Origin of the sequence: Aeromonas sp. DNP9, from assembly GCF_001728955.1 — a bacterium.
Classification (GTDB): domain Bacteria; phylum Pseudomonadota; class Gammaproteobacteria; order Enterobacterales; family Aeromonadaceae; genus Aeromonas; species Aeromonas veronii.
Window position 1 is genome coordinate 1 of the sequence record NZ_LYSQ01000011.1, and the last position, 55906, is coordinate 55906.

Here is a 55906-nt window from a genome sequence, read left to right on the forward strand (position 1 = left end):
ATTATCAATCGTACAGGATACGGCGCTGTGGCTTGGTTCGACCTGATTGCCATCGATTGCCAGGCACAAAATAACGACTTAGAAACTCATGGCCAACCCGATGGAATAACCGCTGGTATTGTGGCTGAACATATAGCGGGCAACCAGCCGGGTACGGGTGACTATGATGTCGTATTTGCTGCTGTCCAGCTCCAGACCGGCGCCGATAGAGTTGAGGGAGTCAAAGCCAAGCAACCCCCGCTGTTCCCCCAGATATGCAGTATGGGCCCCCTCCAGTACATAGCGCACCGGTCTGTCGAGCAGGGTCCAGTCAAATACCGGGGCCCGGCGGCGCAGATAGAGACCGAGGTTCTCCGCCTCGGCGTGACCACGGACGCTGGTTGAGGTACCGCCAAAGCTCTGCAGGTGCTGGTAGGAGTAGCGCACTTCGACATCGATATCCTGCGTCTTTGAAAAGAGCTCGTAGTCGAGCATCAGCGAGCCTCCCAGTCCGTACATATTGAGCTGTCCACCATCGAGAAAATCCAGCGAGTAGCCCTTGGTGCGCTCCAGCAGCCAGTTGCCGATCCGCAGATCGCTGGCCATGGTACCGAGCGAGACGTTGACGATGGGGCGCAACACCCAGTGGCCACCGCGCGGGTTTTTATGGAGGGCGATATCCCAGCCGACTCCGCCAGAGGCGGTCAGGCTGTTCCATTTGGTCGGGAGGGTGCGGCTCTCGGTGCCGTTGCTCACCACAAACTGGGGATCGTAGCGGCTAAAGCCGATAGCCCCTTCCAGATAGATGGGCACGGCTTCACTCATGGTGGCGCCGCCGCCGATCTGGGTCATGTTGAGGGCGGCAGATTGATTGGTGCCGCTGCCGATATCGAGGTTGCTGGCGGTGATGTCGGGCACCACGGTGAAGGTCATCAGCGAGAGCACCGCATTGGCGCGCTCCTGTGCCCACTCCTGATCCTGTGTTGCGGCCTTGACGGCGCAGCCGGATAGCGCCAGCAGCATTGGCAACAACATCTGCAATAAAGAGAAGCAAGAGCGGTGCATGAGTTTGGTTCCCGATAAGCGGCGTCTGATTGCCCTGGCTTTACTGTAGCGAGCTTCCCGCCGGTTGGCACGGAGCAAAGAGGGGGAGAGTGAGCGCCGCTTGCGGTCGGTTGCCGCTGAGGGGCAAGCCTTTGCCACACCAACGGCACGCCTTTGCAGTTTGTCGCTAAAGCTTGGCCTCTTGCCGCCGATATCTCTTGTGAGATCGTGTGGAGGACAAGCAATTGAACGCTTGGGTGTTGGGGTTGGTCAGCATATCCGTGAGTATGCAGTTACAGGCTGGGGTCACCGAATTTGGTGCCGGTCTGGATCAATCCGTCTGGCGTTTGACCTCCGATACCCAGATTGAGTGTCGCCTCGAGCACCCTATTCCCAACTGGGGAACGGGGGCCTTTGTCAGCCGCGCCGGGCGCAAGATCAACCTCGACTTCGAGCTCAAGGGCAAGCGGCCACAGGCCCAGACCCAGACGGTGAGCCTTGGCATCATGCCGCCGGTATGGCGCCCGGGGATAGCCGGGCGAGAAGTGAGTCAACTGCGCTTCTATCAGCAGTTCGATGGACTGGTAGAGGGGCAAACCGCCTGGACCATGCTCGACGAGCTGGAGGGGGGGCGAATGCCCACTTTCCAGTATCGGGACTGGTATCGCCAGAACCGTGCGGTGCGGGTGTCTCTCTCGTCGGTCAACTTTCGGGTGAAATATCAGGCCTTTATCGACTGTCTGAGCGGGCTGTTGCCCTACAGCTTCAACGACATCGCCTTTAGCGTGCTCACCTACGACAAGAACAGCGATCAGCTCTCCATCCCCTCCAAGCGGCGGCTGGCGATGATCAGCGAGTTTATCAAGGCGGACAAGAGTATCGACGTGGTGGTGATCGATGCTTACAGCGACAGCTACGGCGGCCGCTGGCCGAACCTGAAACTCTCCGAGAAGCGGGCCGATGCCATCAAGAAGGTGTTTGTCGATCTGGGGATCGATCCTGGCAAGATCTCGGTGGAGGGGCATGGCGAGAAGCAGCACGTCGCCTCCAACGAAACCGAACAGGGTCGTGCCAAGAACCGGCGGGTGGTGATCAGCATGGGGCGCAATGGCGAGATCTAGCGCCGTCCCCGGTCAGAGAAGCATAAAAAAGAGCGCATCTGCGCTCTTTTTTGATCCTGCCATTAGGCAGTGGGATTAGGGCAGCTTAGAAGCTGTCACCCAGGCCAGTACCGGCATCTTTCTTGGCGATCAGTTCAATCTTGTAACCGTCCGGATCTTCGACGAAGGCGATCACGGTGGTGCCGCCTTTAACCGGGCCCGGCTCGCGGGTGATCTTGGCACCGGCGGCACGCAGGGCGTCGCAGGTGGCATAGATGTCGTCCGCTTCCAGCGCGATGTGGCCGTAGGCAGAGCCCAGCTCGTACTCGCTCACCCCCCAGTTGTAGGTCAGCTCGATCACTGCTTCATCCTTCTCGTCACCGTAACCGACGAAGGCCAGGGTGTACTTGTACTCGCTATTCTCGCTCTTGCGCAGCAGCTTCATGCCGAGGACGCGGGTGTAGAAGTCGATGGAGCGTTGCAGATCGCCGACACGCAGCATGGTATGCAGAATTCTCATTGCTCAGTTCTCCGGGTTGGTGATGTGTACTGCTTTCAATCTCGGTTGCGAGGCCATCAGCTGTCGGGATAGACCTTCTCTTTGTATTCGCACAAGTCCTCGATGATACAGGAACCACAACGGGGCTTGCGAGCCAGACAGGTGTAACGCCCGTGCAGGATCAGCCAGTGGTGGACATCCAGCTTGAACTCGGCGGGCACTACCTTGAGCAGCTTCTCCTCCACCTGATCCACGTTCTTGCCTACCGCAAAGCCGGTGCGGTTCGATACCCGGAAGATATGGGTATCGACGGCGATGGTGGGCCAGCCAAAGGCGGTGTTGAGCACCACGTTGGCGGTCTTGCGGCCGACGCCGGGCAGGGCCTCCAGCGCCTCGCGGTTCTCCGGCACCTCGCCACCGTGGCGCTCCAGCAGGATGGCGCAGGTCTTGATGACGTTCTCGGCCTTGGTGTTGAAGAGGCCAATGGTCTTGATGTACTCCTTGAGCCCGTCCACCCCGAGCTCCAGCATCCCTTGCGGGGTGTTGGCCACCGGATAGAGCTTGTCGGTCGCCTTGTTGACGCTGACATCGGTCGCCTGCGCCGAGAGCAGCACGGCGATCAGCAGCTCGAACGGCGAGTTGAAGTTGAGCTCTGTGGTGGGGTGGGGGTTGTTTTCCCGCAGCCGCTCGAGGATCTCTCTGCGTTTCTGGTTGTTCATGCCTTGCGTCCGATCATAGCTCGGTCGCCCGGACGCGGGCCGGGGCAACGTTGCAGTGGGCTACGGTAGCGGCCTGTTTGCGGTCCCGCCAGTCGTTGATGGCGTTCTTGGCGGCGATCAGCAGTCCCAGCCCGATAAAACCGCCCGGCGGCAAAATCGCCAGCAGCAGACTGGCATCGGCGTGGAACAGCTCGATGCGCAGGGACTTGGCCCACTCGCCCAGCAGCAGCTCGGCGCCATCAAACAGGGTGCCCATGCCGATGATCTCGCGCATGCCGCCCAGTACCAGCAGCACCAGGGTAAAACCAAGGCCCATCATCAGGCCGTCGAGGGCCGCCAGCAGCGGCGGGTTCTTGGAGGCATAGGCCTCGGCACGGCCGATGATGACGCAGTTGGTGACGATCAGGGCGATAAAGATGCCGAGCGCCTGATAGAGGCCATAGGTGTAGGCGTTCATCAGCAGCTGCACGCTGGTCACCAGCGAGGCGATGATCATCACATAGACCGGAATGCGAATATCCTTCGGCACCCAGTTGCGCACCAGCGAGACGGCGAGGTTTGAGCAGACCAGCACCGCCATGGTGGCAAGGCCGAGCCCCAGCGCATTGGTAAAGGTGGAGGAGACGGCGAGGGTCGGGCAGAGCCCCAGCACCTGCACCAGCGAGGGGTTGTTCTTCCACAGCCCCTGACTCATCAGCTCCTTGAGCTCGCCCTTGCGGCTTTCCAGCTCGGCGATCGGGGCAGCGCTCGTTTCAATCTGTTCCATCTGGTTCATGATGGCTCGACTCCGTTAGTTCGCCGCCGGACAAGCCGGGGCGTTGCTGAGCAGTTCGGGTTGCTCCTGCTGCAGTTTCAGCAGGTTCTTCACCGCCTTGACCACGGCTCGCGGGGTGATGGTGGCGCCGGTAAAGGCATCGAACTCGCCGCCATCCTTCTTCACCGCCCACTGGGGCTCGTTGTCATGGGTCAGGAATTTTCCGGCAAAGCTGTTGATCCAGTCCGATTTCTTCAGCTCGATCTTGTCACCAAGGCCCGGGGTCTCGTTGTGAGCGAGCACGCGCACGGCAGTGATGGTGCCCTTGGCATCAAAACCCGCCACGATGCGGATCGCCCCGCTGTAGCCATCCGGCGCAATCGCCTCCAATGCATAGCCGGTCACCACGCCATTCTTGCTGGCGGTATAGAGGGCCTGCGGCTGATCGCTGCCCAGATACTTCCTGCTGGTCACCTGCTTGCAGCTGGCCACCAGATCGTTGTCATAGCTCCCCTCCGGCAGCAATACCGAGAGGGTCTGCTGCTTCTCCAGCTGCTGCTGGTGGGCGATTTTATCCTTGGTCAGCTCGTTGGTCAGTACCACCAGCGCGGTACAGCCCAGCGCGAACATCGCCAGAATAAGGCCGTTCTTGCGCATGCTCTTTAACATGTCCGGGCTCCGTCAGCTGTGATGGGGAAAAAGGGCAGAAACATCATTGGCGACGGGCTCCATACACTTTCGGGCGAGTCAGCGTGTCGATAAAAATGGGCAACGCAGAGGTTGGCCAGCAGCACTCGATACGTTTCGGCGTTATCGTCTTGGTCATTGGCGACGGGCTCCGTATACCTTCGGACGAGTCAGGCTGTCGATAAACGGCACGCAAAGGTTGGCCAGCAGCACGGCAAAGGCGAACGCATCGGGATAGCCGCCAAAGCGGCGAATGATGTAGACCAGCACGCCGATCAGCACGCCATAGACCAGTCGGCCGCGCGGCGTGGTGCAGGCGCTGACCGGATCGGTGGCGATAAAGAAGGCTCCCAGCATAGTCGCGCCGCTAAAGAGATGGAACATGGGCGTGGCAGTCGCATCCGGGCTCACCAGATAGCCGATGGTGGAGGCCAGCAGCAGGGCACCGAGAATCGCGGTCGGAATGCGCCAGTTGATCACCTTCTGCTGCAGCAGGAACAGGCCGCCCAGCAGATAGCCGAGGTTGACCCAGCTCCAGCCGATGCCGCCCCAATCCTCGAACAGCGGGCCGCTCAGGATCTCGCCGGTGGTGAGCCCCTGAGTCAGGCCGGTTTTAAGGGTATCGAGGGGGGTCGCCATGGTGAGGCCATCCACCCCCTGCTTGAGCTGGGCCATGCTGTAGCCGTCGAGACTAAAGCCGGTGAAGATCACCGACGCCGCATCACCAAAGCCGAGGCTGTAGGCGCGCACGCTCTCTGGCGGCAGCCAGCTGGTCATCTGCACCGGGAAGGAGACCAGCAGCAGCACATAGGCCACCATGGCCGGGTTGAACAGGTTCTGACCCAGCCCGCCGTAGAGCTGCTTGGCGATGATGATGGCGAAGGCAGTGCCCACTACCATCATCCACCACGGCAGCAGCGGTGGCAGGGAGAGACCGATCAGCACGGCGGTGAGGGCGGCGCTGCCATCCATCAGGGCCGGTTTGACGGGGCGGCCCCGCAGCTTGAGCACCAGCGCCTCACTCACCAGCGCGATTACCAGCGCAATCAGGATCTGGATAAAGGAGCCCCAGCCGAAGAACCAGGTCTGGGCCAGCAAGCCCGGCACGCAGGCCAGGATCACCAGCAGCATCAGGGTTCGGGTCTGTTTGCGGTTATGGGCAAACGGCGCAGTCGCAATATTGAACATGAGTCTGTCGATTACCTTGTGGTTGTTCGGTCGGCTGACGGGGCATCTTCAGCGGCGGTCCCGGCGGCTCTGGCCGCCTCTGCCGCCAGCTTCTTCGCCTTGGCGCGGGCCACGGCGGCTGCAATGGCCGCTTTTTTCGGATCAACCGGGGCGTCAGCCGCAGGGGCGCTCGCTTCAGGCGCGGCAGTGACGGCAAGTGGTTGCTCACTGCTGGCTGCATCGGTTTGCATCGGCTCAGCCGGTGCGCGCTCACCCTCAGCTCCGGCACTCTCTACCTGAGTACCGGCACTTTCTACCTCAGCACTGGTACTTGCGCTCTGCTGGGCCAGCTTTTTGGCCTTGGCACGGGCGATGGCTGCGGCGATAGCGGCTTTCTTGGGATCGACCGCTTCACTTGCAGCCGTATCGCTTTGGCTGGTGGTTACTTCGCCCTTGGCTACCGCCACGTCGCGGGTCTCCGCACTTGCCGCTGGCTCGCTCTCTACGTTCACCGCTCCGGTGCTTTCACCTTGCTGCGCCAGCTTTTTGGCCTTGGCACGGGCAATGGCAGCGGCGATGGCAGCTTTCTTGGGATCAACCGCTTTGCTGGCCGCAGATGGCGCATCGCTTTGGGTTGCAGCCGTTTCGCTGGTGCCGGCGGTTGCAGTCAGAGAGCCCTCAGCGCTGTCACTCTGCTGGGCCAGCTTCTTAGCCTTGGCCCGCGCGATAGCGGCAGCAATTGCCGCTTTCTTGGGATCGACAGGGGGATCATTTTGCGTGTTGACCTCGGCTGTCGTGCCGTTGGCAGCGCTTACCGGTTCACCATTCGCCTCGGCCTTTTTGGCCTTGGCACGGGCGATGGCGGCGGCAATCGCCGCTTTTTTCGGATCGGCCTCTGCCTTTTGCTGATCAACATCTACCGCAGGCGCAACAGCGGTTTCGGCTGTAGCAGGCTCGGCGCTCTCGCCAGCCTGAGCCGCTTTCTTGGCCTTGGCACGAGCAAGAGCCGCGGCGATGGCTGCTTTCTTGGGATCGCTAGCGGGGTCAACCGCCTCGGCGGATTGCGGCGCAGCGGCTGTTTCGCTGTTTGCGCTCTCCGCCAGCTTGGCAGCGCGGCGCGCTTCCGCTTCCCGTTTGCGCGCTTCGCGGGCGGCAATCACGGCGCTGTTGTCGGGCACGCCTTCGCCGGTGGCTGCAATGGCGGTGATGGGCGCATCCTGCTTGGCCTTGATACGGGCGAGAGCCGCTGCCACCGGGTCTTCTCCACCTGCGGCAGTCATCGCCTGCCGGCGCTGGGCGGCGGCTTCGGCGTGGCGCGCTTCGCGGGCCGCTTTCTCCCGCTCGAAACGGGCCTGCTTGGCTTCGAAACGCTGCTTGGCGCGCTCGGCTTTTTCGGCCTCGGCGCGGGCTTCGCGAATGTCATCCTTGGCGATCTTGTAGTACTGCACCAGCGGGATCTCGCTCGGGCAGACCCAGGCGCAGGCACCGCACTCGATGCAGTCCATCAGGTTGAGCTTCTCGGCCTTGTCATACTCTTTGGCCTTGCTGTACCAGTAGAGCTCTTGTGGCAGCAGGCTGGCCGGGCAGGCATCGGCACAGGCGCTGCAACGGATGCAGGCCTGCTCCGGGCCGGGAGCGGGCAGTTCGGCTTGCGTCGGCGCGAGCAGACAGTTGGTCGCCTTGACCACAGGCACCATGGCGTGGGGCAGGGTAAAGCCCATCATGGGGCCCCCCATGATCACCCGCTGATCCGCTTCCGGTTGCAGCTCGAAACGCTGCAGTAGCCAGCGCACCGGCGTACCGAGGCGCACCCAGGCATTGCCGGGCTTCTTGAAGCTGTCACCGGTGAGGGTAACGATCCGCTCGATCAGCGGCTCGCCGTCGATGATGGCGCGCTTGATGGCAAACACGGTGGCTACGTTGAGCACCATGATGCCGATATCGACCGCGCGGCCCCCCTTGGGAACCTGACGGCCGGTCAGCAGCTCGATGGTCTGCTTGGCACCGCCCGAGGGGTACTTGGTCGGCACCGTCTTGACCAGCACATCTTCGTCGGTGGCGTGACGGGTCAGCTCGGTGATCGCCTCGGGCTTGTTGTCTTCCACCCCGATCAGGGTGAGTTTCGGTTTGAGCAGGTGCTTGAGCACCCGAATGCCATCCATGATCTCGTCGGCATACTGCTGCATCAGCCGATCGTCGGTGGTGATATAGGGTTCGCACTCCAGCCCGTTGACGATCAGGATCTCGGTGAGCTGGCCACGGCCGTCGAGCTTGCTGTGAGTGGGGAACACGGCGCCGCCAAGACCGGCAATGCCCGCCTGCTGGATGCGCTCGAGCAGTTCGCCCCGCTCCAGATTCCAGTAATCGGGCTTGCCGTCGAGCTCGCCCCACTCATCTTCGCCATCGGGGGTGAGGATGACGCAGAGATCGTCAAGCCCCGAAGGGTGAGCGACCGTGTGGTTGGCAATCTCGGTGATGGTGCCCGAGGTGGAGGCGTGCACCGGCACCACCCGCCCTCTGGCATAACGGGTCAGCGGTTGACCCTTCTTGACCTTGTCACCCACCTGCACCAGCAGGTCGCCGGCGGTGCCTGCGTGCTGGCGCACCGGAATGATCAGGCGCGGCGGCAGACCGGCCTGCTCGACCGGCGTCTGACTCGATTGCAGTTTGTTGTCGGCGGGGTGAATACCACCGTGAAAGTCCCAGATATTCCCGGCTTTGATGCGTTCAAGTAAAGACTGCATGGTTACTCCACCAACCTGACCGGAATCTTGCCCGGAACCTGCACGTTATTGAGATCCCACTTCCAGTTATCGACCGTGGTGGGCACCGGGATCATCTCGATGCAGTCGGTCGGGCAGGGATCGACACAGAGATCGCAACCGGTGCACTCGCTGGCAATCACGGTATGCATCGCCTTGGTGGCGCCGACGATGGCGTCCACCGGACAGGCCTGAATGCACTTGGTGCAGCCGATGCACTGATCTTCGTGGATAAAGGCGACCTTTTTGACCGGCACTGCGGCCTCGTCATTGCCGCCCAGCGGCTGGGGTTCGACCCCCATCAGGTCGGCAATCTTGCGCATGGTGGCCTCGCCACCGGGTACGCACTTGTTGATCTGATCGCCGCCCGCAACCGCCTCGGCGTAGGGTTTGCAGCCGGGATAGCCGCACTGGCCACACTGGGTCTGGGGCAGCAGGGCATCGAGCTGGTCGACGATGGGGTCTGCTTCCACATGAAACTTGACGGCGGCAAAGCCCAGGATAATCCCGAACGCCAGCGCCAGCAGGGTCAGCACCAGAATGGCAAAGAGAATATGGATCATGGTTATATCTTGATAAGGCCGGTAAAGCCCATAAAGGCCAGAGACATCAAACCGGCGGTGATCATGGCAATGGAGACCCCGCGAAACGGCGCGGGCACATCGGCGGCGACCAGACGCTCGCGCATGGCGGCAAACAGGATCAGCACCAGCGAGAAGCCGGTAGCGGCGCCAAAGCCATAGATCACGCTCTGGATAAAGTCGTGTCGCTCATTGATGCTGAGCAGCGCAACCCCGAGCACCGCGCAGTTGGTGGTGATGAGGGGCAGGAAGATCCCCAGCAGGCGATAGAGGGTCGGGCTGCTCTTGCGCACCACCATCTCGGTAAACTGCACCACCACGGCGATCACCAGAATAAAGGCGAGGGTACGCAGATAGGCGATATCCAGCGGCACCAGAATGTAGTGTTCCACCAGATAGGAGCTGGCACTGGCGAGGGTCATCACGAAGGTGGTCGCCAGCCCCATGCCGATGGCGGTTTCCAGCTTGCCGGAGACCCCCATAAAGGGGCAGAGGCCGAGGAATTTCACCAGCACGAAGTTGTTAACCAGCACTGTGCCGATCAATAAAAGCAGGTACTCAGTCATCAATTACCGTCACTGAAAGTCGGGTTATCGGGGTTTGAAGGCGGGCGGTATTATCTGACGTTAGGGCCAGTTAAACAACCGCAAGGCCGCATGGTTATTATGCAACTGGATAATTTAGCCGGGGTTTTGGGCCAGAATCCGGTGGGTTTTGCGCCATATCCCCACCGGGTGAGAAGCCTTACTAACCAACAGCCAGTTTGGCGGCCTCTTTCCACATAAATGGCGGCATCGGAGTAGTGAGATGCCATTTAATGTTCATCGGTTGGCTGCCAGTGTGGGATACGTACTCCACCTCACCAAAGTTCACAAAGCCAAGGGTACGGCCAAATTCATCTTTGCTCTGCTCGCGGACGAACAGAAACAAGCGCTTACCTTCTGCTCTGTGGTTGATGTAACTCAGCCCCTTACCCCGTTCTGGGCGAGCGCTGTTTTGGCTCTGCCAATGAAACAGCGACTCGTTGATGGCGTAGTCGTGATAACGGGTAGTGGGGGAGAAGTGCTGTTCCGTTTTGTTCAAGGTCACGAACAGCAACTCGATATTTTGCTCTGCGATGACATAGACCCCTTCGCGAGCCGTGGGTTGCTGCGCGAAGGTGGTCGCGCCAAAGCCAACCAGCACCTGCTCTCTGGCATAACGTGCATGCAGTTGCAGTGGATTACCGGGAAGGTTTGGCATGGCGCTTTGTTCGTGTTGCACCCGGTTGATCAGCATGGGCAACAGATCTGCCAGCTCGGCCCTTAATTCAGGTTGATTGAGTTGTTTCAGGCTGTGCGCCAAGGAGCTAAAGCCAGCAGTGGGGCCGCTCTGTTGCCAGAAGTCGTAATGGCACATCAAGGCCATGCGTGCATCGTGCTCGGCCGTTAAGGTAAATGCGTCTGCCACCAAGGTTTGTAAGAAGTTCAAGTAATGGAGCGCATCGCAGCCCAATAGCCGGGTTTTGATGGCACGGGTGTAGAGGGTCGACAGCTTCTCATCGCTCATTTCAGAAATGGTATGGTTGTGGGCCTGTTTGACCAAGGCGCTCCAATTGCCGCGCTTGTAGATCTCCTCAAGGCTAATGTGAGGGTAGAACTTCAAAAAGTTCGCCAGCGTCAGCGGTAAATCACAGTCCTGCGAGAAACGGCTGATCAGGCCCATGAGTCGCGAGGTATTGAGGGTCGCCTTCTTGATATTGCTCAGAATTAACTCTTGGGTCTGTTTTGAGAGCTCGATGCGGCAGCCCAAGGGCGCGTGAGGGAAGCCCTGTTTGATTTCGTGGCTGATCGCCTTATTGGTTTTACCCACCAGTGCCCGAAATTTCTGAGCAAAGTCATACTCCGCATGGGCATTGCCAACAAAGTCCAACACGGTGCAGCACTCTTTATTGCTCGCCAGCCGCAGGCCCCGCCCTAATTGCTGCAAGAAGATGGTGAGGCTTTCCGTTGGTCGTAAAAACAGCAAGGTATCGACTTCTGGGATATCGACCCCTTCGTTAAAGATGTCCACCACGCAGAAAATATTGATAACGCCGGTACGCAAATCCTGTTGTTTACTATGGCGCTCGTCTCGGTTATCGCTGGTGAGGATGTCAGCCTTGATGCCCTTCAATAAAAATGCCTTGCACATAAAATCGGCATGTTCGCGGCTCACACAAAATGCCAGCGCTTTGATCTTGGTAATATCGGTGACGATCTCAGCGAGGCTCTGGACTATCTTCTGTACCCGCTGCTGATTGTGGGTATAGATATTGGTGAGCTCAGTGATGTCATAACGACCATTTTTCCAAGCGACTTGGCGCAAGTCAGTATCATCATCGATACCAAAATATTGGAATGGGCAGAGAAGGCGACGATTGATGGCCTCGGGCAAGCGGATTTCTGCTGCGATCACACCACAAAAGTCCGCAAGAATATCACCGCCATCATGGCGCTCTGGCGTTGCGGTCAATCCCAACAGAATGTGAGGATCAAAGGCTGCGAGCAAACCACGATAAATGGCCGCCGCAATATGGTGAACCTCATCGATGACGATGTAATCGAAATAGTCTGGGCTAAGGCGCAACGTAGCCAGCTGGTTATTCAAGGATTGCACCGAGGCAAATAGCTGACGGTAGTGGGTTGGCACGGCGCCGCCGACCAAGAGTTCGCCAAAATTGGATTGCTTGAGCACACCGCGGTACGAGGCCAATGCTTGGCGCAAGATCTCTTCTTTGTGGGCGACAAACAGAAACTTGGCGTCGGGTTTGGTTTTCAGAAAACGTGCAAAATCAAAGGCGGAGATCAGGGTTTTCCCTGTACCGGTGGCCGCAACCACCAAGTTACGAAAGCGCTGGTGTAAAGAGCGCTCCATCGCCAATTGCTCAAGGATCTCCTGTTGATGGGGAAACGGCGTGATATCAAAGAAATAGGCAGGACTATTTTTGTCACCATCCCCACGGGCCTCTTGCAGCGCATGCTTTAATTTCGTGCGGCTTTCGAGCTTGCCATCGAACAGCTCAAAATCATCGGACTCCCAATAGGTTTCAAAGGTACTCAGGGATTTCTCGATAATATGAGGGATCTCTTGCGAGGTGATTTTTAGGTTCCACTCCAAGCCACTGGTGAGGGCAGAATGAGAGAGGTTGGATGAACCTATATAGCCGGTATGAAAGCCAGTATTTCGGCAAAAGAGATAACTCTTGGCATGCAACCGTTCGCGCTGGGTGTTATAGCTAAGCTTGACTTCGGTATTGGGGAGGCTGGCTAAAAATTCAACTGCCTTGGCATCGGTCGCCCCCATATAAGAGGTAGTAATTACTTTTAATTGGCGGCCGCTGCGAGTGAACTCTTCCAGCTCATGACGGAAAATCCGGATACCTGCCCATTTGATAAATGAGACCAGCCAGCAGATGCTATCTGCCGATAATATTTCCCGTTTAATCTCCGACTCCATCGACAAACCCGCATTGCTGCCGCAGAACAGCTCACTTTGCGTTAGACCGGTCAGAGGGAAAATATCCTCGGCATATTGCTTTAAATTGGCGGAGATGGGGTTATCCAACTGGTAGAGCGCTGTCAGAATTTTTCCCTGACTATCGATGAGGTTCTCGCCAATGAAGTCTGGGTCTTGGGTGCGATCCTTTAGCCAAAGCAATAACTGGTTAGCCAGCTCAATCTGCCGTTGCAGCTGATCCTCTCCAGTTACCGAACCCACAGCATATTCCAAAACCCGGCTCAGAAATCTGGATAACCAAACTGCCGCTTCGGCAGGTTCAAGCTGGCGTTCCCCTACGTAAAAGCGCTCGCGGTCGAGTCGAGATGTCAGCAGTTGAGTAATGAGCTGTTCATAAATACCGCATTGTTGCATCGCACTTTAGCCTTGAACGTTGTACATGAGGGTGGCGAGAAGAGTATCATTTTTTCCAACCAAATCAGTAAGCTGTTGTCGCCTGTTACTCGTTTGAAAATCGCCCCGGTTTTCGGTAATAGAGCCCGGCAGTGACAACCACAGGGAGGTGGTGATGGATCCGGTTTCCTATCTTTTTTCGGCTTATCTCAATCTGGTACAGCAGCAGGTTGCGGATATCTATGGCACCGAGGCCAAGACGCTGGTGGTGCAGTATGAGGGGGAGTCGGTCCCGTTCTCTTTTCAGCTGTGGCAGATCCAGCAGCCGAGCGTTTGTCGTTCCTACCAGCAGGATGTTCGGCGTTTTAGCCAGTGCACGGTCAAGGCGTCCACCCTGTTTCACAAGCTGTGTGATGACTTGACCCGGCAGGATGACAGCAGTTGGCAACTGCCCAAATATCGCGCCATGTATTGTTCGGCCGCCGTCAGCTACAGGCCGATGATTGCCGAGATTGGGAATGCCAAACAGAGTCCGGCCAAGCTGGCGGAGCGCGCCTGCAATCAGGCGATTCTGGCAGCAATGGACAGTGACGATGAAGCCCTGCTGGCCCAGCGTGACAGAGCGTGCGCCGCGGTGCAGTAATGCGAATTTATTTGACCAGTTCATTTGCGCTCGCTTTGCGCGTCACGGCACACATGGGCTCTCTCTTGCCGGGTAAGATGGGGTTGCCCGCTGTGGCGACGACAGTCGGATGCTTGCGGGCATATGTCGGTCACATCAGCCAGATCACCACCAGGAGGTAACCATGATCAGCCATATCGACCATCTGGTATTGACGGTCAGTGATATCGAACGGGCCGTGGCGTTTTACAGTTCGGTGCTCAATATGGAGGCCATTACCTTCGGTGCGGGGCGCCGGGCGGTAGGGTTTGGCAACCAGAAGATCAATCTGCAACTGCTGGGGCAGGAGCCGCGCAACCGGGCGCAGGTGGGATCGGGGGATGTCTGCCTTATCACCCGCTGGCCGCTGGAGCAGGTGATGGCCCAGCTTGCCTGCCACGGGGTGGAGATTGTCGAGGGGCCGGTGACCAAAAGTGGCGCCTGCGGGCCGATAGAATCCATCTACTTCCTCGACCCGGATCAGAACCTGATAGAAGTGAGCATCTATCCCTGAGCCCACCAAGTCATCAGTCCCATCGTCATCATCAATAGAAAGGGGCCGTCAATTGACGGCCCCTTTCTTGTATCACCATCGACCCAGCGCCAGTGGCTCTTTGCCGATACTCCAGAAACACCCTAGAAAGGCGCGCTGCTCTCGTCGCTCTCCTGTAAAAACTGCTCCACTTCTGCCTGATAGGCCGCATCAGGTTGACTGCTGCTGGCTGGGGTTACGGCGGCAGGCCGGACGACAGGAGGGGCGGTGAGGGTCTCCATCACCCGCTGCTGCAGATAGGGGTAGAAGGGGTTGGAAGAGGTGCGGGTGAGGGCGCCGGGGTTGACGATCAGCACACCGCGCTCGCCACGCAGGGCCAGACCGCCGAGATTGATGCCGTATTGCTCCCGCTGCTCCGGGCGCGCCGCCATGCCATAAAGGGGGTCGTCCATCGGGAAGGGGAGCGCCACATGGGAGAGGGAGTAGATCTCCTTGGGATAGTCGATGCCCAGCGGGCGGACCTGCTCAGGCTGGTCTGCGCTGGCCAGCGTTCTGGCCTGGGTTGCGGGGGCGGTTGGCTCGACATTGCCCACCACGGTGAGGCGATAGTGCCCGGGTGCGTTTGGCAGCAAGCGTTGCAGCGCCAGCTCTGAGGCCGAGCTCATCAGCGGGCCAAACAGGGTGCTGCGGTTGATATCAAACAGCACCAGTTCGCTGCCGTTGGCCGGCAGGTAGTGGTAGAGATCGGCAATGATGGAGCGAGTGCTGACGGTGTAGTCCATCACCGACTGGAAGGTGAGGGTGGGGGGAAACGCCGCCAGCTCGCCACTGGCGGCCAGCTGGCGCACCTGCTGCTGGATGGCGTGAGTCAGGCGATAGGACTGGCGCGCGCCGTTGACCGGAAACGAGTTGTACTTGAACGGGTTGAACTCCGGCATGGTGTCGAGCCAGGCTGCGTTGGCAAAGGCGGGCAGCAGGGCAGGCACGGCCTTGAGCCCGGCGAAGCGGGCAAAGCGGGTCACCCCGATCATCGGGGAGATCAGTACCAGCCGATCCGGTTTTGCCAGCGTGCCGCTCGGGTCGGCCAGCGCATCGAGCGCATATTTCACCGCCAGCGCGCCGCCGTTGGAAAAGCCCACCAGATGCAGCGGCCGCTTGCCCGGCACCAGCAATCTGGCCTCCCGCACCGCCAATCGGGTGGCGGCCAGCCAGGTCTCCCAATCCACATCCACGAGGCCTGCGGGCACAGTGCCGTGGCCGGGGATCCTCAGCCCCAGCGCGATAAAGCCCTGCTGCTGATAGCGTCTGGCCAGATGGCGCAGGCTGTAGGGGGAGTCGGTCAGGCCGTGCAGCAGCACCGCTACCCCTTTGGCTTCCCCCTCGGGGCGCAGCAGGTAGGAGCGGTTCCAGTTCTGCTGAAAGCGGGTGGGATTGATGGGGGCGTCCTGATAGTAGCGATTGCTGGCCAGTTGCTGCTCCGGCGGCGTCTTGGCGACTACCTCGGTGGCTACCAGTTCGAACAGCTCTGCTTCGCGGGCCAGATAGGCTTGCCAGTCGCTGCTGTCGAGCTCATCGGCGCTGAGTTCGGGGGGCACCACTGTGTGCCACAGCTGCAGCGGCGCTGCCTGCCAGGCGAAGTAGGCGATCACCGCCCATGCGGTCAGCAACAGCAGCAACAGGGTCAGCAGAGCACGGCGAACAAGGCGACGAGTGTGAGCCAGCATGGTGCAATCCTTGGCAATAGAGGTGGAGCCGCCTCTGGGCGGGCAAGTTTGGCACAGCACATTGGGCTCTGCCAACCGGCTTAAAGCCTAATGGAAACAAGGTGATATGTATAGTTGATGGCGTTCGTCTGCGCTGGCTGTGGGCGCCTGATCCTGCCGTTGGCATCAGGCTGGCCGTTCGAAGGCTGCATCGCGGGCCATCTGGTGGCGTGAACTTGTTCGCGGATGCCCGCTTGGGCGCTGCGACCTTGCAACTATCTGCCCCTGAAAGGGGGCAATTATGCTACTGTAGCGGCGTTTTTTGATGGATAAGCTGGCATTGGCCTTTTTTGAAGATGGAATGGTATGCAGAACTTTGACGTAGTGAATTGGCTGATGCAGCAAACAGCCTCCCCGGCTCAGCCGGAACAGGCGATGGCACAACCGGGCGCGGCCCAGAACCTGTGGCAGGTGATCCATGCTGGCTAACGAATCCATGCGCCTGAACAAATACATCAGCGAGAGCGGTATCTGCTCGCGCCGCGAGGCCGACCGCTTTATCGAGCAGGGCCACGTCTTTATCAACGGCAAGCGGGCCGGGATTGGCGATCAGGTGCAGGTTGGCGATCTGGTCAAGGTGAACGGTCAGGTGATCGAACCGCGTGAGGCGGACAGTCTGGTGCTGATCGCCCTCAACAAGCCGGTGGGTATCGTCAGTACCACGGAGGCGGGCGAGAAGGACAACATCGTCGATTTCGTCAACCACAGCACCCGGGTCTTTCCCATCGGGCGGCTCGACAAGGATTCGCAGGGGCTAATCTTCCTCACCAACCACGGCGATCTGGTCAACAAGATCCTGCGGGCGGGCAACGATCACGAGAAAGAGTATCTGGTGACCGTCGACAAGCCGGTGACCGACGAGTTTGTGCGCGGCATGGCGGCCGGGGTGCCGATCCTCGGTACTGTGACCAAGAAGTGCAAGGTGAAGAAAGAGGCACCGTTCGTCTTTCGCATCACGCTAGTGCAGGGGCTGAATCGCCAGATCCGCCGCATGTGCGAGCACTTCGGTTTTGAAGTGACCAAGCTGGAGCGCATCCGCATCATGAATGTCAGCCTCAAGGGGCTGCCGGTGGGCGAGTGGCGCGATCTCACCGACGACGAGCTGATCGATCTGTTCAAGCTGATTGAGGACTCCTCCTCCGAGGTGAAACCGGCCAAAGGCGACAAGCCCAAGGCGGCCAAGGCCCCTGCGGCGCAAAGCGCCAAGCCGGGGCAGGGCAAGAAGCCGCGCCGCGATGACGATCACGAGATTGGCGGGCGTCCCAATGTGCCGGGCCCGGAAGCCTTCGAGAAGAAGCTGCCGGTGGGCAAGGGTGGCGCGGGCAAAGGTGCCGCCAACAAGGGCGGTGCTGGCAAAGGGGCACCCAAGGGTGGCAAACCGGCCGCTGGCAAGCCGCGCACCGCTAACGCCGGACGGCAGAAGAAGGGGCGCTGAGTTGTCCCTCTGAGTGGCGTCAGCCGCCAGTCATCCCCAACACTATTATCTCCAACACACCGGCCTCAGGCCGGTGTGTTGTTTTGGGCAGCAGAGCTGGTTGGGAGGGGCGCCGAAAGGGACGGCTCGCTGGCGGTCGGTAACCCCATGACGCGAGGGTAGTGGCGCGGGTCGAGGCGCACTACCAGCAGGCTCATCAGCAGCAATCCTCCCAGTTGCCACGGCCAGGCGGCCGCAAAGTCGCCCACATAGTGATAGAGCCGTGCCGCCACCCAGGGGCCGGTGGCCGCCAGCATAAAGCCGAATCCCTGCATCAGGGCACTCAGGGTGCCCGCGCGGCGCGGGTCTGGCAGGTGATCGAGCGCAATCACCATGATGAGCGAAAAACTGCCGCCCAGACCGGCGCCGCACAGCATGCACCAGAGAATGGGGGCGCTGGCTGGCGCCAGCCAGAGGCCGCCGAATCCCGCCAGTTGCATGGCGATGGCAAGCCCCATCCATGGCCGCCGATCCAGTCTGCGCGTCGCCAGCAGCGGCAGGCCGAGGCCGCTGGCGGTCTGCACCAGTGCCAGCCAGGCGACCAGTTCGCCCGCCTGTGCGGCGCTCCACCCTTGCGCCATATAGGCGGGGGCCAGCCATGCCACTACGATGCCGTAGCCACTGTTGATGATGCCAAAGCAGACGATCAGCAACCAGCTGCGGGGCAGGGTGATCAGCCGCTGTTCGCCGTCGGGAATCGCTACCTCCGCGGTGCTTGGCAGACGCACTTTCCACCCTAGCCAGACGAGGGCCAGCAGCAGCGGCAGGCTCCAGAGCGCCAGTGCCTGCGACCAGTCGAGGCTGACTGTCAGCCGTGGGGTGAGACTGGCCCCCAATGCCCCGCCCCCCATCATGCAGGCGGAGAAGATCCCCATCACCAGCGGCACCTTGCGAGCGAAGGCCTGCTTGATAAGGGCGGGCAGAACTCCCTGCACCAGTGCCGACCCAAGGCCGCAGAGCGTGGCGCTGGCGATCAGCAAGGCGCCGCTCTGGGCATCGAAGCGCATGGCGCTGCCAATGCCGAGCAGCAGCAGGGCCGCCCCCAATAGTTGGCACGCACTGGCGCGTCTACGCAGGCTGGGAGTGAGCAGCACGCCAATCCCGATGAGCCAGAGCGGCAACAGGGTGAGCCAGGCCAGGGTATCCATCCCGAGCGACAGGGCGCGGCCAATCTCGCCGCTCAGCGGGCCGATGGCGGTAAGAAAGGGGCGCAGATTAAGGCCAATCAGGATCACCAGCACCAGCAGGGCAGTCTGGCCTGCGGGTTGATCCGCATTTCGTTGATTCATCGGGTGCAGTTTCCGGTTCTGGGAGAGGCAGGGGGCATTCGGGACGCGGAGTCATCGGGGCTGAACATGGCAGATCACCGTCAAAGGAGGCAAAAACGCCAGCCTAACGGGGTCAAAAGTCATTTGGAAATTAAATGATAGAATGGGGTTCAGTGGTTTTGTAAATGGAGTGCCCCATGCTGGATCCCCTGTTACTGCGCAGTTTTGTCGCCATTATCGATACCGGTAGCTTCACCCGCGCCGGTGAACGGGTCCATCTGACCCAATCCACCATCAGCCAGCAGATCCGCCGCCTTGAGCAGCAGCTTGGCTGTCCACTGCTGGATCGCTCCGGTCGTCAGGTGGTGGCGACGGCGGAGGGAGAAAAATTGCTGGGGCTGGCCCGCCGCATTCTGGCGCTGCTGGCACAGGCCGAGGAGCAGGTGACCGAGGGGAGCGTGGCGCTTAGCCTCGGGGTGCCGGAGGATTTCGCCGCAGGCGCCATTACCCCGGTGCTGGCCGCCTTTGCCCGCGATTACCCCGAGGTGCGGCTGGAGGTACAAAGCGGCCTGAGCCACGAGATCTGGCAGCGCTTCGAGGCGGGGGAGCTGGATCTGGCGCTGGTCAAGCAGACTCGCGGGCAGGGTTCGCCCCTTGCCAGCTGGCGCGAGCCGCTGGTGTGGGTCGACAGTCGCGACTGGCCCGCACGGGAACGGGATCCCCTGCCGCTGGTGGTATTCCCGAGCGAAGGGCTCTATCGGCGGCAGATGACCGATGCGCTCGATGGCCTCGGTCGGCGTTGGCGTATTGCCTATGTCAGCGCCAGCCTTGCCAGCTTGCAGGGGGCTGTGAGCGCGGGGATCGGGGTGAGCTTGCTGCCCAAACGGCTGATGCCCGCCGATCAGCTGGCCCTGATCCAGTGGCCCAGGGTGGCGCCGGTGGAGCTGGCGCTCCATGCCGGGGGACGCGGGAGCGAGCCGCTCACCCGCTTGAGTTCGGCCCTGATCGCCCTTTGTGACGAGGTGATGGGGCCGCAGTAATTTGCGGTATGGGGAAAAGTTGAAGTCTGAAAAAGCGCAACAATGTGTGAGGGCCGATCAGAGATCCTTCCCCTCCGCCAGCTTGCGCTCGTAATCTTGTTTCACGATGGCCAGCGCCGCCAGTACCAGCTCGGGGGCCAGCTGGTTGGTTTCCAGCAGTTCAATCAAATCCACCGCGAGTTTCACCTCGGGTGGGGCAGTTTCCAGTGACATGGGCAGGGATCCGGTTGCGGGTAGAGGGGGGATTATACAGGGGCGCCGCCGTTGGCCGAAAGCGCCCCGCTGTATCGGGCTGTGAGGCATGAAGGTCAGAGGTGCTGGCGCATCTCCTTGTCGATCTCCTCGCGCAGGGCAATCAGCTTTTTGGCGTACTGCTGCAACTGCAGATCGCTCTCGCTCACCGGCTGCCACTGGGGCACCGGGGTCGGCTTGCCCTGCTCATCCATCGCCACAAAGATGATGATGCAGTGGGTGGTCTTGTGGCGCTCGGTCTCGGTGGGGTGGCGGCTGTAGACATCCACCGCCAGATGCATGCTGGTGGTGCCGGTGTGGATCACCTGAGCGTGAACCTCCACCAGCTGGCCAATCTGGATGGGGCGCAAAAAGCGGATCCCCCCCACATAGACGGTCACCGCATAGCCGCCGCACCAGCCGGCGGCGCAGGCATAGCCCGCCTGATCGATCCACTTCATCACCATGCCGCCGTGTACCTTGCCGCCGAAATTGACGTCGGAGGGTTCGGCCAGAAATTGCAGGGTCAGTTCGCGATTTGGCACAGTTACATCCTTATTGCCTGAAGGGTTTCCCTGAGCTTTGCCCCATCGGCTTGCCCGGTCAAGGGTTCATCCCCGATTCAGGGGGGCGGGGTCACTATCTTGCTCTATCGACGGGAACATAGCCGCAGGAGTGACACCATGAAACAGATGCTGGAACAGTTGCTGGGGGCTGGCAAAGGCTGGCTCAACGAAGGCGGAGACAAGCGCAAGGGGCAGATGCAGGGAGCGCTTGCCGGTGGTGCGCTCGGTCTGCTGCTGGGCAATAAAAAAGTGCGCAAATATGGCGGCAAGGCCGCGGCCGTGGGCGGCGCGGCGGCCCTTGGCGGGCTGGCCTACAAGCTCTATCAGGATTGGCAGGCCCAGCAGGCGGCACCCGCCCAGCCCACCCATCCCATCAGTGGGCTGGAAGGCAATGCGCTGGATGCCCGTGCGGCCCTCTTGGTGCGCGCCATGGTGGCCGCGGCCCGGGCCGATGGCCATATCGACGGCGCCGAGCGCCAGAAAATTCAGGAGTACCTGACCGAACAGGGCCAGAGCGATGTCGCCCGCTGGATTGACGCCGAGCTGGCCCGCCCTCTCGATCCCCACGCGCTGGCACGGGAAGTGACTGACATGGAGCTGGCCACCGAGGTCTATCTCGCCTCCCTGCTCGCCATCGAGGTGGATCACTTTATGGAGCGCGGTTATCTCGACGAACTGGCTCGGGCCCTCAAACTCGATGATAACCTCAAGGGCAGCATCGAGCGGCAGGTGGCCCAGCTTAACGCCCCTGCCTGATAGCCCTCATCGCCATGGATTGCCGATAACGCCCCGCTCAAGGGGCGTTGTTGTTTCTGCTGCCCGCCAAAAGATGCGGAGGAGCCTATTTGGATTACGGGGTACAGCCCCTAAGATGGCGCAGGATCATCCCCCTTTTTGCAAGGAGCAGTAGTGGGAAATGCGACACTCGTTTATTAACTGAACTCCACATCATGTTAATGTCAAAGAACAATATCAACGTTTGCACAAGGAGCGTGCGTAATGTCAACTTCCCCAGCCGAGCTGGCCAAATATTACAGTGTTGATGATTTAACCAGTGCAACAACGGGGGGAGGCAGGCTCAATAACCTGCTTTTATCAGTTCAAAAAGGCTTGCCACTATCTATTTGGAGTCAGCAATACCTTGAGTCTAAAGGACTTAATGCCTTGCTCGGTTTTCTTACCGGGTCGTTATCCAAAGAGGAGTTTTATAGACGAGCCTTATTAGAGCGAGAACAGCGTATCGTAATCGCTAAAAAGCGGCAGCTTGAACTTGAAGCCATTAAAATAGCCGAGCAGAAAGCTGCCACCTTGAGGTATGAAATGCTCCAGGCTCAATATGAAGCTGAACGTATAAAACGTGAGAACGATCCAAAGTTTATTGCGAGGAGAAAAAACCAAGAGCTTCGTCGGAAGTTTGGAATTGAATTCTTTGTGGAAAAACATCATTTCAAGCAACTGATGCAGATTTTGCGTACGCTGGATGCCAAGTCACGACTTTCTGAACTTGATTCTATATGGCTAAAAGTTGAGGGGCGAGAGTATCAAACAGATAAGATATGGCATGCATATCATCGAATAGAAGCTGATTTTTATATTTCAGAGTACAAGAAAACCTGCGATCCATGGCAAGCAGTCAATGCCAGTGCGCATCTTCGAAAATGTGCAGCCGCCGCATCTGCTGTTGAATTGCTCTCGGCTATTCCAGTTAAAGACCAAGAGCATGCGAAGCTCAAATCTGCGATTAGAACAACCCATGGTGGGGCGTTGCGTGACTTAGGAAAGCGTACAGATGCTCTGAAAATGGGGGCTGAGGCTCATGCATTGCAACCGAATAATTTCAGACCATGCACACTGTTAGGTGCGCTCAATATTGAGCAGGGGAATATTGAAGAGGGGCATAATTGGTATCTCATGGCGGAAGCCCGTGGTGCTAAGCGGGATAGTATCGAGTACGAATTGCGTTCTCTGCTTTTGCGCATGAGTGAAGATAAGCGTCATGCGACTATTGCAGAGCTATTGAGGATTGCCCCTCGAGAATATGGCTGGTTACGCAGACCATTGAAGAGGTAATTACAGCCGCACTTGGGTTCCTGTTTCATGAGCGGAATTATTGGCGTCATCTTACGTGCCTTGGGCAATTTGGCGATTGATAAGCTCGGCAAGTTTGAATAGGGCCCGCTCCAGCTGTTCGCTCCAGGGATGGGAGCTGTTGAGGCGCAGGCAGTGGTTGTGTTGTCCCTGACTGGAAAAGAGGGCGCCGGGAGCCACTGAAAAACCGCTGCCCAGAGCCTTGGCGTGCAGGGCGCGGCTGTCGAAATGGGCAGGCAGTGCCAGCCAGAGAAAGTAGCCGCCATCGGGGGAGGAGATCCGCACCTCGTCCGGAAGCAAGCGCTGCAGGGCCGCCCGCATCTGCTGCTGGCGCTGGGCCAAGGTGTGGCGCAGGCGGCGAAAGTGGGCATCGATCCCGCCCTGGCGCAGCATCTCGGCCAGCGCCAGCTGGCTCGGTACATTGGTGGAGAGGGTGGACATCAGCTGCAGCCGCTGCACCCGCTCGGCATGGGGCCCCGCCACCACCCAGCCGACCCGAAAGCCCGGCGCCAGGCATTTGGAAAAGGAGCTGCAGAGCAGGCTGTCGCCACGCTGATCCCAGTGACGGATCGGCTTGGGGCGCTCGCGGCCAAAGTAGACCTCCGCATAGACGTCATCCTCCACCAGCGGCACCCCATGGCTGTTGAGTAGTTCCATCAGCTGCGCTTTGTGACTATCCGGCATGGTGTGGCCCAGCGGGTGCTGTACATTGCCCATCAGCCAGCACGCCTTGATTGGCATCTGGTTGAGAGCGTCTTCCAACAGTGCCAGATCGATACCCACCCCCGGGATCACCGGGATCTCCACCGCCTTGAGTTTCAGCCGCTCGATGGCCTGCAGGGCGCCATAGAAGGTGGGGGACTCCACCACCACCCAGTCACCGGGCTCGGTCAGCACCTGCAGGCTGAGGGAGAGTGCCTCCATGGCGCCTGTGGTGATGATGATCTCCTGCGGATTGACCGCCACCCCGTCGCTGGCGTAGCGCTGGGCGATGGCGCGGCGCAGCGCTTCGTTGCCGGGGGGCAGGTCGGCCACCGTGCTGAAGGGATCGAGCTTGCGCATGCAGCTGGCCAGGGCCCGCCCGAGCTGGGGGTGGGGGAACAGGGTCGGGTCTGCTACCGACATGCCAAGGGGCACCAGATCCCGCGATTTACTCGCCTGCAACACCTCGAACACCAGATCGTTGATATCCACCGAGCCGCTGTAGTGGGTCTGGCTCGGCGTGTGCTGCACGAGCTGTGGTGAGGTGGCTTTGACGTAGTAGCCGGACTGGGGGCGGGCGAGGATCCGCCCCTGACTTTCGAGCAGTTGATAGGCCTGCAACACCGTCATGGGACTGAGCCCGTGGGTCTTGCAGCTCTGGCGAATGGAGGGGATACGCTCCCCCGGTTGCCAGATGCCATCGTCGATCTGGCTTTGCAGGCGGTCGGCCAACTGCTGGTAAAGGGACATGATCTGGATCAACTGTTATAGGTGTAATTCAATATAACTGCATCTGTTATAGGTGTCATGCTCCGTGATGTACTTGTCATGCACGAAACGTGCAAGGCAAATACAACAAAAGAGAGTGACGCATGATCAATCCGGATGACGTGGTCAGCCTGTCGCGCCTGCAATTTGGCGCCACGGCCCTGTTCCACTTCCTGTTTGTGCCCCTCACGCTGGGGCTGTCCTGGATCCTGGTGATCGCCGAGTCGGCTTATGTGATGACCGGCAAGGTGATCTATCAGGACATCACCCGCTTCTGGGGCAAACTGTTTGGCATCAACTTCGTCATGGGGGTCACCACGGGGATCACCATGGAGTTTCAGTTCGGCACCAACTGGGCTTACTACTCCCACTATGTGGGGGACATCTTCGGTACCCCGCTGGCCATCGAGGGGCTGATGGCCTTCTTCCTCGAATCGACCCTGGTGGGGCTCTTCTTCTTCGGCTGGGACAAGCTCTCCCGCGGCAAGCACCTGCTGGTGACCATGCTGGTGGCGCTCGGCTCCAACCTCTCGGCGCTCTGGATCCTGATCGGCAACGGCTGGATGCAAAACCCGGTGGGGGCCGAGTTCAACCTGCTGACCCAGCGCATGGAGCTGGTGGATATCGCCGCCGTGCTGTTTAACCCGGTGGCGCAGGTGAAGTTTGTTCACACCGTCGCGGCAGGCTATGTGGCCGCCTCCATGTTCGTGATGGGGGTGAGCAGCTGGTATCTGCTGCGCAAGACCGAGGTGCAGTTTGCCCTGCGCTCCTTCGCCATCGCCTCCGGCTTCGGGCTGGCGGCCATTCTTTCGGTCATTGTGCTCGGGGATGAGTCTGGCTATCGCACCGGCGAGGTGCAGAAGGTGAAGCTCGCCGCCATCGAGGCGGAGTGGGAGACCGAGCCGGCGCCAGCTTCCTTTACCCTGTTCGGCTTCCCGGATCAGACTGCCGAGACCACTCACGCCGCCATCAAGATCCCGTATCTGATGGGGATCATCGCCACCCGCTCCATCGACGAGGCGGTGACCGGCCTCAAGGATATCAAGGTGCAGAACGAGGCGCGCATTCGCAGCGGCATGGTGGCGGCCGAGGCCCTCGACCAGATCCGGCAGGGTGATGACAGCCCGGCCAACCGCGCCCGCTTCGAGCAGCACGGCAAGGATCTCGGCTACGGCATGCTGCTCACCCCCTATGCCAGCAATATCGCCAAGGCGGGGGAGGCGGAGATCGCCAAAGCGGTCGATGACTCCATCCCGCCAGTGGCGCCGCTCTTCTGGGGCTTTCGGGTGATGGTGGGGCTTGGCGTCACCATGCTGGGGCTGATGGTGGTGAGCTTTGTCCAGCTCTGCCGCAACCGGCTGCAAGACTCGCCACGGCTACTCAAGACCCTGCTCTGGAGCATTCCGCTGCCCTGGATTGCCATCGAGGCGGGCTGGCTGGTGGCCGAGCTCGGCCGTCAACCCTGGACCATCAGCGATGTGCTGCCGGTCTCGGCCTCGGTCTCTTTGCTTCAGCCGGGCCAACTCTGGTTCAGCCTCATCGCTATCTGTTCCATCTACACCCTGCTGCTGGTGGTGGAGCTGTTCCTGTTGCGCCATGTGATCCGCAAGGGGCCCGCCATTCTCCATACCGGCCGCTACAGCGGTGAACAACCCGAACTTGCGAGGATCGCCTGATGGATTACGCAACCCTGAAACTCATCTGGTGGGCGCTGGTGCTCTTCATGATGGTCGGTTTTATCGTGATGGATGGCTTCGATCTCGGCATCGCCATGCTGCTGCCGGTGGTGTCGAAAGATGACGACGACCGCCGTCTGGTGATCAACAGCGTGGGGCCGGTGTGGGAGGGTAATCAGGTGTGGCTGATTGCCGGTGCCGGTGCCCTGTTCGCCGCCTGGCCGCTGGTTTATGCCGCCGCCTTCTCGGGGCTCTACATCCCCATGGTGGTGCTGCTGCTCGGGCTATTTTTGCGTCCGGTCGGTTTTGACTATCGCAGCAAGCTGGCCGATCCGGTGTGGCGCCGCTGGTGGGATCGGGCGCTGGTGGCCGGTGGCCTGATACCGGCGCTTATCCTTGGTGCGGCTATCGGTCTGGTGATGGAGGGGCTGCCGTTTCGCTTCGACACGGCGCTGCGTCTGCACTATGGCGCGTTCGACTTCCACTGGGGCTGGTTGCTCTCGGTGCTCGCCACTGCCATCAGCCTGTTGCTGCTGCACGGCGCCGGTTTTCTGCAAGCCAAGGTCACCGGCACCCCTGCGCTGCGCGCACGGGGGATCGCCATCCTGCTGGCCCCGCTGGTGAGCCTCTGCTACCTGCTGGCTGGTTGGCATCTGGTGGATCTGCAAGGGTTTCAGCTGACCGGTGTCGGCACACAACCCTTTGACCCGAATGTCGCCATCAGCCCGCTGATGAAAGGGGTGATCCCCCACGCCGGAGGCTGGCTGCGCAACTACTTTGACTATCCGCTGCTGTGGCTGGTGCCGATCATCGGGACGCTGGCGCCGCTGGTGAGCGGGATTGCCTCCTGGCTGGAGAGGGGCCGGATTGCGCTGCTGGCCAGCGCCATCGCCTGCGCCGCCATGCTCTGCTCGGTGGCCATCGCCCTGTTCCCCTTCGTGCTGCCTTCATCCCTTGATGCGGTCAGCAGCCTGACCTTGTGGGACAGTACCTCCAGCTACAAGACCCTGGCCATCATGTTCGGCCTCGTGCTGGTGCTGATGCCGGTCAACCTGGGCTACACCGGCTGGGTCTATCGAGTGGTGCGCGGCAAGCTCGACCGTGCCCGCATCAAGCGCGACAGCCATCAACTCTACTGACCTCAAGGATCTGCTATGTGGTACTTCACCTGGATTTTGGGCCTCGGATTCGCCCTGCTGCTGGGCCTGTGCAACCTGCTCTGGCTGGAAGCGCGCTGGCAGGCGGACGAACGAGACGGTAACTGACGGCGGGGCTCGCGCCCCGCCACGGCCGGTGGTTGGCGTTCATACGTCGCCGTCGGCCCCTCTCTCCCCCTCTTTAAACGACACAAACGACACACTTTCAACCGACAACCAACCGACAGGTAATTGTGATGAAACAGAGATTGAAAGCGGTGGCGCTGGCCATCGGGTGCGCGCTCACCGTCGCCCCGGCCTGTGCCGAACCGGTACAACTGACGCCACTGGATAAAACCTTCACCCTGCAGGTGCTCGGCAGTGGTGGCCCCATCTCCGACGACCTGCGTGCCTCCTCCAGCGAGGTGATCTGGTGGAAGGGGAAATCCCGCATCCTGATCGATGCCGGTGGCGGCGTCTACCTGCGCTTCGGCCAGGCGGGGGCCAAGCTCGAAGAGGTCGATTTTATCGGCATCACCCACTTTCACACCGACCATGTGACCGACCTGCCCGCCCTGCTCAAGGGGGCCTACTTCTTCGAGCGCAGCGATCCGCTGGATCTGGCGGGGCCAGAGGCAGGCTCGGCCTTTCCCAGCATGAGCGGCTACTTTGATGCCCTCTTCAACAAAGACAAGGGCGCCTATGCCTACCTGAGCGGCTTCAAGGATGGCACCGATGGTCTCTTCCCCATCACCCTGATTGATGTTCCCTATCGGGGGCCAAAACCCCACACCGTCTATCAGCAGGATGGCTTGACCATCACCGCGCTCGGCATCCCCCACGGTGACGTGCCCTGTCTGGCCTACCGGATCCAGAGTGCCGAGGGGAGCATCGTCATCTCGGCGGATCAGAACGGTTCCAACCCCGCCTTCCTCGATTTTGCCCGCGGCGCCGACATTCTGGTGATGCCACTTGCCATCCACGAGGGGGCCGACCCGGTTTCGGCTTCGCTTCATGCCAAGCCGTCGGTGGTGGCCAAGATTGCCGCCGAGGTGAACCCCAAGCTGCTGGTGCTGAATCACTGGATGGGGGTCGGCCTAAATCACAAGAAAGAGGCGATGGCCATCGTCAAACAGCAGTTCCACGGCCAGATCGTGGCCGCCCGCGATCTCTCCAGTTACCCCGTTTCATCCGTCAAGGAGTCCGCCCATGAGTAATCCAAGCAGCAACAAGACCAACAAACTGACCCTCTCCATCGCCATGACCAGCCTGATTGCCCTGACTCCGGGGCTGGCGCTGGCGGCCACCCCGAGCGATGCGCCGGTGAAAGCGGCCCCCAGCGAACAGCACGGCGGCAAGTGTGCGGCGGGCAAGTGCGGCACCGAGAAGCGCTTTGAAAAGCAAGCCCTCGACAGTGATCCGCAGGGGCGGCTGGTGCGAGCCCGCGATGGCAAGTGTGGCGTGGCGGGAGAGGGGATTGATGGCGATAGTTCCGGTTCCAACAACGGCAGCAAGATGACGGAGGGGGTATGCGGCCAATAAGCTCCCGCAGTCGGGGGATCGGACTGCGCCAGGAGCATCTGGATGCGCTCTGCTCCGGCCCCGTCCGCCCCGGCATCGACTTTTTCGAGCTGGCGCCGGAAAACTGGATGGCCATCGGCGGCGCCAGGTGGGCGCAGTTGCATCAGCTGGCCGAGCGTTACCCGCTGGTGGCCCACGGCCTCAGCCTCTCCCTCGGCGATTGCCAGCCCCTCAATCGCACCCTGCTCAACCAGATCCGCACCTTTCTGGATGAGTTCGGCATCGAGATCTACAGCGAGCATTTGAGCTTTTCCCGCGACCAGCAGGGTTATCTCTACGAACTGCTGCCGGTGCCGCGCCAGTGGGAGAACATCCCCTATCTGGCAGAGCGGATCGCGCAGGTGCAGGAGGCGCTGGCCCGCCCGCTGGTGCTGGAAAATATCTCCTACTACCACGGCTATGACCATGAGATGCCGGAGGAGGATTTTCTCGCCGAGCTGGTGGCGCGCAGCGGCTGCGAGCTGCTGCTCGATATCAACAACGTCTTCGTCAACAGCCGCAATCACGGTTACTGCCCCAAGCGGATGATCGCCGGGCTGCCGGGCAATGCGATCCGCTACTTCCATATCGCCGGTCATCTGGAAGAGGCGGATGGCACTTTATTGGATACCCATGGCAAACCGGTGTGCGAGGAGGTAGTGGCGCTGGCCCGTTATACGGTGCAGACCCATGGCCTGCGCCCCCTGCTGCTGGAGCGGGATCACCATCTGCCACCGCTGGCCGAGCTGGAGGCCGAGCTGGCGCGGGTGCACGGCGCCTGTTGCGAGGCGTTCGACCATCAGGTGCGGGAGGTGCGCTATGGATAGACGGTTATCTCTGATCACTGCGCCCAAAACGGCGCCACAGCGGATGCAGCAGCAGACCGCCTGGCTGGCGAGCCGGGTGCGGCTACCGCAGGATGGCATCGCCAGCCACTATGCCCGCAGCGTGCGCGCCAATGTGGAGTCGGTGCTGGAGAGCGCTTTTCCGCTCACCCACGCTCACTGGGCGCCGGTGGACAGGTGGCAACTGGTGGAGGGCTTTGTTATCGCGCACGGCGCCGAGGCCCCCGAGTTTCACCATATCGCCACCGAGTTTGTCCGCTATGTGCAGCATCGCCACAGTGAGGGCACTCTCAACTGGCCCAAGCAGCGGCTGGCGCTGCTGGAGTACGAGTGGGCCTGCCTCTGTGTCGAGATTGATGAAGGGGTAGTGCCGCAAGTTATATCGGGGGTTGAGGTGACGGCGGAGAGTCCGCTTGTGCTCAATCCCACCCTGCAACTGCTAGAGCTCCCCTTTGCCATTCGTCGCAGCGGCGTGGTGCCGACCCGGCAGGGCAATCACTTCTATGGCCTGTTTCGCAGTCCGGATCATCAGGTGGTGACCCAGCGGTTACGCGAATGGGATGTCGCGCTGATCCAGCTGCTGCAACAGCAGCCGGGGATCACCCAAGCGGCGTTCCAGCAACAGGTGCAGCAGGTTCGCAGTGACTTTGATCTGATCGAGTGGGCGCGCCATTTTCACCGGCTGGGTCTGCTTACCCTGCCCGTCGGCGAGCGCCAGACCGGCGCCCCCTTGCTCCCATTTAGCAAACACCAAGGAGAATTCCCATGAACAACACCCTGATCCAGTGGTACGAGCGGGCGGTGGCCCAGTGCAAGCGGCTTGATTTTCTGGCCCTGCTGGCCATTCGCCTCTATCTCATTCCGGTCATCTATGTGGGGGCCCACTCCAAGGTGATGGGCTTTGCTGGCACGGTCGCCTGGTTTGGTGCGCCAGTCTCGGAAGGGGGACTCAACCTGCCGTTCCCGACCCTGCTCGCCTTTCTGGCGGCGGGCACCGAGGTGCTGGGCTGCATCTGCATCGCCCTTGGCCTCTTTACCCGCATCATGGCCATTCCCACCATCTTTCTGATGAGCGTGGCGAGTGCCATGGTGCACTGGAAGCACGGCTGGGACGCCATCGCCACCGGCAGCATGGAGGCCACCTTACGCCTCAACGGCTTTATCGAGTGGCTGGCCGCCAACTTCCCCGGCCGCTACAACTACATCACCGAGCTCGGGGATCCCGTGATGCTCAACAACGGGATGGAGTTTGCCGCCACCTACTTCGTGATGCTGCTGGTGCTGCTGGTTAATGGCGGTGGCCGTTACGTCAGCCTCGACTACTGGCTCAAGCGGGCGGTGACCGGCAAAGCAGGCGTGCAACAGGCGGCATAAGGCTTGCCCACGGATAACAAAAACCATAATGACAGAGCGTGAAAAACAGCGAGCGGCCGGGTGCCGCTCGCTGTTTTTGTGCTTTTTTGGGGGGCCGCTGTTACTGGTAGCGGCCGACCGCGATGGGGGACTCTTGCTCAATCTGGCCAAGGCGCTCGGCCCATTGGGCAAGCCAGGCTTCCCGCTCTTCTTGCGAGACCCGCACCGGGGCATAACAGATATGGGGGCGCAGCACGTCGAAGCCGACAAATTGCAGGATCCCGCGCTGGATGGGGCGCAGCACCCCGTCGATATCACCGTTGAAGCCATCGGGCAGATAGGTCTCGGCAGGGCCGCCGGTGGTGAGGCTCAGCAGCGCCCGCTTGCCGCGAAACTTGCCGCTCTCGTAGATATGGCCCTGACCGTAGACCCGCCCCATGGCAAAGACCCTATCCACCCACCCCTTGAGGATGGCGGGCAGGCCAAACCACCAGAGCGGGAACTGGAAGATCAGCAGATCGGCCGCCTCCAGCTTTTGCATTTCCTGCTCCAGCTGCGGGGCAAAGCTGTCCTGCTCGGTGGCAGCCAGCTCTTCGAGTTGCAGCTTGAGAAAATCGGGATCGCTGGCGGCAGTGAAGTTGCGACGATCCGAGACGGGATCAAAGCCCATGGCATAGAGATCGCTGGTCATCACTGTGTGGCCCGCCTGCTCCAGCGCCCTGATGGCGAGGCAGAAGAGGGCACCGTTGAAGCTTTTGGGTTCGGGATGGGCATAGACAATAAGCACCTTCATAACAGACTCCGTGGCAAATGATGCGAGGGTGACAGGCTTGGTTGCTGAAAAAGTTGCTGAAACAGTTGACGGGTTGGCGCTGTGTCACAGCATAGAAGCCTGCCGCGCCGATTGCAGCAGGCGCCACGCCCTTGCGTGACGCCTGCTGGCGCAGCTTATGCCTGACAGGCGGCGAGCCGGAGGGCTTCGCGTCGCTCGCTGACATGGGTCAGCCCGTAGGCCAGCAGTACGATAAGGGCGCCGATCCAGGGGGTGTGCATCAGGCCGAGGTGCTCTACCACAAAACCACCGACCACAGATCCCAGCGCAATGCCGACGTTGAAGGCGGCAATATTGAGGCCCGATGCCACATCCACCGCCTTGGGGGTGTGCAGCTCGGCCTGCTTCACCACCAGTACCTGCAGACCCGGCACGTTGCCGAAGGCAAAGGCGCCCCACACCAGCACGGTGAGCACCGCCAGCGCCGGATGGGGGGCGGTGAAGGTGAGGGCCAGCAGCACCAGCGCCAGACCGGCAAACAGCAGCTTGAGCGCCGGCAGGGGACCCATCTTGTCGGCCAGCTTGCCACCCCAGATATTGCCGACGGCGACCGATACCCCGTACACCAGCAGGATCAGGCTCACAGCACCGGCGCTAAAGCCGCTCACCTGCTGCAGGATGGGGGCGAGGAAGGTAAACGCCGTGAAGGCGCCGCCATAACCGAGGGCGGTCTTGGCGTAGACCAGCAGCAGCGGCTTTTTGGTCAGTACCGAGAGCTGTTCGCGGATGGTCGAGGCTGCCCCCTTGGGCAGGTTGCTCGGGATCAGCAGCAGGCTACCCACCATGGCGACGAGGCCGAGCAGGCTTACCACCAGAAAGGTTTCACGCCAGCCAAAGACCTGACCAATCCAGGTGCCGAGCGGTACGCCGGTTACCAGCGCCACGGTGAGGCCGCTGAACATGATGGCGATGGCGCTCGCCGCCTTCTCTTTGGCCACAAGACCTGTGGCGATGGTGCTGCCCACCGAGAAGAAGACCCCGTGGGCCAATCCAGTCAGGATGCGGGCCACAATCAGGCTCTCGTAACCGGGGGCCTGCCAGGCCAGCAGGTTGCCGGCGGTAAAGAGCGCCATCAGCCCTACCAGCAGCCACTTGCGCGGCACCTTGCCGGTGAGCGCCGTGAGCACGGGGGCGCCGATGGCTACGCCAAGGGCATAGAGGCTGACCAGCAGGCCCGCGGAGGGGAGCGAGACACTGAGCTGCTCGGCGATGGTAGGGATAAGCCCCACGATCACAAATTCAGTGGTGCCGATCGCAAAGGCACTCAGGGTAAGGGCAAATAACGCCAGTGGCATAACAACTCCTTGGTTGAGGACTCCCGACGGGAGAATGGCGCCAGTATGCCGAGACAGTTTGTTGGCAAAAATGACGGTGACAGCAAATTACTTTTGCCAAATAAGCAGCAATAACGCTGAGTGGGAGGGGATTGTGTTGCTCGCGGCGTGAGCGCAACGCAGTGATCTGCCTCGCAGAACGGGATGAACGCTGCTCCTTTTCTGAGCTTGCTTAAGCTCCAGTACAAGCTGGCCGCCATAGGATTTTCCCTGTGAAACCCGTGTGTGTTGAACCCATGTGCGCCGGTGTTGTGATGGCCGTGCGCTTTCATCTACAGGCAATAGACAGGCAATATCCAGCTGACAGGTAACATGATGACATTGAATCGACTCTCCTCTCTTTTGCTGCTGTGCGGCGCCTTTGCGGTACAGGCTGGCCAGAGCGATCCCCTCTCTGCCTGGAATGACACGGCAGCCAAGCAGGCGATCACCCGCTGGGTAACCAATGCCACCGATCAGCAGCAGGCCACTTTTATTCCGCCAGAGAAGCGCCATGTGGTGTTTGACAATGACGGCACCCTCTGGCCTGAAGCGCTCATGACCTATCAGCTGCAGTTTGCGATGGACGAGATCAAGCGCCTGGCGCCGGAACACCCGGAGTGGAAGGCCGACCCCATCGTCGCGGCAGTGCTGAACAACGACCTCAAGGCCGTGGCCAAATCGGGGGAGAAGGGGCTCGCCAAGCTGGTGGGACTGAGCCACAGCGGCATGACCACCACCGAGTTTGCCGAGCGGGTCACTCGCTGGGTCAACAGCAGCAAGGATCCCCGTTTTGGCTGCCACTACGATCAGCTCGGTTATCTGCCGATGAAGCAGCTGCTGGGGTATCTGCGGGATAATGGCTTCCAGACCTGGATTGTCTCCGGCGGCGGCGTCGATTTTATGCGGGTGATGTCCGAGCAGATGTATGGCATCCCGCCCCAGCAGGTGATTGGCTCCTTTACCCTCGGCGAGTTTGCCCTGACCGGGGAGGGCAGCGAGATCCGCAAGACCATGAACGGCGCCTATTTCGATGACAGCAAGGCGAAACCGGCCGCCATTCACCTCTTTATGGGGCAGCGTCCGGTCGGCGCCTTTGGTAACAGCGATGGCGACGTGCCCATGCTGCAATACACCTCGACCAACCCGGATTACCACACCTTCGGCCTGCTGGTGCACCACACCGATGCCAAGCGCGAATACGCCTACGACAGCCATCCGCCAGCCAGTGGCAAACTGATCGATGGGCTGGCGCAGGCAAAAGCACGGGGTTGGGCGGTGGTCGATATGAAATCAGACTGGAAGCAAGTGTTCGATCCCGCCCTTTGCCAGAACGCGCCCTGATTGCGGGGCTGTATCTGGCATCAATATGGCGACTGGACGTTCAGCAAGCGCGGCAAAGCGTGAGGCAAGAAAAGAGACAGGGAGAGCATGATGCTCTCCCTGTTTTATCTGGCTTGCTGGCGAGCCAGCCTTTCTTTCGCGTTAGTCTCACGCCTTTCGCGTTAGTCCCATGCAGGGGCAAAGTCGGGATTGGCGCAGCGCTCGCCCCTATCCAGCGTGGCGATGGCGGCCATCTCCTCGCTGCTCAAGGTGATATCGAGAGCGGCCAGATTGGCGGCCTGATTCTCCCGCTTGGTGGAGCTCGGGATCACTGTCATCTCCTGCGCCAGCAGCCAGGCCAGCGACACCTGCGCCGCCGATACCCCGTGGCGCTTGCCAATCTCCATCAAGAGCGGCTCGGCGAGCACCTTGCCATAGGCGAGCGGCATATAGGCGGTGATGGCGATACCGTGAGCTTTGCAGAACTCGACCACCTTGCGGTTTTGCAGCAGGGGATGAACCTCGATCTGCTGGTGGGCGATGGCCCCCGGCCCCAAAATCTCGATGGCCTGTTTGAGTTGGGCCACGGTGAAGTTGGAGACCCCGATCTCCCGTGTCAGGCCTTGTGCTTTGGCCTCGGCCAGCTGCTCCAGATAGACTGCCATCGGCACCTCATCCTTGGGGGAGGGCCAGTGGATCAGCGCCAGATCCAGATAGTCAGTGCCCAGTTTTTCCAGGCTCACCTCAAGGCTCGGGATGACCTTGCCCGGGCCAAACTCGCTGGTCCACACCTTGGTGGTCAGGTAGATCTCGTGGCGGGCAACAGTGCTGCGGGTCAGCACGGCGCCGACCTCGGCTTCGTTGTCATAGATCTGGGCGGTATCGATATGGCGATAGCCCAGCTCCAGGCCGTTGGTCAGGGTGGCAAGCAGCGGCTCGCCCTTCAGGCGGAAGGTGCCCAGACCCATGGGGGGCATATTGATCATCTCGTTCCTCAATGGGGTGGTGGTTGGCCCTTGATGGGCTGAATGGTAAGCGGCGCAAGGGCCAGTCAGGCGCCCAGCGGCTGATAGCGGCGAATGGTGCTGCTGGCAAACCAGGGCTCGGCCTTGGCGACAAATTCGGTAAAGTGGGGCTGACCCTGATGGGCGATGAGGGCCGCTTCGCTCTCCCACACTTCGTAGAGCATCCAGCTGTGTGGATTGTCCAAGTCTTGGTGCAGCTGATAGCGCTGGCAGCCCGCCTCTTGCAAGGTGGCCGCAATCAGCGGCTCAAGGGCGGCGCGAAACTGGGCGGCGAATTCGGGTTTGGCTTCAAGCTGGGCAATCACAATCACGGGTGATGACATCTGAACCTCCTTGGCAAAAACAAAGGGTCAGTATGCCTGCCGTGACTTGCAGGAAACAGGGCGCTGGTCGCAAAACAGTATTGAGGGGAGAGCAGCAATCCTGTAGCCAGAAATACATGGCGCAAGTGCCATGGTGGCATGGAATCAAAGAGAAAGGGGCGGACGTACCGCCCTGTATCATCAGGCGTGGGAAGGTTCTGACCAGACTGCAAATTCATTGCCGCTGGGCTCAACGAAGTGGAAACGGCGGCCACCAGGGAAGTCGAACAGTGGGCGACTGATTGTGCCACCGTGTTGGCTCACCTTGGCTTGAGTTGCTTCAATATCGGCGCTATAGAACACCAGCAGTGCGCCACCCTGAGCTGTCTGGTTGCACTGATCAGCCCGATAGAATCCGCCATCCAGCCCCTCATCGGCAAAGGCGCAGTAGTCGGGGCCGTAATCAACAAACTGCCAGCCAAATACGGCCTGAAAGAAGGCTTTAGTTGCGGAAAGATCTCGTGCTGCAAACTCTACATAGTTCAGTTTTTCATGGACGTTCATAAAGTGATGCTCCCTGCTGATGCATTGGGCATGATGGCAGAGATAGCTGCGCCAACCTACTGACACCTCTTACGTTTTTTCTGGTCTGCTTCTCACGAGAGCGCTGCTACGATATGGGGCTTGAGCAACAAGGCTGCGGATGTGCTGAAGGGAATAAAAAAAATAAGTGGAACCGGATCCTTGCTGCGCTGGTAAGTGCGCCAACTACAGTTGTGGTGGCGAATTATACGGTAGCCGAGCAGTAGACTATGGATGAAAACAGTCAGAGTAAAAATGACAAGAAATTCCAGCAATTGAAGACCCCATTCAGGTAAAAGGTGGGTTGTACAGGTATGGATTCGTCATGTCTAGACCCGTATGGGGATTCATTTTCGCTCAGCTTGTTCTTGTTACCGTTGGTGTGGTTTTTGTTCCAGTTGCTCCCACGGGGTCAGTTTAAGCTGCTTGCGCCGCAGCCAGAGCCAAGATGCCATGATCAGGCCGAAGAATCCCGCAAACAGGGCTGTTTGGCGCAGAGCAAACAGTGGATCTATCCCCATGGGGTGCCAACTGAAAAACCACATCGCCATGCCCCATACCAGACCAATGCCTACCCCGAATACCAGAACATTGGTTAGCCAGCCCTCATAGTGAGGCGGTTTAACTGGATAACCGAACCTGCGCAGCAGCCTCCACAGCGGGGGATTGTAGTTGGCGTGCCATACCCCTTTGCTTGCCAGTTCCTGATGGGCGGCGGCCAGCCGTTCTTCAAATGTCATAGTATTCATCCTTGTGAAACAAGTGGTGCCATACGGTGCTTTTCAGGCTGCATTGTACTGACAAATCGCGGGCATGATGTGGGCTCGCGGTCACGTTCTTTCTCTGTAGAAAAAAAGAACTGGCCTCACCGCACGCTTGCCAATCCACAGCGGCTGCGCCTATAAAGGCCCATTACTCTTGTCCGGATAACAGCAATGAAGACCCATTCTGATGAACTGGCCCTGTTTGTGGCGGTGGTGGAGGCGGGCAGTTTTCGCCAGGCGGCGGAGAACCTCGGTATGGACAACTCGGTGGTGAGCCGTGGCATCAAGCGGCTGGAGGAGAAGCTTTCCACCGTGCTGCTCAATCGCACCACCCGCCGAGTCAGTCTGACCGAGGAGGGGAGCTGGTTCTATCAGCGGGCGGTGAAGATCCTGACCGAGATGAGCGAGGCGGAGGGGCATCTGCTGATGCGCCGGGAACAACCCGAAGGGGTGTTGAGAGTCGATGCGGCCACCCCCTTTATCCTGCACCGGCTGGTGCCGATCATCGGCGAGTTTCGCCGCCGCTACCCTGCCATCGAGCTACAGCTGCACAGCTCGGAAGGCTTTATCAATCTGATGGAGCGGCGGGTGGACATGGCCATCCGCATCGGCGAGCTGACCGACTCCTCCCTGCGTGCGCTGCCCCTTGGTCGTTCGCGGTTGCGGCTGCTGGCCTCTCCTGCTTACTTGAGCGAGCGTGGCACCCCGCGCCAACCGGATGATCTGTTGAGCGGTCACGAGCTGCTCGGTTTTTTGCATCCCGATCACCTCAACCACTGGCCGCTGCTCAGTGCCGAGCAGGGGGATCGCTTTGCCATTACCCCCAGCCTGCGTGCCAGCAGCGGCGAAACTTTGCGTCAGCTCGCGCTGGCGGGGCAGGGGATCGTCTGTCTGTCGGATTTCATGACCGGGCCGGATCGGGAGAGCGGCGCGCTGGTGGAGGTGTTGGCCCGCAGTAACAGCGGCGCCTCGCGCCCCATCAATGCAGTCTTCTACTCCGATGCCCAGCGGGATATCCGACTGCGGGTCTGGCTCGATTTTCTTAAAGAGCAGCTTGGCAGCTATACCCTGTAGTTCAGGTTGGTTTGTGCGGTTTGTTTGAACGGTTCGTCGCTGCGGTTTGCTTAACGAAAAACAAGCCGCGCCTTCGTTGCGGCCCATCAGCATGAGCCTGGCGGCAGATAAACAGACGGCCGACTTGAGGGTCGGCCGCCGGTTCGGGAAGGTGTGTGAGTTGAAGCGCAGTTAGCGGGGCAGTTTGCCCCATACCCGGCTGAGCAGGGCGCCGCCGATCACCGGCGGAATGGCCAGCAGCAGGGTCCACTGCCAGGAGAGGCCGCCGACGGTGGCGGCCAGTACGATGCAGGTGAGCACCACCAGTTGGGCCACCATCATCAGGAAGGTGCCTTCGCGGGGGGTCAGGGTCTCTTTTTGAGTGGCGACGTGGGCTACGGGCGCTTGATTGGTGGTCGGTTTCATGGCGACATCCCTCTGTTGAGTCTGATATCACTAAGCAATGGCCGTTCCACATTTTTTCATGTTAATTATCAACTGGTTGCGAGTTTTGTCGTCATTCCCGTTTCGAGATCGCAGGCAAAATGATTTGCAAAATGAAAACGCCACCCTGCGGTGGCGTCTTGGTTATTGAGAGGGAGAGGGGGAAGCGCCGGGCCTAGCCAATCCGGTATTGGCGGATCTGCTCGTCGATGGCCTTGGCCAGTTCGAACAGTTCGCGGCTGGCGGCATTGCTCTCCTGCGCGTGTTCCCGCTGGTGTTCGGCCACCATGGCCAACTCGTCGAGCGCCGTTCTGGCTTGCCCCATCTGTTGATTCTGCGCCTGCGCCAGCGCGCTGATCTCGTTGATCTCGAGGGCGGTCTGGTTTATCTGGCTGGTGGCATCAACCAGCACCTCTCTGGCCTGATTCATCCGGTTGTATCCCTCTTCGCTCAGGTTGCGGGAGTCTGCCATCGAGCTGCTGGCCTGCCGGGTTCCCTCCTGCAGGCGCAAGATAAGATCCTGCACATCCTTGGTGGCGGTCTGGGTACGCACCGCCAGTTGGCGTACCTCGTCGGCCACCACCGCAAAGCCCCGTCCCATATCCCCTGCCCGGGCCGCTTCGATTGCCGCATTGAGGGCGAGCAGGTTGGTCTGGTTCGAGACATCGCGGATGAGATTCATGATCTGGGTGATGTTGTTGCTGTCTTTCACCACCTCATCGAGCAGGGCCGAGGAGCTGCCGATGCTGCTGCGCAAGCTGTCGAGTTGCGCGGCGCTCTGGGTCACATCCTGCTCGATGCTGAGCATATGGTTGGCGATGCGTTGGGTCACGTCGTTGACCCCTTCAGAGCGGCTGGCGATCTGCTCGGCGTTGTCACCGATGGTGGTGACCACAGTGGTCAGCTCCTGAATGCTCTGGGCCTGCTGGCACGCTTCTCCTGCCAGTGCCTGGGCCTGCTGCATGGATTGGGACGACTGGGCGGAGAGGGCGCTGCCTGACTGCTGGAATCGGGAGAAGCTCTGGTTCAGGCTCTGGATCAGCCGATTGAAGCTTTGGGCCATCAGCCCCAGCTCCGACTCGTCAGAGAAGTCGAGGCGTGTCGCCAGATCCCGATCGGCGGTGATGTGGTGCATGCCATCGGCAGCCTGACGAATGGGGCGACTGATGGAGTGAGCCAGCCAGGCGGAGGCCAGCATGGCGATCCCGCCGATGGCGAGCGACACCATGATGATGAGCTGGCGGGATTCCTGCAGTCCCTCTTCCAGCTCGGCGCTGTTGATCTCGCCAATCAGCAGCCGGTTGAGGGTGGGGATGTAACGCACCGCGATGAGATAGGTTTGTCCCTCCAGCGTTAGCGCCTCTACGGCCACCTGTTCCCGGGCATTGGGAATAAGCCGCTTGACGGTATCGAGGAAGGATTGCTGGTGGTGGGCGGCTCCCTCTACCTCCTGCTCGGGGTGGATCTCGATATTGCCCTCCATGTCCGCCAGATAGACCTGACCGCTCTTGCCGATCCGGTAGCCGCTGATGAGTTTGCTCAGGGCGCTCATATCGATGGAGGTGCCAGCCACCGCTAGGGTCTTGCCCTCGTGGGTGACGGCGGTGTTGATATAGAGGGAGGCGCGCTTGTCAAAATCGGAGATGTCGAGGTTCAGCTCATAGGGTTTGCTGCGTTTGAGAAAGCCGAAAAACCACCCATCTTTCGGGTCTGATTCGCTCAGCGATTTTTGGGCTGTTGGGCCGCCGCTGAAGTTGATCAGGGTGTTGCTCTGGCGGGGTGCGATAAAGACGTTGCCGCCGATCCGCCGTTGCAGATCCTGAAAGTAACGCTCCATGGCGGGCCACTCTTGCTCTGGCATGCCAGCGGTCAGCCAGTCGATGACAAAACGGTTGCTGGCCAGCGCCTGCGCTTCGGTCAGGTGCTGGATAAGCTGCGCTGTCAGCTGGTTGGCAATGCGATCCACGCTGCTTGGCAGCTCGTAGCGTTCGACTCGCTGCTGGGCCTGACTGTGGGATATCTGCTCGAGGATCAAGGTGATGCAGCTGATGGCGATGGCCATCAGTATCGCCACGCCAGCGAGGATCCGGGTGCGGATCCCGAGCCCTGACCAGAGTGAGTGCAGTGTAAAACGGTGTATCGCCCTCTCCATATCGCTCTCCTCATAAATAAGGTCGCATATGCGACCCAGATGATGATTATAGATAGAGAACTCAATTGTGTTGTGGCGGATGATGACAACAGAGGGTGGCAGAAAAACAGGAGGGAGCAATGAGCGGGAAGGGGGCAGAAAGCGGCAAGGGAAAGCATAAAAAGAGAGGCCGACATTGCGGTCGGCCTCTTTGGTGTTTATCTCAACGGAATGTCGGGTGCCCGATCAATCCTCTTCAGCCCAACGGCGTGAACGCTCAACCGCTTTCTGCCAGCCGCTGTAACGTTTGGCGCGATCGTCTCTGTCCATCTGCGGGATGAACTCGCGGTCCACGCTGAACTTGTCTTCCAGCTCGTCCGAGCTCTTCCAGAAACCGACGGCCAGACCTGCCAGGAAGGCGGCGCCCATGGCGGTAGTCTCGATGCGGGTCGGACGTACCACCGGGGTGTGCATCATGTCAGCCTGGAACTGCATCAGGAAGTCGTTGGCTACGGCGCCGCCGTCTACTTTCAGCGCTGCCAGCTTGATACCGGAGTCCTGCTGCATGGCATCCAGCACATCGCGGCTCTGATAGGCGATGGATTCCAGCGCGGCGCGGATGATGTGGTTGCGGTTGGCACCACGGGTCAGACCGACCATGGTGCCGCGAGCATACGGATCCCAGTAGGGGGCGCCCAGACCGACGAAGGCCGGCACCAGATAGACGCCGTTGGTGTCACCCACCTTGGAGGCGAAGTAGTCGGTATCGCGGGCATCGTGAATGATCTTCAGCTCGTCACGCAGCCACTGGATGGTGGCGCCGCCCATGAACACTGCACCTTCCAGCGCGTAGTTCACTTCCCCTTTCGGGCCGATGGCAACGGTAGTCAGCAGGCCGTTGCTGGAGCGAACCGGCTCGGTGCCGGTGTTCATCAGCATGAAGCAGCCGGTGCCGTAGGTGTTCTTGGCCATCCCTTTTTCAAAGCAGAGCTGGCCGAACAGGGCAGACTGCTGGTCACCGGCGATACCGGCGATGGGGATGCGGGAGCCGCCGCCACGGGTGGTGTAGCCGTACACTTCGGAAGAGGGTTTCACTTCCGGCAGCATGGACATGGGGATGCCCAGCTCGTCCAGCATCTTCTCGTCCCACTTCAGCTCGCGGATGTTGTAGAGCATGGTACGGGAGGCGTTGGTCGGGTCGGTGACGTGTACTTCGCCATTGGTCATCTTCCAGACCAGCCAAGTATCGATGGTGCCGAACAGCAGCTCGCCGTTCATCGCTTTCTCGCGGGCACCTTCCACGTTGTCGAGGATCCACTTCACCTTGGTACCGGAGAAGTAGGCATCCAGCACCAAACCGGTGTTCTCGCGAACATACTCTTCCAGACCGCGAGCTTTGAGCTCTTCGCAGATGGCTGCGGTGCGGCGGCACTGCCAGACGATGGCGTTGTAGATGGGCTTGCCGGTGGCCTTTTCCCAGACAACGGTGGTTTCACGCTGGTTGGTGATACCGATGGCGGCGATCTCTTCGCTGCGCAGGCCGGTCTTGGCCAGCACTTCGGTAAAGACGGAGGATTGGGTCGCCCAGATCTCCATCGGGTCGTGCTCTACCCAGCCCGCTTTCGGGTAGTGCTGGGTGAATTCGCGCTGGGAGGTACCGACAATGTTGGCATCCTGATCAAACACGATGGCGCGGGAAGAGGTGGTTCCCTGGTCCAGAGCGACGACATATTTCTTTTCAGCAGACATGATGTTCTCCACGTTTCTATTTTCCACGTTTTTATACGTTGGAGGGGCCGCTCTTATGCGGCAGCCTCTTCTTTGGCGGTTTGGGTCGCTTGCTCGGTGGTGACGACACGGTTGCCCGGGACGCAGGGAGCCAGCACTTTGACATACAGAGCGGTACCAATCTGGGCACCAACGATGGGGCCAAGGATCGGAACCCAGAAGTAGGGGTTGTCACGACCACCGGTCAGGGCCACATCACCCCAGCCAGCAAAGAACGCGAACAGTTTCGGACCAAAGTCACGAGCCGGGTTCATGGCAAAACCGGTTAACGGGCCAAGGGAGGCACCGATCACCGCGATCAGGATACCGATCAGCAGGGCGGCCGCGAAACCTTTGGGGGCGCCGTTGTTGTTGTCACCCAGCGCCATGATGCCCAGCATCAGGACGGCGGTGATCACCAGCTCGACGGCGAAAGCTTGCATGTTGGTCAGCAGGGCATTGGGATAGGTGGAGAAGATCCCGGCGGTGCCGAGGCTCTCGACGCTGCCGCGCACCACGTTATGGGTCACTTCCCACTGGGTGAAAAGGTTACCATAAAGGAAGTAGACAAGGGCGGCGAAGCAGAAGGCACCAGCCATCTGGGCGATGATGTAGGGGACCACCTTGCGCTTGTCGAACCCGCAGAAGGTCATCAGCGCCAGGGTGACGGCCGGGTTCAGGTGGGCGCCTGAAATGCCGCCGGTCACATAGATGGCGATGGCCACACCCAGACCCCAGGTAATGGAGATTTCCCACTGCCCGAAGTTGGCACCTGCCAGCACCAGTGCCGCCACACATCCGACGCCGAAAAATATCAGCAGGCCGGTTCCGATAAACTCGGCGATGCACTCGCCAAGCAGGGTATTGGGTCTTTGTATGCTCATACTTTTGTTCCTTATATCCACCCGTAGAGGTTTGATGTTCCGTTTTATCTTTTTGTGTCTATCCGTTGCCGCCGAAAACGTTTCCTTGTTGTTTTTGCGTCTTGCGCAAACGTTATGCTCGTTTGCGCTCGTTATCGGTCGTGACAGAAAATAACCCTTCCCAATAATTTCACCATCCCCCCTCCATAGGAAATGTGGACAAGATCCCACTCATTGCTAAGAAAATGTGACGTAAAGCATCTTGATAACCGCCAGTTACCACTTAGGGGGTAGCTTGCAACCCTTGCCACACAAGGGTTGGCGCTTGCTGAGTGATTTCTCATTTGGAGCTTTTATTTGTAATAAAACTGCAATATTTGAGCATGCATCACAGATTAAATGAGCGCATATGAGCACAATAGGCTCGCTTACGAATCAGCGGACTCACATGATTCGTTGGAATGGTCAGGGCATCCTCAACCGCCCATAACAACAATAAGGAAGCAGAACATGCTTAGTCTCTTCAGGCCTGCGGCGCACATCGACAGGCTCCCGGCTGACAAGGTCGACCCCTTCTACAAACGCATGCGTTGGCAGGTGTTTTTCGGGATCTTCTTCGGTTACGCCGGCTACTACCTGGTACGGAAAAACTTCAGTCTGGCGATGCCCTATCTGATCGAGCAGGGCTTCTCCCGTGGTGATCTCGGTTTCGCGCTCTCCGGGGTCTCCATCGCTTACGGTTTGTCCAAGTTCCTGATGGGGAACGTCTCTGACCGTTCCAACGCCCGTTACTTCCTCTCCGCCGGTCTGCTGCTCTCGGCTGCCATCATGTTCATGATGGGTACCATGCACTGGGCCACCTCCAGCATTGCCATCATGTTTGTGCTGTTGTTCCTGAACGGTTGGGCACAGGGCATGGGCTGGCCGCCCTGCGGTCGCACCATGGTGCACTGGTGGTCACAGAAAGAGCGCGGTGAAGTGGTTGCGGTCTGGAACGTGGCGCACAACGTGGGCGGCGGCATGATTGGCCCGCTGTTTATCCTCGGGATGGGCTGGTTCAACGACTGGCGCAGCGCCTTCTATGTGCCTGCGGCAGCGGCGGCCGCCATCGCGGTGATCGCCTTCTTCGTGATGCGTGATACCCCGCAATCAGTCGGTCTGCCTCCCATCGAGGAGTACAAGAACGACTATCCGAAGGATTACAACGAGAGCCACGAGCAGGAGTTCTCCGCCAAGGAGATCTTCGTCAAGTACGTGCTGCACAACAAACTGCTGTGGTACATCGCGATCGCCAACGCTTTCGTTTACCTCATTCGTTACGGTGTGCTGGACTGGGCGCCAACCTACCTGAAAGAGGCCAAGCACTTCACCGTCGACAACTCCTCCTGGGCTTACTTCCTCTACGAGTGGGCCGGTATTCCGGGTACCCTGCTGTGTGGCTGGATCTCTGACAAGATGTTCCAGGGCCGCCGTGCACCGGCCGGTATCCTGTTCATGGTGCTGGTGACCCTGGCTGTGCTGGTTTACTGGTTCAACCCGGCCGGCAACCCGACCATCGACATGATGGCACTGGTGGCTATCGGCTTCCTGATCTACGGCCCTGTCATGCTGATCGGCCTCTATGCTCTTGAGCTGGCACCGAAGAAAGCTGCCGGTACTGCGGCAGGTTTCACCGGTCTGTTCGGTTATCTGGGCGGCGCCGTGGCAGCCAACGCCATGCTGGGTTATACCGTTGACCACTTCGGTTGGGATGGCGGCTTCATGGTGCTGACCGTCTCCTGCGTGCTCTCCATCATCCTGCTGGCGATGACCCTCAAGCATGAGAACATTGCCGTTGCGGCCAAGAAAGCGGCTGCCCATAAGGCATAAAACGTGATCCTCAGCTTATTGATCCCAAAGGGGATCAGGTAAACTGCCAAAAGGCCCCGCATCTGCCGGGGCCTTTTTTTGTCTCATCATCGGAGTGCAAGCGTGAAGCAAACCCAACGACATCTGGAGATCCTGGACGTCCTGACGCGGCAGGGATTTGTCTCGACCGACGATCTGGTGACCCACTTTGACGTCAGCCCCCAGACCATTCGCCGGGATCTGAACGATCTCGCCGAACAGAACAAGATCCGGCGCCATCATGGCGGTGCCTCCCTGCATTCGAGTACCGTCAATACCGCCTACAGCGCCCGTAAAGTGATGCAACTCAAGGAGAAAGAGCGCATCGCCCGCGAGGTAGCGGCCAATATTCCCGACGGCTCATCGCTCTTTATCGACATAGGTACCACCACCGAAGCCATTGCCCGCGCCCTGCTCGATCACCGCGAGCTGCGCATCGTCACCAACAACCTCAACGTGGCCAGCATTTTGACGGCGAAGGATGACTTCACCGTCATCATTGCCGGTGGCGAGATCCGCAACCGCGATGGCGGCATCGTGGGGGAGGCGACCCGCGACTTTATCGGTCAGTTTCGCATGGACTATGGCGTCATCGGGATTTCGGGGATCGACAACGACGGCTCCCTGCTCGATTTCGACTATCACGAGGTGAAGATTGCCCAGGCCATCATCGCCCACTCCCGTCAGGTGTTCCTGGCCGCCGACCACACCAAGTTCGGTCGCAATGCCATGGTCAATCTGGGCAATCTCAGCCAGATCCACGCCCTCTTTACCGATCAGGAGCCACCGGAAAAGCTGACGCGATTGATGGCGCAACACCAGATCGCCTGCCACATCTGCTGACGGCGAAACACGCCAAGGCTGTGCCGGTCGCCCGTCAGGGCGGCCTCCTTTCTCTCCCCCATCCCTGCACCCATCTCACCCCTTTATAGGTATTGCCAAAACCACTATTCAATCTGGTTTTTTTGGCTATTAACTCGCCGATGTTGGCCCGACGCCATTTGCTCCGCTGACCTGTCCCCTTTGCCACCTCTGGCGGGCTGTGGCGATCACACTTTCATCATAAAATGTTCGTTTGTTGTATTTTCATGTTCTAAAATGAGCGAAATCAAACATTGCTGTTATAGCAATCATAAAAATGAAAGTAGGTGAACATGAGCGAACATTATGATCTGGTCGTCGTCGGTGGCGGCATCAACGGGGTCGGCATCGCAGCCGATGCGGCAGGACGGGGTCTGAAGGTTGCCCTGTTTGAGGCGCAAGATCTCGCCTCTGCCACCTCGTCCAACTCCAGCAAGCTGATCCACGGCGGTTTGCGCTATCTCGAGCATTACGAATTCCGGCTGGTGAAAGAGGCGTTGGCGGAGCGTGAGGTGCTGCTCGGTATGGCGCCTCACATCGCCCGTCCCATGCGTTTTCGCCTGCCGCACCGCCCGCACCTGCGTCCGGCCTGGATGATCCGCGCCGGTCTGTTCCTCTATGACAATCTGGCCAAGCGCGACAAGCTCAAGGGGAGCTGTGGCGTGCGCTTCCTGCCACAAGATGGTTTGAGCGCGGGGATCAATAAGGGGTTTGAATATTCCGATGCCTGGGTCGACGACGCCCGGCTGGTGGTACTCAACGCCATGATGGCCCGTGACAAGGGGGCCGATGTGCAGACCCGCACTCGCTGCATCAAGGCGGTGCGTGGATCCAAACACTGGACGCTTACTTTGGAGCGGGAAGGGGGCGAGCAGTTCACCGTCACCTGCCGTGGTTTGGTCAATGCGGCGGGCCCCTGGGTCAAGACCTTCTACGACGAGAGCCTGCACGAGAAATCACCCCGCGGCATTCGCCTTATTAAAGGCAGCCACATGATAGTGCCGCGCATCCATGAGCGCGAAGAGGCCTATATCCTGCAAAACGAAGATAACCGTATCGTCTTCGTCATCCCTTATCAGCAGGACTACTCCCTTATCGGCACCACCGATGTGGAGCACCACGGCAGCCCGCGGGAAGCGAAGATCAGCGAGGCCGAAATTACCTACCTGTGCAAGGTGGTCAACGCTCACTTCACTCGCCAAATTGCGCCGCAAGATGTGATCTGGACCTATGCCGGGGTGCGTCCGCTCTGTGATGACGAGTCAGATTCACCGCAGGCGGTGACCCGTGACTACACCCTTGAACTTTCTGGCGAGTCTGACGGTGCGCCGCTCTTGTCGGTGTTTGGCGGCAAGCTCACCACCTATCGCAAGCTGGCGCAGGCTGCCTGCAACAAGCTCAAGCCCTGGTTTAGCCAGATGGGGGATGACTGGACTGCGACCAGCCGGCTGCCCGGCGGCGAGTTTGACTGCTCGGTACGCGAGCTGGCCCGCGCCTTTGCGCTGGAGTTTGACTGGCTCGATGATCGCAGCGCCCTGCGCATTGCCGAAGCTTATGGCGCCCATGCCCGTCTCTGGCTGAAAGAGGATCGCGGCATTCACTTCGGTGGCGGTCTCTACGAGTCGGAAGTGCGCTATCTCATCGAGCGGGAGTGGGCCTGTTCACTGGACGATATCCTCTGGCGCCGCAGCAAGCTGGGGCTGCGCCTGAACGACTCAGAGCAGCAGATGCTGCAGATCTGGCTCGACCAATACCATCAGGCTCTGCGCAAGGCGAGCTGATGAGTGACGGTGGGCAGTGCTCTGCTGCCCACCGTTTTCCACCGTAAATATGCAACAAACCACTGATAGAACAATTACCTACACACAATAATAAAGAGCATCACATATGAAAAAACTCGCCGTTTCCCTCATCGCCTTGAGCCTTGGGGCATCCCTCTCATTACCCGTGTTGGCTGCCGATGAAGGCAAGGTGGTGATCGCCCACCGTGGCGCTTCCGGCTACCTGCCCGAGCATACCCTGGAGTCCAAGGCGCTGGCCTATGGCATGGGGGCTGACTATCTGGAGCAGGATCTGGTGATGACCAAGGATGACCAGCTGGTGGTGATGCACGATCACTTCCTCGATGGTATCACCGATGTGGCGGCGCGCTTCCCCGGCCGTGCCCGTCCGGACGGCCGTTATTATGTGGTGGATTTCACCCTGGATGAGGTGCGCTCCCTGCGTATGACCGAACCGTTCCAGCTGGTGGATGGCAAGCAGGTGCCGGTCTATCCGGCCCGCTTCCCGCTCTGGAAGTCAGACTTCAAGATCCACACCTTCCAGGAGGAGATCGAGATGATCCAGGGGCTCAACAAGAGCACCGGCAAGAACATCGGGATCTATCCGGAGATCAAAGCGCCCTGGCTGTTCCGTCACGAAGGCAAGGATATCTCCAAGGCGGTGCTGAAGGTGCTCAAGGAGTACGGCTACACCGGGAAGGATGACAAGGTCTATCTGCAGTGCTTCGATGCCGATGAACTCAAGCGCATCAACAGCGAGCTGATGCCCGCCATGGGTATGGATCTGAAACTGGTGCAGCTGATGGCCGAGACCGACTGGAACGAGACCATGGTCTACGACGCCAAGGGTAAGGCGACCCCCTACAACTATGACTGGATGTTCAAGCCGGGAGCGATGAAAACCATCGCCAGCTATGCCGAAGGGATTGGCCCGTGGAAACCGATGATCGTCATCGAGCCGGGCACTTTGGGCAAACCGGTCTTCACCGGCATGGTAAAAGAAGCCCATGCGGCGGGCCTGAAAGTTCACCCCTATACCTTCCGTCAGGATGAGGGGCAGATCCCGGCCTATGCCAAGGACTTCACCGATCTACTTAATATCTTCCTCTATCAGGCCGATGTGGACGGGGTGTTCAGCGACTTCCCCGACAAGGCGGTGGCCGTCATCAAGGCCCATCAAGAGGCGGCCAAATAGCACTCTGGCGCCATTTGGATGCAAAGCGAGGCCAATTGGCCTCGCTTTTTGTTTCAGGTTCCCGCAACGGGAGTGTGCGCCCTGTCAGAAAATAGCCAGATCACGTCATGGTGTGCCGGATCTGCATCATTTTACGCAGTTTTTACGTAGCAGATCGCTGGCATGAAATCGGCAGAGCGGTTAGTCTAGCGGCGTTGAACCAACCCCATGAGGTACAGATGAAAACCGTATTGCGTTTTAGCCTGCTGGGCGCCTTGTTGCTGGGTGGCCATGCCTTCGCCGCCGAGCCGAAAAAATTTGATATCAGCATGTTCCCAGCCGCTGACGTGAATCAGGAACGTGTGGTGATCCGCCTGCCTGAAGTCGAGAAAGAAGCCGACATGATGGTCGAGCTGCAGGTCGGCAAAAAGATGATGGTTGATTGCAACGTACCGCGTTTTGCAGGCAACCTGGAACAGCACAGCGTCAAAGGCTGGGGCTACAACTACCTGAAACTGGGCAAAGTCTCCGACCCCATCAGCACCCTGATGATGTGCCCGGATAACCAGCAGAAAGAGACCTTCGTCCAGATCTACGGTCAGGGCTTCTTCGTGAACTACAACTCAAAACTGCCGTTCGTGATCTACGTGCCGCAGGAGTATGAAGTGCGCTACCGTCTGTGGCGTGCCGACAACCTGGCCCAACCGGCCATGATTGAGTAAGCATGTTTGAACCAAAGGTTCAGCTGGTTCACCTGATGTGACAAATAAAGCGCCGTATGGCGCTTTATTTTTGCCTGCACAGTCCAGAAAGTGACGTGCAAATTGGCTGCACGTTTACATAAGTTTATTATTTATCAACGTTTTTTGTGTGTTATGCCACAAAATCGGCGTCAACGATGGGGCAAACTGACTTCGATAAAAGATATTTATTAACATAGTGAGAAAATTGATTTTGCACTCGGCGATGGCCTGATGATACTTGCCCGCAAAGGTCAAACTAACCAGAAAAAAGAGCACTATGAGCTTCGAATCAGACAAGCGTTTCAACGACTTCAAACATTTTCCCCGTGGCCTGCGTCGCAGTGGCGAATTCACTGTGGCCGAAGCGGACAGTCTGGAAAAGTATGGTACCGCCATGCTGGCACTCTACCAGGGTAATCTGGCACCCCGTGACGATGTCGAGTCCGCCTTCGTCGAGCAGGTCAAATCCGGCGAAGCCGGTGCCAACCCCCATGCCAAGGTGTGGTTCAAGTACCTTAAGGTGATCGGTCCCAAGCGCGTTCATCGCCTCTGCACCGTCGTTGGCGGCGCCAGCGAAGAGAGCAGCGGTGGCGGCAGCTTTGATGTCGGTGGTGGCAGCGGCGGTGGCAGTGACGAGTCCATCGATTAATGGATACCGAGCTGCTTCGGACCTTTATCGAGGTGAGCAAGACCCGGCACTTTGGCCGGGCTGCTGAAAATCTCTACCTGACCCAGTCGGCGGTGAGTTTCCGGATCCGCCAGCTAGAGCAGCAACTGGGTGTCAGTCTGTTTGCCCGTCATCGCAACAACATCCGCCTGACCGCCTCCGGTGAGCGTCTGCTGCCCTACGCAGACGCCATCTTGCACACCCTTGGTCGTGCCAAGCAGGATGTGGCACTCTCGCCGGGATTCAGCCAGCAGTTGGCCATCGGCGCGCCCGCTGTGTTCTGGGAGCTCGATTTCAACGACTGGCTCAATCACATCTATGCGCTGGCGCCCGGTTTGGCGGTGCGGCTGGAAACAGCTTCCCGCGAGCATCTCTGCCGCCAGTTGCTGGAGCGCTCCCTCGATCTGGCCCTGCTCTCCGAGCCCACCAAGATCGACGAGATCGCCCTGCATCCCATCGGTGAGCTGGTGTTCGAGCTGGTGAGTCGGGATCCGGCCGCCAATGCCGACAACCTGATGCAGATGCCGCACATCCACCTCGACTGGGGCACCAGTTTCGAGCCGCAACCCAGCCGCTTGCAGAGCCTGCAAAAGACCCCGGTGCTGCACTCCAGCTCTGCCAGCATGGCGCTGCAATTTGTGCTGGCCAACGGCGGTGCCGCCTATCTGCCACGGCGGATGGTCAGCCCCTTCCTCGAAAAGGGGGCGCTCCATCTGGTGGAGGGGGGCCAGCCGCTGAGCCGTCCGCTCTATCTCGCCTATCTGGATAAATCCGATCGCCGGGAGCTGATCGATCAGCTGCTGACCCTGCCACTGGGTTGGCACGATGCCGAACTGCGCCTCAACGTCGAATAAGCGTCGAGTGTTATCCAAGAAAGAGCCCACCCCACGGTGGGCTCTTCTGTTGGGGGAAAATTGCAGGGAGCGAAGTCACGTAATTGGCGCGGGAGGCTTGGCGTCATCGGTCTGTAACGGTACCTTTTCAGGCTGTTTATCCGATTGAGCACTGACAGGGATGGATTGTAATTGATCGACTTTAGTCACCCCGAATGGCGGGCACTGGCGCAGCAGTTGCTGAGCCACTCACCTGTGGTGATCCGTGGCCGCCAGTGGCAACCGCTGGTGGGGCTGCTCAAGGATAACCAGCTGCTGCTTGCCCATGGTAGCCACAGCTATGAGCTCACCCCGGCCGGACGGCGCTATCTCACCCGCGAGCTGATGCTGGCCGAGATCGCCATCGCTCCTCCTGAGCCCGAGGAGTGGTTGCATGCTCAGGGCTGGCAATTGGGGGAGCAGATCAACGAACGGGTGCTGGCGGCGCTCTATCGCAAGAGCGAGGTGAACTTCACCCCCAACGAGCAGATCGATTTCGAGGACAAGGGGATCCGGCTCTGTGCCGATCAGCTGTTGCGCTTGCGCGCCACCCAGCCGTTCAGCCTCTTTTTCAGCGGCGGCACCCTGATCGACGCAGCCCCCTGGTTGCAGGCGCTGGGGGAGGTGGCGCTACCCGAGCGCACCCTGGCGGGTCTTGGCAAGATCCTGTGGGGGGAGGGGAGTATCGAGCGGGTGATCACCACAGACAGCGTCGGCGCCTTTGCCGAGTTGCCCCTTGATGCTGGCGCCTTGCTGGTGTGGGCTCCTCCATCGGCTCCCCTTGCCTTGCAGCAGGTGGTGGCCGCCTTGCCTCCCAATGTGCTGTGGAGTCATCTCACCGCTCTCGACCCCGCCGGGGTGGATCGGCTGCAGGCGCTGGCCCAGCGCTTGGGGCGTCCGGCCAGCTGGTGGTTGCCCCGTGATCTGGCCCCCATTCTCAGTGCGTATGCCCAACCTTTGACCGAGGCTAGGCCGTGGGAACCGAGCCGGATCCCCAAGTCATTGTTAGCAGTTTGTAGCGGTTTGGTTGAGTCCAATGGTGGCTTGTCGGCCGAGGTGTGCGCACTGGCGCCAGCGTGGCATGCCGTTGGTTGAAATTGGTCTGAAAGCGAGCCAAAAAGCGGTTTTCCCTCATTGAACGCGGTGATATAAAGAGTTGACGAAGCGCTCGCCAGATGAGCGCTTTTGTTTATCAAGCCGCTTTGCCACCCAACGAACTCAACGGAATACAGGGAATACCATGTTTGAAAAGGTTGTTGCCGCCCCAGCGGATCCGATCCTGGGCCTGACCGAAGCCTTCCGCGCTGACTCTCGCAGCCACAAGATCAATCTGGGCGTAGGGATCTACAAGGACGAGTCCGGTGCCACCCCCATTCTTCACTGCGTCAAGAAAGCCGAGCAGAAGCTGCTGACCGACGAGAAGACCAAGAACTACCTCGGTATTGAAGGCAATATCGAATATGGCCGCATCGTGCAGCAACTGCTGTTCGGGCAGCACTCTGCGCTGGTTGCCAGCGGCCGCGCCAAGACCGCGCAAGCGCCGGGCGGTACCGGTGCCCTGCGTATCGCGGCCGAATTCGTGGTGCGCAACGGGCTGGCCAAGACCATCTGGATCTCCGATCCCACCTGGGCCAACCACGTCAGCGTATTCCAGGCCGCGGGCCTGACCGTCAAGTGGTACAAGTACTACGACGCCGCGACCAAGGGGCTCGACTTTGCTGCCATGCAGGCCTCGCTGGCCGAAGTGCAGCCGGGTGAGCTGGTGCTGTTGCATGGTTGCTGCCACAACCCGACCGGTATCGACCCCACTAGCGATCAGTGGCGTGCGCTGGCCAAGCAGAGTGCTGCTGCCGGCTGGTTGCCGCTGTTTGACTTCGCCTATCAGGGTTTTGCCCGTGGTATCGAAGAGGATGCCGAAGGCCTGCGTATCTTCGCCGAGTGCCATGACGAGCTGCTGGTGGCGAGCTCTTTCTCCAAGAACTTCGGCCTCTATAACGAGCGGGTCGGCGCCTTCACGCTGGTCAGCGCGACCAAGGAGATCGCCGATGTGGCCTTCACCCAAGTCAAGACAGTGATCCGTGCCAACTACTCCAACCCGCCGTCACATGGCGCCGCTGTGGTCACCGCCGTGGTGAGCGATCCGGTTCTCTATGCCGAGTGGGTCGAAGAAGTGGCGGCCATGCGGGTGCGCATTCGCGAGATGCGCGAGCTGCTGGTAGAGAAGCTGGTGGCCCTCGGCGTGAGCCAGGATTTCAGCTTTATCCGCGAGCAGAACGGCATGTTCTCCTTCTCCGGCCTCTCCAAGGAGCAGGTGGAGCGCCTCAAGAGCGAATTTGCCATCTACATCGTCGGCTCAGGCCGGATCAGCGTAGCCGGTATTACCCGCGCCAACATCGATCCTCTGTGCGAGGCGATCGCCAAGGTGCTGTAACTCCAGCCGTTAACCGCACTACAGAAAAAGCCCGTCACACCAGTGACGGGCTTTTTTGATCCAGCCGGGTGAGCTGTTCAGCGAGCGCCTTGCAACCAGCGGCGCAGCTGAAGCACCAGCAAGGTGAGGGCGCCGCCGCTCAGGGCGGTGAGTACCGCCAGCAGCAGGCTGCCGAGCAGGAAGGGGGGCACCAGAGTGGCCGCCTCCTGCTCCAGCCAGTGGAGGGTCCAGCTGAGGTGGAAAGGCTCCGGCGTCTGGTGCAGTACCAGACAACCGGTGCGATAGGCGTAGAGATACATGAACGGCAGGGTCAGCGGATTGTTGAACCAGACCGCCAGCAGCGCCAGTGGCAGGTTGAGGCTGAATGCCAGCGCCAGACCGACTGCGATGAGCGAATGCATCGGGATGGGGAACCAGCAGGCGAAGATCCCGGCCGCTACGGCGCCGCTCAGGGCGCGGGTGCCCCCTTGCCAGAGGGCGGGGGCAAGCAGCCGTTCACCAAACAGGGCAAACCACTTCTGCTGGCGCAGGGTGTCGGGATCGAGCTTGAAGCGGGCAAACCAGCGACTCAGCATGGGCGGGCCATCTTGCGTTTTTGCCACTGGCGCACCGTGCTGATCCGCCAGAAGGTGCGGATCAGGGTGTAGCCGATAAGGGAACTGAGCAGGGCCAGGATCAGCGAGCCCAGCAACAGCGGCGGTGCCACTGTGCCCAGTACCGAGACCAGCCACTCCCAGGTGAACTCAATCTCTATCTGCTGCGCCGAATGTCCCAGCAACTGGCAACCTACCAGATAGGCGCCATAGAGCAGGGGCGGCATGGTAAAGGGGTTGGAGAGCCAGACCAGCGCCACCGAGAGCGGCAGATTGACCCGGCACAGGATGGCGCCACCGGCGGCCAGCAGCATCTGGCAGGGGAGCGGCACCCAGGCCATGAAGAGGCCCACCGCAAAGGCCCCGGCGGCCGAGCGGCGGTTGAGGTGCCAGAGGTTGGCATCGAGCAGCAGTTTGCCGAACAGCCGCAGGTGCTTGTGTTCTTTCAGGGTTTGCTGATCGGGCATCCAGCGTTTAATGAGTTGTTTGGGCATATTGAAACCTTGCTAAATACTTGCTCCATGGATCTGCGTCTGTTGTCGTTTGCCCTGGGGGCAAGCTCCTCACTGCTCTGGCCATGGTTACCTTCACTCGCATGGGGGGGCCTGTTGCTGTCCCTGCTGATCCCCCTTGCATATTGCCGTGCCTGGCGGTGGCTGTTTCTCCTGCTCGGCATCCTCTGGATGCAGGCCAATCTTGCCTATCGGCTGGCCTGGCTGGAGCGGTTGGGCGATCAGACGAGCCACATGATAACCGCACAGCTGCAAAGTGCAGAGCCCGAGGGGGATAAATTTGTCCGGCTGCTGCTGCGGGTGAGCACCCTAGACGAGCAACCGGTGACACCTGAGCCCCTGATCCGGGTCAATGCCTATCAGGCATTACCCGCCATGACAGTGGGCAGCCGGATCACCCTGGTGACCTCGTTGAAACCGGCTCACGGTCTGGCCAACGAGGCGGGACTGGATGGGCGGCGTCTGCTGCTGGGCAAGGGGATCACCGCCACCGGCAATTTGCGTCGGGTGATAGATATTCAACAGGCACCTGCGGGTTGGCGCGAACGTTGGTTGGGGGCCGCGACCGAGAGTTGGCGCCCACTTGATCATGCCCCCTTGCTGGCGGCGCTCACTTTTGGCGAGCAGAGCGGCATCACGGATGCCCAGTGGGAGCTGTTTCGTGGCAGCGGCCTGACTCACATCATCGCCATTTCAGGGCAGCACATTGCGCTGGTGGCGGTGCTTGGGTGGTGGCTGGGCAGGTTGTTTGGCCTGCGTGGCGCCATCATCACCTCCCTGCTGTTTGCCGCCGTCTACAGCGCGTTGGCCGGGTTTGCGGTGGCGACCGAGCGGGCCCTGATCATGGTGCTGGTGTGGAGTGTATTGCGCTGGAGCCGGCGAGAGTGGCCGGCCTGGCGCATCTGGCTGTGGGCCTTTGTGGTATTGACCCTCTGGGATCCCTTCGCCCTCTATTCGGCCGGCTTCTGGCTCTCGTTTCTGGCGGTGGCCATCTTGCTGCTGGTGGGATATGTCCACGACAAGCCGGGGCTCTGGCAGATCCAGCTCTGGCTGCTGCTCGGTCTGCTGCCGCTGCAACTGGCGTTGTTCGAGGGGATAGCGCCCCTCGCCATGGTGATCAACCTGTTGGCGGTGCCGCTCTTTTGTATCGCCATCATCCCGCTGGCCCTGATCGGGGTGCTGCTGGCGCCGCTATCCACC

General features: G+C 60.0%; 55 protein-coding genes (1 of these 55 cut by a window edge). 28 read left to right on the forward strand and 27 right to left on the reverse strand.

The genetic code is table 11. From position 1 onward, the window contains the following. Window positions 1-78: 78 nt before the first annotated feature. Complete coding sequence (locus A9G06_RS08935) at window positions 79-1002, reverse strand: autotransporter domain-containing protein (protein WP_069554990.1); 924 nt, start codon at window positions 1000-1002, stop codon at window positions 79-81. 266 nt (window positions 1003-1268) lie between these two features. On the opposite strand from A9G06_RS08935, the gene A9G06_RS08940 reads away from it, so the two are divergent. Continuing rightward, on the forward strand, window positions 1269-2144 hold the full coding sequence (locus tag A9G06_RS08940; protein ID WP_005337611.1) for an OmpA family protein: 876 nt from the start codon (window positions 1269-1271) through the stop codon (window positions 2142-2144). Window positions 2145-2229: 85 nt separating this feature from the next. On the opposite strand, the gene gloA is transcribed toward A9G06_RS08940, so the two are convergent. The 9 genes from gloA to A9G06_RS08985 all read right to left on the reverse strand — a co-directional run bounded on the left by gloA (window position 2230) and on the right by A9G06_RS08985 (window position 13183). Continuing rightward, window positions 2230-2643, reverse strand: coding sequence for a lactoylglutathione lyase (gloA, locus tag A9G06_RS08945; protein WP_005347113.1), 414 nt, complete (start codon window positions 2641-2643; stop codon window positions 2230-2232). Between the two features lie 56 nt (window positions 2644-2699). Beyond that, window positions 2700-3341 (reverse strand): endonuclease III, encoded by a 642-nt coding sequence (nth, locus tag A9G06_RS08950; RefSeq protein WP_069554991.1) that lies wholly within the window; start codon window positions 3339-3341, stop codon window positions 2700-2702. A 13-nt stretch (window positions 3342-3354) separates the two neighbouring features. Beyond that, window positions 3355-4107, reverse strand: a complete 753-nt coding sequence (locus tag A9G06_RS08955) for an electron transport complex subunit E (RefSeq protein WP_069555076.1) — start codon at window positions 4105-4107, stop codon at window positions 3355-3357. 24 nt (window positions 4108-4131) lie between these two features. After that, window positions 4132-4764 (reverse strand): electron transport complex subunit RsxG, encoded by a 633-nt coding sequence (gene rsxG / locus A9G06_RS08960; RefSeq protein WP_005359614.1) that lies wholly within the window; start codon window positions 4762-4764, stop codon window positions 4132-4134. Between the two features lie 153 nt (window positions 4765-4917). After that, entirely contained in the window at window positions 4918-5970 is a 1053-nt protein-coding gene (gene rsxD, locus A9G06_RS08965; RefSeq protein WP_069554992.1) for an electron transport complex subunit RsxD, read from the reverse strand. 11 nt (window positions 5971-5981) lie between these two features. Then, on the reverse strand, window positions 5982-8693 hold the full coding sequence (rsxC, locus tag A9G06_RS08970; RefSeq protein WP_069554993.1) for an electron transport complex subunit RsxC: 2712 nt from the start codon (window positions 8691-8693) through the stop codon (window positions 5982-5984). 2 nt (window positions 8694-8695) lie between these two features. Then, a complete protein-coding gene (rsxB, locus tag A9G06_RS08975) occupies window positions 8696-9274 on the reverse strand; it encodes an electron transport complex subunit RsxB (RefSeq protein ID WP_069554994.1) in 579 nt (192 codons plus the stop codon). 2 nt (window positions 9275-9276) lie between these two features. After that, window positions 9277-9858 carry an electron transport complex subunit RsxA gene (rsxA, locus tag A9G06_RS08980; protein WP_069554995.1) on the reverse strand — a complete coding sequence of 194 codons (582 nt, stop codon included), beginning with the start codon at window positions 9856-9858 and terminating at the stop codon, window positions 9277-9279. A gap of 181 nt (window positions 9859-10039) precedes the next feature. Beyond that, on the reverse strand, window positions 10040-13183 hold the full coding sequence (locus tag A9G06_RS08985; protein WP_069554996.1) for a DUF3427 domain-containing protein: 3144 nt from the start codon (window positions 13181-13183) through the stop codon (window positions 10040-10042). 154 nt (window positions 13184-13337) lie between these two features. On the opposite strand from A9G06_RS08985, the gene A9G06_RS08990 reads away from it, so the two are divergent. Together A9G06_RS08990 and A9G06_RS08995 are read left to right on the forward strand one after the other, a co-directional pair. Further along, a complete protein-coding gene (locus A9G06_RS08990) occupies window positions 13338-13805 on the forward strand; it encodes a hypothetical protein (RefSeq protein ID WP_069554997.1) in 468 nt (155 codons plus the stop codon). 163 nt (window positions 13806-13968) lie between these two features. Next, complete coding sequence (locus A9G06_RS08995) at window positions 13969-14337, forward strand: VOC family protein (RefSeq protein WP_005337594.1); 369 nt, start codon at window positions 13969-13971, stop codon at window positions 14335-14337. Between the two features lie 122 nt (window positions 14338-14459). Here the strand turns inward: A9G06_RS08995 and A9G06_RS09000 are convergent, their stop codons facing one another. Beyond that, entirely contained in the window at window positions 14460-16040 is a 1581-nt protein-coding gene (locus A9G06_RS09000) for a carboxylesterase (RefSeq protein ID WP_069554998.1), read from the reverse strand. Between the two features lie 345 nt (window positions 16041-16385). Between A9G06_RS09000 and A9G06_RS22465 the strand changes: the two genes are divergently transcribed. Together A9G06_RS22465 and rluF are read left to right on the forward strand one after the other, a co-directional pair. After that, window positions 16386-16508, forward strand: coding sequence for a hypothetical protein (locus A9G06_RS22465; protein ID WP_005359634.1), 123 nt, complete (start codon window positions 16386-16388; stop codon window positions 16506-16508). Continuing rightward, on the forward strand, window positions 16498-17514 hold the full coding sequence (gene rluF, locus A9G06_RS09005) for a 23S rRNA pseudouridine(2604) synthase RluF (RefSeq protein WP_069554999.1): 1017 nt from the start codon (window positions 16498-16500) through the stop codon (window positions 17512-17514). The genes A9G06_RS22465 and rluF overlap by 11 nt, the downstream gene beginning before the upstream one ends. A 65-nt stretch (window positions 17515-17579) precedes the next feature. On the opposite strand, the gene A9G06_RS09010 is transcribed toward rluF, so the two are convergent. Continuing rightward, complete coding sequence (locus A9G06_RS09010; protein ID WP_069555000.1) at window positions 17580-18842, reverse strand: MFS transporter; 1263 nt, start codon at window positions 18840-18842, stop codon at window positions 17580-17582. A gap of 176 nt (window positions 18843-19018) precedes the next feature. On the opposite strand from A9G06_RS09010, the gene A9G06_RS09015 reads away from it, so the two are divergent. Further along, window positions 19019-19861: a LysR family transcriptional regulator gene (locus tag A9G06_RS09015; RefSeq protein WP_069555001.1), complete on the forward strand. Its 843-nt coding sequence runs from the start codon at window positions 19019-19021 to the stop codon at window positions 19859-19861. Between the two features lie 57 nt (window positions 19862-19918). Here A9G06_RS09015 and rsmS read toward each other — a convergent pair whose 3' ends face one another. Both rsmS and A9G06_RS09025 read right to left on the reverse strand, forming a co-directional pair. Further along, window positions 19919-20074: a pleiotropic regulatory protein RsmS gene (gene rsmS / locus A9G06_RS09020; protein ID WP_021230652.1), complete on the reverse strand. Its 156-nt coding sequence runs from the start codon at window positions 20072-20074 to the stop codon at window positions 19919-19921. Between the two features lie 95 nt (window positions 20075-20169). Continuing rightward, window positions 20170-20637, reverse strand: coding sequence for an acyl-CoA thioesterase (locus A9G06_RS09025; RefSeq protein WP_005337580.1), 468 nt, complete (start codon window positions 20635-20637; stop codon window positions 20170-20172). A gap of 138 nt (window positions 20638-20775) precedes the next feature. Between A9G06_RS09025 and A9G06_RS09030 the strand changes: the two genes are divergently transcribed. After that, window positions 20776-21414, forward strand: a complete 639-nt coding sequence (locus A9G06_RS09030; RefSeq protein WP_042656069.1) for a tellurite resistance TerB family protein — start codon at window positions 20776-20778, stop codon at window positions 21412-21414. Between the two features lie 243 nt (window positions 21415-21657). Continuing rightward, window positions 21658-22728, forward strand: coding sequence for a hypothetical protein (locus A9G06_RS09035; protein ID WP_069555002.1), 1071 nt, complete (start codon window positions 21658-21660; stop codon window positions 22726-22728). Window positions 22729-22779: 51 nt separating this feature from the next. Here the strand turns inward: A9G06_RS09035 and A9G06_RS09040 are convergent, their stop codons facing one another. Further along, window positions 22780-24198: a PLP-dependent aminotransferase family protein gene (locus A9G06_RS09040; RefSeq protein ID WP_069555003.1), complete on the reverse strand. Its 1419-nt coding sequence runs from the start codon at window positions 24196-24198 to the stop codon at window positions 22780-22782. 122 nt (window positions 24199-24320) lie between these two features. Between A9G06_RS09040 and A9G06_RS09045 the strand changes: the two genes are divergently transcribed. The 8 genes from A9G06_RS09045 (at window position 24321) to A9G06_RS09080 (ending at window position 30807) form a co-directional block, all read left to right on the forward strand. Beyond that, entirely contained in the window at window positions 24321-25892 is a 1572-nt protein-coding gene (locus tag A9G06_RS09045) for a cytochrome ubiquinol oxidase subunit I (RefSeq protein WP_069555004.1), read from the forward strand. Then, window positions 25892-27031, forward strand: coding sequence for a cytochrome d ubiquinol oxidase subunit II (cydB, locus tag A9G06_RS09050; protein ID WP_069555005.1), 1140 nt, complete (start codon window positions 25892-25894; stop codon window positions 27029-27031). The genes A9G06_RS09045 and cydB overlap by 1 nt, the downstream gene beginning before the upstream one ends. Before the next feature lie 15 nt (window positions 27032-27046). Beyond that, a complete protein-coding gene (gene cydX / locus A9G06_RS09055) occupies window positions 27047-27157 on the forward strand; it encodes a cytochrome bd-I oxidase subunit CydX (RefSeq protein WP_005337572.1) in 111 nt (36 codons plus the stop codon). Between the two features lie 128 nt (window positions 27158-27285). Beyond that, window positions 27286-28245, forward strand: a complete 960-nt coding sequence (locus A9G06_RS09060) for an MBL fold metallo-hydrolase (protein ID WP_069555006.1) — start codon at window positions 27286-27288, stop codon at window positions 28243-28245. Beyond that, on the forward strand, window positions 28238-28570 hold the full coding sequence (locus A9G06_RS09065; protein WP_069555007.1) for a hypothetical protein: 333 nt from the start codon (window positions 28238-28240) through the stop codon (window positions 28568-28570). Before A9G06_RS09060 ends, A9G06_RS09065 begins: the two co-directional genes overlap by 8 nt. Continuing rightward, window positions 28558-29415: a DUF692 domain-containing protein gene (locus A9G06_RS09070; RefSeq protein ID WP_069555008.1), complete on the forward strand. Its 858-nt coding sequence runs from the start codon at window positions 28558-28560 to the stop codon at window positions 29413-29415. Before A9G06_RS09065 ends, A9G06_RS09070 begins: the two co-directional genes overlap by 13 nt. Then, window positions 29408-30202 (forward strand): putative DNA-binding domain-containing protein, encoded by a 795-nt coding sequence (locus A9G06_RS09075; protein ID WP_069555009.1) that lies wholly within the window; start codon window positions 29408-29410, stop codon window positions 30200-30202. The genes A9G06_RS09070 and A9G06_RS09075 overlap by 8 nt, the downstream gene beginning before the upstream one ends. Further along, complete coding sequence (locus A9G06_RS09080; protein ID WP_069555010.1) at window positions 30199-30807, forward strand: DoxX family protein; 609 nt, start codon at window positions 30199-30201, stop codon at window positions 30805-30807. Before A9G06_RS09075 ends, A9G06_RS09080 begins: the two co-directional genes overlap by 4 nt. A 100-nt stretch (window positions 30808-30907) precedes the next feature. Here A9G06_RS09080 and A9G06_RS09085 read toward each other — a convergent pair whose 3' ends face one another. Beyond that, window positions 30908-31579 (reverse strand): NAD(P)H-dependent oxidoreductase, encoded by a 672-nt coding sequence (locus A9G06_RS09085; protein WP_069555011.1) that lies wholly within the window; start codon window positions 31577-31579, stop codon window positions 30908-30910. 155 nt (window positions 31580-31734) lie between these two features. Continuing rightward, a complete protein-coding gene (locus tag A9G06_RS09090) occupies window positions 31735-32913 on the reverse strand; it encodes an MFS transporter (protein WP_069555012.1) in 1179 nt (392 codons plus the stop codon). A gap of 351 nt (window positions 32914-33264) precedes the next feature. On the opposite strand from A9G06_RS09090, the gene A9G06_RS09095 reads away from it, so the two are divergent. Continuing rightward, window positions 33265-34275, forward strand: a complete 1011-nt coding sequence (locus A9G06_RS09095; protein WP_253182320.1) for an HAD family hydrolase — start codon at window positions 33265-33267, stop codon at window positions 34273-34275. A 161-nt stretch (window positions 34276-34436) separates the two neighbouring features. Here the strand turns inward: A9G06_RS09095 and dkgB are convergent, their stop codons facing one another. The 4 genes from dkgB to A9G06_RS09115 all read right to left on the reverse strand — a co-directional run bounded on the left by dkgB (window position 34437) and on the right by A9G06_RS09115 (window position 36903). Next, a complete protein-coding gene (gene dkgB, locus A9G06_RS09100; protein ID WP_069555014.1) occupies window positions 34437-35240 on the reverse strand; it encodes a 2,5-didehydrogluconate reductase DkgB in 804 nt (267 codons plus the stop codon). 65 nt (window positions 35241-35305) lie between these two features. Then, entirely contained in the window at window positions 35306-35602 is a 297-nt protein-coding gene (locus A9G06_RS09105) for a putative quinol monooxygenase (RefSeq protein WP_042056337.1), read from the reverse strand. A gap of 180 nt (window positions 35603-35782) precedes the next feature. Continuing rightward, window positions 35783-36145, reverse strand: coding sequence for a VOC family protein (locus A9G06_RS09110; protein WP_069555015.1), 363 nt, complete (start codon window positions 36143-36145; stop codon window positions 35783-35785). Window positions 36146-36534: 389 nt separating this feature from the next. Continuing rightward, window positions 36535-36903, reverse strand: a complete 369-nt coding sequence (locus tag A9G06_RS09115; protein ID WP_069555016.1) for a DUF6404 family protein — start codon at window positions 36901-36903, stop codon at window positions 36535-36537. A gap of 195 nt (window positions 36904-37098) precedes the next feature. Here A9G06_RS09115 and A9G06_RS09120 point away from each other — a divergent pair, with 195 nt between their 5' ends. Then, window positions 37099-38001, forward strand: a complete 903-nt coding sequence (locus tag A9G06_RS09120; protein ID WP_069555017.1) for a LysR family transcriptional regulator — start codon at window positions 37099-37101, stop codon at window positions 37999-38001. A gap of 171 nt (window positions 38002-38172) precedes the next feature. On the opposite strand, the gene A9G06_RS09125 is transcribed toward A9G06_RS09120, so the two are convergent. From A9G06_RS09125 to A9G06_RS09140, 4 genes are all read right to left on the reverse strand, one after another. Continuing rightward, entirely contained in the window at window positions 38173-38406 is a 234-nt protein-coding gene (locus A9G06_RS09125; RefSeq protein ID WP_019446771.1) for a hypothetical protein, read from the reverse strand. A gap of 193 nt (window positions 38407-38599) precedes the next feature. After that, window positions 38600-40576 carry a methyl-accepting chemotaxis protein gene (locus A9G06_RS09130; RefSeq protein WP_069555018.1) on the reverse strand — a complete coding sequence of 659 codons (1977 nt, stop codon included), beginning with the start codon at window positions 40574-40576 and terminating at the stop codon, window positions 38600-38602. A gap of 225 nt (window positions 40577-40801) precedes the next feature. After that, window positions 40802-42304: a glycerol kinase GlpK gene (gene glpK, locus A9G06_RS09135; RefSeq protein WP_005337546.1), complete on the reverse strand. Its 1503-nt coding sequence runs from the start codon at window positions 42302-42304 to the stop codon at window positions 40802-40804. 53 nt (window positions 42305-42357) lie between these two features. Then, window positions 42358-43206 carry an MIP/aquaporin family protein gene (locus A9G06_RS09140; protein ID WP_005350866.1) on the reverse strand — a complete coding sequence of 283 codons (849 nt, stop codon included), beginning with the start codon at window positions 43204-43206 and terminating at the stop codon, window positions 42358-42360. A gap of 489 nt (window positions 43207-43695) precedes the next feature. Between A9G06_RS09140 and glpT the strand changes: the two genes are divergently transcribed. The 9 genes from glpT (at window position 43696) to A9G06_RS09185 (ending at window position 53601) form a co-directional block, all read left to right on the forward strand. After that, window positions 43696-45054 carry a glycerol-3-phosphate transporter gene (glpT, locus tag A9G06_RS09145; protein WP_005337540.1) on the forward strand — a complete coding sequence of 453 codons (1359 nt, stop codon included), beginning with the start codon at window positions 43696-43698 and terminating at the stop codon, window positions 45052-45054. A gap of 102 nt (window positions 45055-45156) precedes the next feature. Continuing rightward, window positions 45157-45915 (forward strand): DeoR/GlpR family transcriptional regulator, encoded by a 759-nt coding sequence (locus A9G06_RS09150; RefSeq protein ID WP_005347045.1) that lies wholly within the window; start codon window positions 45157-45159, stop codon window positions 45913-45915. A 311-nt stretch (window positions 45916-46226) separates the two neighbouring features. Further along, window positions 46227-47714 carry a glycerol-3-phosphate dehydrogenase gene (glpD, locus tag A9G06_RS09155; protein ID WP_043825716.1) on the forward strand — a complete coding sequence of 496 codons (1488 nt, stop codon included), beginning with the start codon at window positions 46227-46229 and terminating at the stop codon, window positions 47712-47714. A gap of 106 nt (window positions 47715-47820) precedes the next feature. Continuing rightward, complete coding sequence (gene glpQ, locus A9G06_RS09160) at window positions 47821-48909, forward strand: glycerophosphodiester phosphodiesterase (protein WP_069555019.1); 1089 nt, start codon at window positions 47821-47823, stop codon at window positions 48907-48909. 218 nt (window positions 48910-49127) lie between these two features. Next, window positions 49128-49610: a serine protease inhibitor ecotin gene (eco, locus tag A9G06_RS09165; RefSeq protein WP_005337529.1), complete on the forward strand. Its 483-nt coding sequence runs from the start codon at window positions 49128-49130 to the stop codon at window positions 49608-49610. A 298-nt stretch (window positions 49611-49908) separates the two neighbouring features. Then, window positions 49909-50280, forward strand: a complete 372-nt coding sequence (locus A9G06_RS09170; protein ID WP_005350885.1) for a DUF413 domain-containing protein — start codon at window positions 49909-49911, stop codon at window positions 50278-50280. Then, window positions 50280-51152, forward strand: a complete 873-nt coding sequence (gene hdfR, locus A9G06_RS09175; protein ID WP_069555020.1) for an HTH-type transcriptional regulator HdfR — start codon at window positions 50280-50282, stop codon at window positions 51150-51152. The genes A9G06_RS09170 and hdfR overlap by 1 nt, the downstream gene beginning before the upstream one ends. 171 nt (window positions 51153-51323) lie before the next feature. Then, window positions 51324-52265 carry a hypothetical protein gene (locus A9G06_RS09180; RefSeq protein ID WP_069555021.1) on the forward strand — a complete coding sequence of 314 codons (942 nt, stop codon included), beginning with the start codon at window positions 51324-51326 and terminating at the stop codon, window positions 52263-52265. Window positions 52266-52410: 145 nt separating this feature from the next. Then, window positions 52411-53601, forward strand: coding sequence for an amino acid aminotransferase (locus tag A9G06_RS09185; RefSeq protein ID WP_069555022.1), 1191 nt, complete (start codon window positions 52411-52413; stop codon window positions 53599-53601). A 77-nt stretch (window positions 53602-53678) separates the two neighbouring features. Here the strand turns inward: A9G06_RS09185 and A9G06_RS09190 are convergent, their stop codons facing one another. Then, window positions 53679-54176 carry a DUF2062 domain-containing protein gene (locus A9G06_RS09190; protein ID WP_069555023.1) on the reverse strand — a complete coding sequence of 166 codons (498 nt, stop codon included), beginning with the start codon at window positions 54174-54176 and terminating at the stop codon, window positions 53679-53681. Next, window positions 54170-54688, reverse strand: coding sequence for a DUF2062 domain-containing protein (locus A9G06_RS09195; protein WP_069555024.1), 519 nt, complete (start codon window positions 54686-54688; stop codon window positions 54170-54172). Before A9G06_RS09195 ends, A9G06_RS09190 begins: the two co-directional genes overlap by 7 nt. Window positions 54689-54715: 27 nt before the next feature. On the opposite strand from A9G06_RS09195, the gene A9G06_RS09200 reads away from it, so the two are divergent. Further along, window positions 54716-55906 carry the 5' portion of a DNA internalization-related competence protein ComEC/Rec2 gene (locus A9G06_RS09200; protein WP_069555025.1) on the forward strand. 1011 nt of this gene lie beyond the right edge of the window, so only the first 1191 of its 2202 coding nucleotides appear in the window; it begins with the start codon at window positions 54716-54718; its stop codon lies beyond the right edge, outside the window.

Excerpts from the sequence above, each read along its gene's own strand:
- A9G06_RS09115 (WP_069555016.1), bottom strand. The coding sequence starts at position 36,903 with ATGACATTTGAAGAACGGCTGGCCGCCGCCCATCAGGAACTGGCAAGC.
- A9G06_RS09190 (WP_069555023.1), bottom strand. The coding sequence starts at position 54,176 with ATGCTGAGTCGCTGGTTTGCCCGCTTCAAGCTCGATCCCGACACCCTG.
- A9G06_RS09030 (WP_042656069.1), top strand. The coding sequence starts at position 20,776 with ATGAAACAGATGCTGGAACAGTTGCTGGGGGCTGGCAAAGGCTGGCTC.
- A9G06_RS09125 (WP_019446771.1), bottom strand. The coding sequence starts at position 38,406 with ATGAAACCGACCACCAATCAAGCGCCCGTAGCCCACGTCGCCACTCAA.
- glpQ (WP_069555019.1), top strand. The coding sequence starts at position 47,821 with ATGAAAAAACTCGCCGTTTCCCTCATCGCCTTGAGCCTTGGGGCATCC.
- A9G06_RS09040 (WP_069555003.1), bottom strand. The coding sequence starts at position 24,198 with ATGTCCCTTTACCAGCAGTTGGCCGACCGCCTGCAAAGCCAGATCGAC.
- A9G06_RS08955 (WP_069555076.1), bottom strand. The coding sequence starts at position 4,107 with ATGGAACAGATTGAAACGAGCGCTGCCCCGATCGCCGAGCTGGAAAGC.
- A9G06_RS22465 (WP_005359634.1), top strand. The coding sequence starts at position 16,386 with ATGCAGAACTTTGACGTAGTGAATTGGCTGATGCAGCAAACAGCCTCC.
- A9G06_RS09090 (WP_069555012.1), bottom strand. The coding sequence starts at position 32,913 with ATGCCACTGGCGTTATTTGCCCTTACCCTGAGTGCCTTTGCGATCGGC.
- rsxG (WP_005359614.1), bottom strand. The coding sequence starts at position 4,764 with ATGTTAAAGAGCATGCGCAAGAACGGCCTTATTCTGGCGATGTTCGCG.
- A9G06_RS09195 (WP_069555024.1), bottom strand. The coding sequence starts at position 54,688 with ATGCCCAAACAACTCATTAAACGCTGGATGCCCGATCAGCAAACCCTG.
- A9G06_RS09130 (WP_069555018.1), bottom strand. The coding sequence starts at position 40,576 with ATGGAGAGGGCGATACACCGTTTTACACTGCACTCACTCTGGTCAGGG.
- eco (WP_005337529.1), top strand. The coding sequence starts at position 49,128 with ATGAAAACCGTATTGCGTTTTAGCCTGCTGGGCGCCTTGTTGCTGGGT.
- A9G06_RS09015 (WP_069555001.1), top strand. The coding sequence starts at position 19,019 with ATGCTGGATCCCCTGTTACTGCGCAGTTTTGTCGCCATTATCGATACC.
- A9G06_RS09045 (WP_069555004.1), top strand. The coding sequence starts at position 24,321 with ATGATCAATCCGGATGACGTGGTCAGCCTGTCGCGCCTGCAATTTGGC.
- A9G06_RS09185 (WP_069555022.1), top strand. The coding sequence starts at position 52,411 with ATGTTTGAAAAGGTTGTTGCCGCCCCAGCGGATCCGATCCTGGGCCTG.
- hdfR (WP_069555020.1), top strand. The coding sequence starts at position 50,280 with ATGGATACCGAGCTGCTTCGGACCTTTATCGAGGTGAGCAAGACCCGG.
- A9G06_RS08935 (WP_069554990.1), bottom strand. The coding sequence starts at position 1,002 with ATGCTGCTGGCGCTATCCGGCTGCGCCGTCAAGGCCGCAACACAGGAT.
- A9G06_RS09170 (WP_005350885.1), top strand. The coding sequence starts at position 49,909 with ATGAGCTTCGAATCAGACAAGCGTTTCAACGACTTCAAACATTTTCCC.
- rsxD (WP_069554992.1), bottom strand. The coding sequence starts at position 5,970 with ATGTTCAATATTGCGACTGCGCCGTTTGCCCATAACCGCAAACAGACC.
- A9G06_RS09105 (WP_042056337.1), bottom strand. The coding sequence starts at position 35,602 with ATGTCATCACCCGTGATTGTGATTGCCCAGCTTGAAGCCAAACCCGAA.
- A9G06_RS08985 (WP_069554996.1), bottom strand. The coding sequence starts at position 13,183 with ATGCAACAATGCGGTATTTATGAACAGCTCATTACTCAACTGCTGACA.
- A9G06_RS08995 (WP_005337594.1), top strand. The coding sequence starts at position 13,969 with ATGATCAGCCATATCGACCATCTGGTATTGACGGTCAGTGATATCGAA.
- A9G06_RS09095 (WP_253182320.1), top strand. The coding sequence starts at position 33,265 with ATGATGACATTGAATCGACTCTCCTCTCTTTTGCTGCTGTGCGGCGCC.
- dkgB (WP_069555014.1), bottom strand. The coding sequence starts at position 35,240 with ATGATCAATATGCCCCCCATGGGTCTGGGCACCTTCCGCCTGAAGGGC.
- glpK (WP_005337546.1), bottom strand. The coding sequence starts at position 42,304 with ATGTCTGCTGAAAAGAAATATGTCGTCGCTCTGGACCAGGGAACCACC.
- A9G06_RS09140 (WP_005350866.1), bottom strand. The coding sequence starts at position 43,206 with ATGAGCATACAAAGACCCAATACCCTGCTTGGCGAGTGCATCGCCGAG.
- rsxB (WP_069554994.1), bottom strand. The coding sequence starts at position 9,274 with ATGATCCATATTCTCTTTGCCATTCTGGTGCTGACCCTGCTGGCGCTG.
- A9G06_RS09075 (WP_069555009.1), top strand. The coding sequence starts at position 29,408 with ATGGATAGACGGTTATCTCTGATCACTGCGCCCAAAACGGCGCCACAG.
- A9G06_RS09035 (WP_069555002.1), top strand. The coding sequence starts at position 21,658 with ATGTCAACTTCCCCAGCCGAGCTGGCCAAATATTACAGTGTTGATGAT.
- A9G06_RS09070 (WP_069555008.1), top strand. The coding sequence starts at position 28,558 with ATGCGGCCAATAAGCTCCCGCAGTCGGGGGATCGGACTGCGCCAGGAG.
- A9G06_RS09010 (WP_069555000.1), bottom strand. The coding sequence starts at position 18,842 with ATGAATCAACGAAATGCGGATCAACCCGCAGGCCAGACTGCCCTGCTG.
- rluF (WP_069554999.1), top strand. The coding sequence starts at position 16,498 with ATGCTGGCTAACGAATCCATGCGCCTGAACAAATACATCAGCGAGAGC.
- cydB (WP_069555005.1), top strand. The coding sequence starts at position 25,892 with ATGGATTACGCAACCCTGAAACTCATCTGGTGGGCGCTGGTGCTCTTC.
- glpT (WP_005337540.1), top strand. The coding sequence starts at position 43,696 with ATGCTTAGTCTCTTCAGGCCTGCGGCGCACATCGACAGGCTCCCGGCT.
- cydX (WP_005337572.1), top strand. The coding sequence starts at position 27,047 with ATGTGGTACTTCACCTGGATTTTGGGCCTCGGATTCGCCCTGCTGCTG.
- nth (WP_069554991.1), bottom strand. The coding sequence starts at position 3,341 with ATGAACAACCAGAAACGCAGAGAGATCCTCGAGCGGCTGCGGGAAAAC.
- rsxA (WP_069554995.1), bottom strand. The coding sequence starts at position 9,858 with ATGACTGAGTACCTGCTTTTATTGATCGGCACAGTGCTGGTTAACAAC.
- gloA (WP_005347113.1), bottom strand. The coding sequence starts at position 2,643 with ATGAGAATTCTGCATACCATGCTGCGTGTCGGCGATCTGCAACGCTCC.
- A9G06_RS09085 (WP_069555011.1), bottom strand. The coding sequence starts at position 31,579 with ATGAAGGTGCTTATTGTCTATGCCCATCCCGAACCCAAAAGCTTCAAC.
- A9G06_RS08990 (WP_069554997.1), top strand. The coding sequence starts at position 13,338 with ATGGATCCGGTTTCCTATCTTTTTTCGGCTTATCTCAATCTGGTACAG.
- A9G06_RS09060 (WP_069555006.1), top strand. The coding sequence starts at position 27,286 with ATGAAACAGAGATTGAAAGCGGTGGCGCTGGCCATCGGGTGCGCGCTC.
- A9G06_RS09110 (WP_069555015.1), bottom strand. The coding sequence starts at position 36,145 with ATGAACGTCCATGAAAAACTGAACTATGTAGAGTTTGCAGCACGAGAT.
- rsmS (WP_021230652.1), bottom strand. The coding sequence starts at position 20,074 with ATGTCACTGGAAACTGCCCCACCCGAGGTGAAACTCGCGGTGGATTTG.
- rsxC (WP_069554993.1), bottom strand. The coding sequence starts at position 8,693 with ATGCAGTCTTTACTTGAACGCATCAAAGCCGGGAATATCTGGGACTTT.
- A9G06_RS09000 (WP_069554998.1), bottom strand. The coding sequence starts at position 16,040 with ATGCTGGCTCACACTCGTCGCCTTGTTCGCCGTGCTCTGCTGACCCTG.
- glpD (WP_043825716.1), top strand. The coding sequence starts at position 46,227 with ATGAGCGAACATTATGATCTGGTCGTCGTCGGTGGCGGCATCAACGGG.
- A9G06_RS09080 (WP_069555010.1), top strand. The coding sequence starts at position 30,199 with ATGAACAACACCCTGATCCAGTGGTACGAGCGGGCGGTGGCCCAGTGC.
- A9G06_RS09065 (WP_069555007.1), top strand. The coding sequence starts at position 28,238 with ATGAGTAATCCAAGCAGCAACAAGACCAACAAACTGACCCTCTCCATC.
- A9G06_RS09120 (WP_069555017.1), top strand. The coding sequence starts at position 37,099 with ATGAAGACCCATTCTGATGAACTGGCCCTGTTTGTGGCGGTGGTGGAG.